Raw genomic sequence first — 55,696 nt, forward strand, 5'->3', positions numbered from 1 at the left:
CGCGGTAGGGTCGAGGCCGCGCAGGCTTTGCCCTAAACTATAGCACCACGCGATCTGCCGGTGGCCCATCGTCCTGATCGCCTCTTGTTTATCCATAGAAATAAAAGATTGCAACTGTAAGATGAAATTGCGGCTTTCGTTGACGATACTTCCCCAGACTTTCCGCGCCTCCCACCAGCGGTCATAAGATTGATTGATCTTAAAGGAAAGGATGACCGAGATCGCTGTACCGATGAACGTGGGTATAGCTATCGGCATTATAGGGATCAGGTTTTTATAATGGCTCGTCAAATAGTTGACCAGCAGGCCTACCACCAGCACGTAGGGGAGTTCGTTCTTAACTTTCCCGAGGATGTAATGTGCCGGGATGCGTTTTTTTAACAGCATGCTTTTTCGATTTTTAGCACATAACAAAAAGTTGGAAGAGTGGTTTGGTGTAGTGGGGGAGTGTATATAAATGTTGCGGGAATTATGGCAAAGCATTATTTTCGGCATTCTGCTATGGGACAATCGCTTCGGCTCACCTTTGAAAATAATGACCACACGTTCAGGATATTGAATGCCGAACCGCTCACACGTGAAACAAAAACTATCCACCTGTTGTTGGACGGGCGGCCGCTGAATATCGTCAAAGAGAGGGACCTATGGTCGGTAGAAACATCCGTTGCTGGTGTTTCTGAGGAGTTGGCCGATGCTATCGTTAAAAATATCAAGCTGCGTTTCCGCATATGACCGCTATCGAAAATGATGTACACCGTATCGATCCATTAGGCCCTGATGATATCCTGCACTATAAAGAACTTGCCTGCGAGATCTACCAATTATTTTCTGACGAGCACACTTTACGTTTCCTGCCGCATAAAAAGCTGAGTTCACTAACCGCAGCAAGGAATTGGCTGAGCGCTGCTTTCCTTAATTTTCATTCCGGGCGCAACCAGGTGTATTTGATCCGTGCTAAAACCAATAGAGCATTGCTCGGCGTGATCGATCTTATCCCTCCCGCTGTTGCCAAAGAACACTATCATTTGCCGTATTACCCGTTCTTTATTGAATTTTACCTTAAAGGTACAGCCACGGGAAAAGCGCTCATGTCAACCCTGCTTCCCCAGGTCGTCGGGCACTTACAAAGCAAAGGTATTCTGGAATTGGCCGCAGTGGCCAACCGTCACAACATCGCGGCCGGAAAAGTATTGCAGCGCTCCGGCTTTATACCGGAAGGGCCTTTTGACCGGTACCAGGATATATACCGTTGTTCTGCGTAATAAATAAGTTTTTTTCAATTTATCCTGAAAATTGCACAACTGCGGCTTTAACCTTTCCAATAGGGCATTTTGCCAAACAAGGTAAATAGCATTGCCGCTATTTACCTTGTTTAAACTTAACGAATTCACGGAATTGCGAATTTTACAGTTAATTCTGTTCGTATTTAGCTTTGAAATCCTCCGCGAACGCTGCAAGCTTTACTTTGCCCGTCACTTTTGCGCCTTTTTCAAAGAAACCCTTCATCACGATGCCCTGGCGCACACCCTGCCCCAGTTCCGTGATCAGGGCGGCCAATTCCGGCGGAAGTCCCCCGGCCAGCATGCCCTGTTTCAATTGGTCGTCGGGGATCTGTGTCCAGGTAAGCTCCGGTTTGCAGATCACGGCGCCGAATAGCTTCGCGAGCTCGCGGCCGGTCGATATATCGCTTACCACGTATTTCACTTCATAGCCATTGCCTTTGCTTTGCAATTCCTCCGCAATAGCCGAAGAAAGGTCTTCGTGGTGGGTCAATGCGAGCTGGTCGCTCCCGCTATAGTTGTTGCCAAAAATGTTCCTGTTTTTGATGAGGGGGATATCCCTGAAAAAGTTCACATAGAAAAAGCCTGACCTTAAGACGGTGACATCGGCTCCGTCCAATTGGCTGAATAGCTGCTCTACCCGGTGCACGCCTTTTACCGGCCCGGTACCTTCGTTAGCGTCAGCACCCACGCTGCTCAGTAATACTACACGCTGCACACCGGCAGACTTTATAGCGTTGGCAGAAGCTTGCCCGGCATCAGCGATATTTTGGATCATGTTTACGGGGCCTATTGCCGGCGGCATCATAGTATATACTGCATCTGCGCCCTTAAAAGCATCTGATAAAAAGGCTTCATCGCTGATGGAGCCGATCGCCGCCTTTGCGCCCAGGGCTTCGATATCAGCTTTTTTATCTTCTTTGGTACTGATCACAGTTACGTCGTGCCCGGCTGCGATCAGTTTTTTTACTAATGGCCTGGCAACATTACCTAATGAGCCTGTTGTTGTAATTTTCATTGTTATGTATTTTAAAACGGTAAATCATTAATTCATGGCCGGGTAGTCGGTATAGCCTTGCTCTCCCGGGGTATAAAGTGTCATATAGTCTACCTCGTTAAGAGGCTCGTTTTTTCCTACGCGGCTGATAAAATCCGGATTGGATAAAAAACTCCTGCCAAAAGCGGCCAGGTCGGCCGATCCGTCCTGTAGTTTTTCCTCTGCAGTTTCTGCGGTAAGCCCATTACAAAAGATCAGGGCATTAGGGAAGCTATTACGGATGGCCTGGTGTGTCCTGGCAGGTATGCCCGGGTTATCCGAAACGTGTATATAAGCGATGTTAAGTTTACCCAGTTCGGTAGCCAAGTACCGATAAGTTTCATGCACCTCATCCTCGTTGTAAGCGGGCATATCGCTCAGGGTAGAATATGGCGAAAAACGTATCCCGACTTTATCCGCGCCGATAGCCGCGACAGTGCCTTTAACGATCTCTAAGATCAGCCGGCTGCGGTTTTCGATGTTCCCACCGTACTCATCGGTACGGTTGTTCACCAGCGGGTTTAACGATTGCTCTAAAATATACCCGTTTGCGCCATGAAGTTCTATACCGTCAAAACCTGCGATGATGGCATTTTGGGCGGCTTTCACGAAGTCGCTGATGAGGTTACTGATGCCGTCCGTATCCAGCATGGCGGGTTCGCTATGGTCCTGCAGGCCTTGGCTATCGGTAAAGATCTGGCCGGCGGCTTTGATAGCCGACAACCCGACCACGTGGTGTCCTTCGGGTAAATTGGCCAAGTGTGCTATCCTGCCGGTATGCATCAATTGCAGGAAGATTTTGCTGCCTTCCTCGTGAACGGCCTTTGTAACAATTTTCCAGCCGGCTATTTGCTCGTTGGAAAAGATGCCCGGAATACGGGGATAACCCAAACCTTCGGGGCTTGGCGAAGTCCCCTCAGTAATGATCAGGCCTGCACCTGAACGTTGTTTGTAATAAGCCGCCATTAATTCATTAGGAATATTATTCAAGGCCCTGCTGCGGGTCATGGGGGCCATCACCACGTGGTTCTTTAATTTGAGTATGCCATTATCAAATGGCTCCAGTAATTTTTTCATTTGCTTCAGTATTTGTTATGAAGCAAATGTCCGCAGTAATGAAGCGCCATAATAGCCCCAATCGGCGGAAGATCAGTCGAATCCGACGATGTGCCCATTCAGTTTTGGGACAATTATGGGCAGAGGTTATGTGAGAGAATATTTTTTAGGGTTAAGGCCGTAATGCCGTTCGAACAAGCGGCTGAAATGGCTGAGGTTGGTAAAGCCCATTTCATAGCCGACCTCTGCCACGGAATGCCTGCCTTGCCTTAACAAGAAAGCAGCTTCTTCCATGCGGGCCTGCTGATAGTAATTGTAGATCGTTTCGCCGAAAGTTTGTTTGAAAAGTTGCTTCAATTTGGTTTCGCTCATGGCGGCCATCCTCGCCAGTTCAGGCAGCACCGGCGGAACGCTCAGGTCGCTCAGTATAGCGTTGCGGATGTAAAGCAGCCTGCCCGCATCGGCGCTATTGATCGCTTGATGCACCGTGCTTTCCCGTGCGGACAACTTCCGGAACAGGAGGTATAATAATTCCTGCACTTTGATCTGCATGAGAAAATTGGCAAGGGGCTCGTAGAAGTTGACTTCTGAGAGATTTTTAAGAAGCAGCTTCGTCTCTGCATTCATTTCCTCAAAAAACAGAAAGGAGTTGCCCTTACCGGTGATCGCCCTGATCACCGAATTGGGTGCTGTTATTTTCAGAAGCTGTGCTAAACGGGCAGGCTTGATGGCTACCACGACATAGTGTATTTGCTGATCAGCCGGAAAACGTATCGTCGAACTGAGGTCGTTTGATGTAACCTGTATAGCAGATTCATCGCGCTGCGAAAAATGAATACCCGGGTCGTTGTTGTAAGTGATGCCCAGCGGGTGCTCATTACTGTAAAAAAAGATGGTGATCAGTTCATTGCCCTGGCCGGAAGCTGTGCGGTTGACCACCAGGTCCTCGTTCAGCAGGTAACTGTGCATCGTGATCTTGAAGTCGGCATCGAAAAGGAATTTGCGGATATGCCCTTTACCAAGCGATCCCGGGACCACCAGTTCATGGCCGTTAACCTCTACGCCGATGTGGCGGGCGAAATAAGCCATGTAATCAAATTCGGGTGTAGCAGTGAAGCTAAAGGTCATAATACGGGCATGCTACGGACACTGCAATATAAATATAATCCGGTTAGCTGCATATGCCCGATCACTATGTCGCGCATAATCTTTACTACCTGCATTGTCCGGGCAGTTTACATGCGGTTGGCCATCAAGAAAGGGGAGAGTTAACCTGAGATGGAACGCACTTAAGTAATTCTTTTCGAATCGATCGCCTTGGCCCATTCGTCGTGATGGCAACGGCTGCATTCGGATGGTTCAGCGAGCAGGGCCACATTACCGCAAAAGGTACAGGCGTAGTTGTTTTTTCCGGAAATATTTCTGGACTTTTTTTCGTAAGATTTCGGAAGGATGGGCAGCCCGGGCCTAACCTCATCGTCGCTGTAGTAATAAAAGCTGACCTGCCCGTTGGTCTCGAGCAAGGCGGTCTTTACCTGGCCGAGGTGCTCGATACTTTGGGCGCGCATCTCCGAAAAGAATTCATCTTTTGCAAAGGTATTGTCGCCTTCCTTTTTAAGGGTAAACATGCCCTCTTCTATGATATACATAGGTTTGCCTTCCAGTATCGTTTCGATCTTTTCTGAGCGCGAAGCGAAATAGGTAATGATTCGGTAAATGGCGAGGATGACAGCGAATACCAATAAAGAGGGTAAGATAGCCACATCTTTGGTGAACATCGGGTCGCCGGCAGCAGAGCCAAGGGCAATGATAACGGCAACCTCAAAAATACTGAGCTGCCTTACTCCCTTTTTTCCGGACATCCTTAAAAAAACAAGAACGAAGGTAAACATGACAAGCGTGCGGACCAGTATCTCCACCCCGTAGGCGAGGTCCTGGCCACTGATAAATATGTCACTCCATTTGATTCGCATGGCCGAAGATTGTTTATAAGCGCTATTACAACTTCGCCCGGCGCTTTTGGTTTGACCGATAAACTAATTATACTTCCATTTTAAGGCCAGCATCGTGGTATCCAGTGCTAAGGCAACAACGTTGGTGGCAATGATGGGAATGTCAGAGCGTCGGAAGCCGTAGTAAACCCAAAGGGCATTACCTGTGAGCAGGACAATGAACATGAAGGGCGAAATGCCGGCCGCTTTTTTTTGTTTGGTAGTTTTAACGATCTGCGGTACGCTCGCAGCCGAAGTTAACGTACCGGCCACAAGGCCTAATATTTCTGTAAATTCCATAACCTTACAACTTGAAAGCGTAGGGAGGGTTTGCGCGTTTTATACCTAAAAAATCAGTATTTATACGCATGATCATTATTTGCCGGCGAGCTCTATGCGTACTTAAAATGAGAGGTCCTGAATAAGGCCAAAATGTGAACCAGGCAGCAGGCGAGGGTTCGGGCATTTAAATGGAAGATCCGGGCGGCACCAAAACGGCCTCACAGCCCGGCGTGTAACACGATCCGGTGCTTAAAAAGGCTGGAGTGAAAGATCTATATTTATTACAACCTCTTCAGTACAAAGCCTGCCATTTCCCCGGCAGGCTTTATATTTTCCTGTAGGGCCTGCGTATCCGCGGCATCGATGGCCCGGAATATCGAGGCTGCCAACTCGGGCGGGCGAAAGTGGTTCACTATTTGCTGCCACTCGTCGGAAAGGCATTTTTCAGCAACAACAAAAGTACCAGAGTGAATGATCAGGTACAAGACCCTTTGCTGAACTGCATCCGAAAAAGCAGCCACTTCGAATGAATAAGGTTCGCCGTTAACCTGCGTTATAACTATCATTTTGATGATTGATTACAGAGAAAGAGGATTTGCCGGCGGCGTATCGGTCGTATAGCAACTCAAAAGAGCGCCCGATAATATAAGTGTCGTAGCGTTTTACGCTAATAGCGTCCTTATAGGCCAACGTTTTCATTTGTCCCTCGATATAGACATCACTGCCTTCATTCAGTTTCTTATAAGCGGTAACAGCAACATTGCCTTGCATTACGACCCGATGCTTTTCATGATGCTCGGTAGGCACACCACCTTTTTTAAAGACCTCGTCTGTGATCAGGAAAAACGTTATTTCGAATTCATGATCAGGCCTTTTCGTGATCTGCGGCCTCCCCGCCATACGGCCGATAAGAATAACTTTGTTTATAGTCAATTGTCGAAATAAGATAAATAGTTAATCTATGGTAAATATAGCATTTTCGACGGATTTTGACGCTTAGGCTGAACGTTTTTTTAAATTTTCGAATCGGCCGTGTATGGTCGGGCACAAATGTTGCTTTCGTATTATTTTAAATATATGGCACCATTATTTTTAACCTTAAGCGGCGATAAACATCTTATTATTATTCCCGATACCCAGGCACATTTGAACGGCCACGAGGTGATCACGTATACCTACAGCATTTATGCGGACCGGCAGGACGGCTCGCCGTATCCCGGGATGCGCATGGAAAGTACTTTACATTTGCAGGATAATCCTGATCCCGATTACTACGGTTTCATCACATTTGAAAAACCGGGTTCATTATTTACCTATACCTCCGATGGAAAACTGGAGTTAACGCCCGAAGAGTCAAATGAAGTGATCGAATTTATAAGCCATGTGAGAGACAACGGCGGTTGGAAATTAGAACAAGGCTAAAATAATAAAGCCATTTGTTTGAAAGTTAATAAAACAATAAAGCCCCGTTAGGGGCTCCGCTTGTAAACGAAAGTGACGGCAAGATAATTTGATACAAATATACTTACTTGCCCAGCAGTTTTAAAGTGAGCTTATCCCGTTCGCTACTGAAAAATTTATCCAACACCTGGCCGAACACCGGAAAGGTTGCAGGCACAGCGTCGAACAAGGTCATAGATGACCTTAATTTTAGATCGTCCGGGCTGCCAAAAATGGCTTTTGAATCGTTTCCCGGAAGTACCAACAGTGCCTTACAAATATTTACTAAAGGAAGGCTCAGCTCTTCATCCAGCAGGAAGGCCGTCGCTTCCCGCATGTCTTTAATGGCGTACCGGGCAGACATTTCGCTTTGGCCAAGCCCTGCGATCTGTGGGAAGATATACCACATCCAATGGCCGCGTTTGCGGCCTTTGCTGATCTCATCCAGCGCAGCTTCGTGATCTCGTGCCTGGGCATCTTTAAACCTTTTTAATGGATCCATCATACTTTCGCGTAAGAGGTATTTCATTTATGGGAGAGTGCCCATATTTAATCGATCATGGCATCGGCGGCAGCTCTCGTGATATCCTTCGGGACGCCCGTTTGTTCAGTTATCAGGCCGGCTGCAAAATCTTTACCAGAATTTTTCAGCGAAGCTTTCCAGTTCGCCTGTGCCCTGGCACCACCTTTCGTGAAAAATAGCCACGCCAGGCCTCCTGCAACTGCAATACCTGCAACAGCGGCGCCTATCGTCAGTCTCTTATTACTTTTCTTTCTCAATATATTCTTCATTATTACCTAACCATTCCCGCTAAAATATGTTCAGGCTCGACGTAATAAAACTTTTCCATGTATTAATCGTTACTAAATAAATTAGTAAATATATGATACCTAGCAACGATAACGAAGAAAAGCTTTTTCGGGGAGACGAAAACCTTAGCAGTGGTGAAGATAAAGGTTCCAACACCATCAAAGACCCGGATAGTTGGACGACCGGGGATGAAAAAATGACCGGTGCCCAGCATTCCTACTTGACAACACTAAGTACGGAGGCAGGCGAAGCCGTCGATGATGACCTGACCAAGGCCGAAGCCTCAAAGCGCATCGAGGAATTACAACACAAAACCGGCCGCGGTGTAGCTAATGATTGATCTTATCGAAAAATTGCTAAAGCACAAAAGAAATAAAAAGCGGCCGCGGGGCTGCTTTTTTTTATTTAACACTGGCCCGCCCGGCCATCATTGCCCGCGAAATGCGGCAACTGTAACAACACAACAACATCGTAAGTTAGCAGGTGACGGCCCCGCAATGGAGGGCTGGGGAGAGTATAATTTTTGCTTTTAACAGATTCGCTTAACAATTGACAAAGAAGGCAAACTTAATATGGATTTAATAGTTAAATTATTAATTACTAATTAAAACCAGTTTATGGCCACTTCGAGTAAAACCCCTGCCAAACAAAACGAACAACCGGGCATAGAAGCCGAAATGAACCCGGCACCGGAATATATCAAGCCGAGTTATAGGGCTTCCGGTAAACTCTCAGGTAAAGTAGCGCTGATCACAGGTGGCGACAGCGGCATTGGCCGTTCGGTAGCAGTTCATTATGCTCAGGAGGGTGCCGATATCGCCATTGTTTACCTCGATGAAGATATTGACGCCGTAGCGACACAGAAACTGGTTGAGGAAGCTGGCCAAAAATGCCTGTTGCTCAAAGGAGATGTGAAAGACGCCGGGTTCTGTAAAAAAGCTGTCGCCGATACCATAAGGAAATATGGGAAATTGAACATTCTCGTCAATAATGCCGCCATGCAGTTTCCCGAGAAAGATCTGAAAGCTATCGATGAAAAACAATTGGATATCACTTTCCGCACCAATATCTACGCCTATTTCTATTTTGCCGAAGCCGCCTTAGAACATTTTAAGGCTGGCGATACGATCATTAATACGACCTCGGTCACCGCTTACCGCTCATCCCCTGCACTTATCGACTATTCGTCCACAAAGGGGGCGATCACCACATTTACCCGCTCATTAGCTACCAATCTGAGCGAAAAAAATATTCGCGTGAACGCCGTCGCGCCGGGGCCGGTATGGACGCCGCTGATCGTTTCAACATTCGACGAAGAAAAGATCAAAAATTTCGGAAGCGAAACCGCCATGAAACGTGCAGGCCAGCCATCGGAACTTGGGCCGGCTTATGTATTCCTGGCTTCAGATGACGCATCATTTATCACCGGACAGGTCATTCACGTTAATGGCGGCGAAGTCGTAAACGGGTAATAAAAACATTTATCTATAAACATATATGGCAAAGTATTCAGATAAAGCACAGGACAAGGTTCATAAAGCTTTACACGAGGAAAAAGAAGGCACCCTAAAGAGCGGCAGCGGTAAAAAAGTAACGAGTAAAAAACAAGCAATTGCCATTGGCCTTTCCGAAGCCCGTAAAGAAGGTGCAAAAGTTCCCAAAAAGAAAGATTGATATGAATGAACAAGATAAAATAAGCCGCCGCCAGATGGTTGCCGGCCTGGGCACCACCATAGCGGCAGCCGCAGTTGCACCGGCATTCGGTGCAGTAAAAAACACATCTATGCAAAACTTTACATTAGACGACCCCACCACCAAATATCCCAAACCACCATTTAAGGAACAATCGCAACCCTGGCCGGGATTGGCCAGCAAGATGGAACCGCGGCCCGACCACGGCGAAACGAGTTACAAAGGTTTCGGCAGATTGAGGGGGCGTAAAGCGCTCATTACAGGAGGCGACTCAGGCATGGGGCGTGCTGCTGCCATCGCTTATGCGAGGGAGGGCGCCGACGTGGCGATCAATTATTACCCCAGCGAAGAGGCCGACGCGCAGGAAGTGATAGCTTTAATCAAAAAGGAAGGGGTAAAAGCCATCGCCATACCTGGAGACTTGCGGGAAGAAGCATTTTGCAAAAAGATGGTAGAGGAAGCGGTCAGGCAATTGGGTGGCTTGGATATTTTGGTGAACAATGCTGCCCGCCAGCAGACCCAGGCCTCGATCATGGATATTACCAGCGAAGCCTTCGATGCGACGATGAAGACCAATATCTACGCGCCGTTCTGGACCACAAAAGCCGCATTGCCCCATCTTAAAGCGGGTGCGGCCATCATCGGCACAACGTCTGAACAGGCCTATGATCCGTCAGCAGAATTATATGATTATGCCCAGACCAAGGCTGCCACCACAAATTATGTAAAGTCGCTGGCCAAACAATTAGCGCCTAAAGGCATCCGTGTTAATGGCGTAGCACCCGGCCCGATATGGACGCCATTACAGGTAAGCGGCGGCGCGACGATGGAAAAGCTAAAACAGTTCGGCGGGCAGACCCCAATGGGCAGGCCGGGACAACCTGTAGAATTGGCCTCTATCTATGTGCAGTTGGCCGCAAGTGATGCCAGCTATGCGACCGGCCAAATCTACGGGGCCTCGGGAGGAGGCGGGCAACCCTAAATGAATCAATTTTCTGATTTTCGATCAACTAAAACCCATCCTCATGGCCAATTATATCCTGAATAACGCACAAACGACGATATCCACCACCTCAAGGCAAATCGGATTAACGGTTAACAGTAAGTATATGTTGATTACCCTATCGCCGTATGTTTCCCTGCTGGATGCCCTGCGGGAGCATTTGCACCTGACGGGAACAAAAAAAGGCTGTGATCATGGGCAGTGCGGAGCGTGTACGGTTTTGGTCAACGGCAAAAGGGTTTTGAGCTGCCTTACTTTGGCGGTCATGAAAGACGGCGGGGAGATCACGACCATAGAGGGCGTGGCCAGCCAGGATGTTCTGCACCCGGTACAAAAGGCATTCATTGAGCATGATGCATTCCAGTGCGGCTATTGTACCCCGGGGCAGATATGTTCTGCAGTTGGGTTGATCGCGGAAGGGAAAGCGCACACGAGGGCGGAGGTGGCCGAATTGATGAGCGGGAACCTGTGCCGTTGCGGTGCCAACCAGCAGATCATTGATGCGGTAATGGAGGTTTTGGGAGGGCACAGCAATGAATGATTTTGAGTATAGGCTTGCCGCGACAACGACAGAAGCACAGCAGCAGTTTTCATCCAGCAGAAGAAGCTCCTATGTTGCCGGAGGAACTAACCTCATCGACCTGCTTAAATATAACCTCGCAGATGCCGATCTGCTGGTCGATATCAACCAAACCCAGGCTACAAGTATCGAAGAACTGGCTGGTGGCGGTGTTCGCATCAGCGCATTGATGACCAATGCTGATACGGCTTACCATCCGCTGATCGAAAAGCGGTACCCTTTGCTCTCGAAAGCGATCTTGGCCGGCGCATCAGCTCAGATAAGAAACATGGCCACCAATGGCGGTAACTTGTTACAGCGAACACGCTGTTATTACTTTTATGATGCCGCTTCCCCCTGTAACAAAAGAAACCCCGGTTCAGGTTGCCCTGCCCTTACCGGGCAGAACCGCATGATGGCTATTTTGGGAGCCAGCGGGCATTGTATCGCGGTGTTTCCCTCGGATATGTGTGTTGCATTAGCTGCATTAGAAGCGGTAATCCTGACCAATGGGCCGGCCGGTGAACGAATGGTGAAGTTCGGGGACTTCCACCGCTTACCCGGCGAGCACCCCGAATTGGATAATATCCTCCAACCTGGCGAGATCATTACAGCCATAGAATTGCCCGGGGAAGGTTTTGCAGCTAACTATTCTTACCTCAAGATACGCGACCGCAGTTCTTACGCTTTTGCACTAGTATCCGTTGCTACGGCATTCGAACTGGAGAACGGTATCATCAAAAAGGCACGCATCGCATTAGGCGGGGTGGCGCATAAACCCTGGCGCGTGAACGAAGCAGAAGGGAATTTAATCGGCAAAGCCGTCAACAAGGATACGCTCGGGGCGGCTGCCGATATGATATTGAAAGGTGCGATAGGTTTGGAACACAATAGCTTCAAGATCGAACTGGCTAAAAGAGCGATCATCCGTAACGGGCTTACTGCGCTAAAGCCCGAACTACAATTACCCGGCGCGCAACCGGCCGACACCTCTATGTTATGAAAGAAATGAACACCACGATAGGAAAGCCGGTCAGCCGTTTAGAGGGTTTTGAGAAAGTGACCGGTGCTGCAAAATATGCAGCAGACCATCATGTACCAGGCCTGCTCTATGGTTATGTTGTGAATAGCACGATTACGAAAGGCCGCATTACAAAGATATACACCCGGGAGGTATCAGCTCTGCCCGGCATCATCGAAATATTGACCCATGAGAACAGGATGCCGACCGCCTGGTTCGATATCCAATATGCTGATATGGATGCACCGAGCGGGACCGTATTCAAGCCATTGCATGATGACAAGATCAGGTATAACGGCCAGCCTATTGCTCTGGTCATTGCGGAAAGCTATGAACAGGCACGGCTGGGCGCGGCAAAACTTCGGGTTGAATATGATGAGGATACGCAGCATGCCACTGAACTGAAAGGCAACCTGGAACGTGCAAGGCCACCCAAGCCGGGAATGGCATTTTTGTTAAAGCCACCTCCGCCAAAACCGACAGGTGACTTTGAAAAAGCCTATGAGGAAGCTGCTTTCCGTGCCAAAGGTGAATATGGCCATAGCGCCGAGTTTCATAACCCAATGGAACTCTTCGCCAGTACGGTGCTCTATGAAGGGAAGGGCAAATTGGCCATTTACAGCAAGACACAGGGAACGATCAATGACCAGACGTTCGTAGCCAATGTTTTCGGGCTAAAATACAAGAACGTTAAGGTTATAGCGCCATATGTCGGCGGTGCGTTCGGCTCCGGCTTGCGTCCCCAGTACCAACTCTATTTAGCGGTAATGGCTGCCCTGCAACTGCAGAGGCATGTTAGAGTTGTATTGGACCGCAGCCAGATGTTCACCTTTGGCCACCGGCCGCAAACGTTGATGCAAATGCGCATCAGCGCGGACGGCGATGGCAAGGTGACGGGATTGAACCATGAAGGTTATGGAGAAACCTCGGCCTACGAAGACTACAGTGAGATACTGGTAAAATGGGCTCCCATGCTATACCCCGCTGCCAACACGTTGCTAAAATACAACCTCGTTCCACTGGACGTAGCCACCCCGCTTGACATGCGTGCACCGGGCGGTAGCACCGCTTTTCATGCCATAGAATGTACCATGGATCAACTCGCCTATCAATTGAACATGGATCCGCTTGGGCTACGGATCAAAAATTACAGCGAGGCCGACCCATTAGAAAATAAGCCATTCACGTCTAAAGAGTTAAAAGCCTGCTACTTGCAAGGTGCAGCAAAATTCGGTTGGTATGGCCGTAAACCCGAACCCCGTAGCATGCGCAGGGGAAACAAACTGGTGGGCTACGGTATGGCAACAGGCATGTGGGATGCCATGCAAATGCCGGCGCGCGTGGAAGCAAAAATCACGCCTGATGGCAAATTACACATTAAAAGCGCGATCACCGACATTGGTACAGGAACTTTCACGGTAATGACGCAGATCGCTGCCGAACAGTTCGGCATGGCAATGGAAGATGTGATATTCGACTACGGCAATAGTAAGTTGCCGTTCGCACCAATACAAGGCGGTTCTTTCAGTACCAGTACAGTGGGGGTGGGGGTGGTCAATGCTTCCAAAGCCCTGAAAAAAATGTTGCTGAAGCTGGCCAAAAAGGTAAGTGCCGAATTCAAAAATGCCGAAGTAGGCACCGTTACCTTTGTTGGCGGGGAGATCATTTACAATGGCCATGCCTTATCATTTATCAAGTTGGTGGCGGCCAATGGGGATAAGCCGATACATACCAAAAATATGGGCTATCCGCATGCGCTCAAACTCCGCAAATATGCTATGGCAACACACAGTGCTGCATTTGTAGAGGTGGAAGTGGATGAGGATCTGGGTGTGGCAACAGTTACCCGAGCCCTCACGGCTGTAGCTGCAGGGCGGATCATCAATCCGAAAACTGCGCGCAGCCAGATATTGGGTGGCATGGTATGGGGCATCAGCAAAGCCTTAAGGGAGGAGGCCTTATTAGACCCTGCAATAGGCAAATACGTGAATCAGAACCTTGCGGAATATCATCTGCCTGTGCATGCAGATATCAAGGGCCTGGACGTTATATTTGTAGAAGAGCAGGATCAGCTCATCAACGAACTGGGTACCAAAGGTGTTGGTGAGATCGGGGTTGTGGCGATCACACCCGCTATCGCCAACGCGGTCTATCATGCGACCGGCAAGCGGATCAATGACCTGCCGATACACTTCGATAAATTATTATAGTGGTTCTGATCATGTATTTGTACACCTTAAGGGGAATGCCACTATTCTATTTATGCAATTTTTAATACCGGCCGCAAGAGTTCACCCAAGCTGATGTCCAAAATTTCGCATAGGTGCAAAGCCTGCATAAGGGTTATGTTACATCGTCCGGTTTCAAATTTACTATAGGCATTTTGAGAGATACCGAGCTGTCGGGCCACATATTCCTGAGAATAATTTACTTTGAGCCGCCTTTGGCGTATAGCAGCGGCGATCATATGTCCATTGTAGAGCACGTTTTAAAGTTTAAAAATTCAGTTATTACCGTCATTTACGTTCATAAGCGATCGTGCTGCCCACATTTGAGGATGCCGTACATTTTACGGTGATGCCTGCATATGAAGCCTCTTGCCCAATGCTCAATGGCGCAGCTCTTTTAGTTTGGTCACTCAAATTAACCGGCAATACTTTGAGCACACCTTCCCCGTTTTTGATCTTCGTATCGATCAGGTAAACAACGGGGCCCTCCTTTTCCAGGTACTGGTCATAGTCGATGCGCCTGCGGTCTTCTACGATCAACGCGCTGGTCGCATCAATAGGCAGGACAAGCAACTTCATTCCCGTGCCAGACTCGACCGGGGTTAATTGTATTGTACCGGTGCCTTGGCCTCTAACACAAGTGACCTGTTGATCAGTGAACCAACCGAAAAGCCATTGTTCCCAGGCATTATAGGTAGGCGCAGTGCCATGGTTGCCCATAATGCTGAAATCGCCTACAAAACCATGCAAAGGGCCGTTGTACGCATAAAGGTCGGGCACCCCCATAGAATGGCCAAATTCATGCGGGAATAAAAAACCTAATGCATAAGTGATGTCACGCTGTATAGTGATCACATTGGTCATGATCCGCCCGTCGGCAGAGATGCCATTGTTCGACAGCCCCATAAAACTGGAGGACCGGGTGATCGCGCCCTGGTCGGGATTACACATGATCACCACCTCATCCACTTTCGTGAAATCGACATCGGCGTCCGCAAGGGCAACGGCCTCCTGGATGTAACGCTTATGCGAATCGAAAGTCAGGTTGTCGTACCCGTAATTATCCGACTTTTTGCTCATGCGGTACCATTTATATTGAGGTTGGAATACCACATTGGCTTTCCCGTGCGAAATGGTACTGATGAAGTTTTCAGATGCCGGTGACATCATACCATAAACTTCTTCCGGCCTGCGTGTTGCGGGGGCGTCCGGAAAGTCCACGAACAGTACTGCCACCTTTACTGTGCCAAGCGCCATGATGCGATTGGGGTCATGAGGGAAGCCGTAACTTACGTCGTTGCGGCCGCTGGCGTTCACGAATTTGCAGGTACTGCCGTCAGTAATGGTGAGCGATGTTGCGTCGCCGGTGCCCTTGCTGTTATCTTTTTTACAACCCGCAGTAGCAAGGATAAAGAGAATGGACGACAAGGCAATAAGGTTTAAAAATTTCATGATGATGGTTAAGCCGTATGTTTAAGGTTTAATTATTTGCAAAGTTCCACAGCATCTAGTGCTTCCTGCTGGGTGGCATAGCTGCCATTCCCCGTTAAAATAAGTGCGGCACGTGAACCGGTTTTAAAATACCCTATCCCAAAGTCGCAGCAAGGGGTGTATTTATAAGTATAAGCAGGAATTGCGTTCAACTTATTTATTTGTTCTTTTAAAGGGCAAATATCATTAAGGGATACGTTGTCCCTAATCGTGAGTAAAGGCAAGGTAGTTACATTTTGCAAGCCATCTAGCGAAGTAAGCTTGGGGTTGAGCAAAATATTGACACCGTTGAACACTACGGAACCGGCCAATGCCCCCGAAGTGATAGCAGGTGACGTAATGGTTTTGAGATTCTTCAGCCCTTGTAGGTTTTGCAGTTCGGAATTGCCGCTTAGCGACAATGAACCTGTACCGGTAAGCGCGCTGAAGCCGTCCATGCCGGTTATTGCCGTTCCGCTGAGCGACAATTTTCCGGCAACGGTGGTAAGCGCGCTGAAGTCTACTGTTGTTAGCGCAGGGCATTGGGAGATGGTAATGCCTGAACTATAATTGCCGGTGGTAGTGATGAGCGACCTCATGCTGACGGAAGTTAAAGCTGCGCAACCGCTGATGTCTACGCTCCGGATGGTGGTTAAGTTATCGGCTCTTAGCATTCTCGCTCCTGTGTTGGTAAGCGATATACTGCCAGTAGAGGTGATATTGCTTAAAAAGCCCAAATCGGTAAGTAAAGGAGTGTAATTGAGGGAGATATAGGAAGGAGCGGTTAAGCCTGAAAAATTTACGCTGCTCAGTTTGGCCATGTTGTTGACGTAAATACCACCGGTGAACCCTTGAAGGTTATTCAAATTGAGCGAAGTGAGGCCTGCATATACAAAGGAAAGTTCACCAGCCTTGGACAGTGTACTTAAAAAAGGTGCATCGGCCAAACCCTCCACATTTCGAAAGGAAACTTTACCCGATATGGAGGTGATAATAGATAGTCCCGCAACAGAATTTATATCCCCGCCGCTGATCTCCAGGTCGCCCGTTACCTGCAGCTGCTTGCCTTTATTCATATCAACAAAAGCGTCAACTTCTGCTTGCGAGGTCAAAATAACACTACCGTTCGAATAAGGTGCCAAAAGGCCCGGAGAAACATAGGTGTAGGGCGCGCTCAGTCCGAATATCTGAGGAGCAAGCGTGACGGTAACTTTCCCGCTGGCCGCCTTTGGGACGATTACTTTGAGCTCCGTAGGCGTAGCCGAATCGATCGTGCCCGGTATACCGCTGAATGAAACCACTGTGGTCAGGCCCGAAGCCTGCAGGCCGGTACCGGTAATGGTCACTACGCTACCTTCGCTCACCACGGTCGGCGAAATGGCGGTAATTTTGGGTATGGATACGTAAATGAACGAAGGCCCGCTGATCGTTTTACCCCCTATCACTGCCTTCACACTGCCGCTTGTGGTGACGGGCACCGTTACAATAAGCGCCGTGCCTGAACTATATTGTACCGGCGCATCAACACCATTAAAAGTAACCTTGACCTCAGAAGTGGCTGCGGGTAGGTTGCTGCCGGAAAGGGTAACAGACATCCCTTCGGTGACCATGCTAACTGAAAGGCTGCCCAGTGTTACGGCCGCAGCCCCGGTGCCGGGCTTTTCTTCGGGCGGCGTGTTGTTATCTTTTTTACAAGCGGCGATACTCAACAACACTAATATAAGGGCAGGTAAAAGTTTTTTCATGCGTTTTAATTATAACGCAAGTTACCTACAGCATCCGCTCGGGTCAATCCTCCAAATTGGGGGATTTTTAACTTAGCAGTGTGGGTGAGGGCCAAAATGAATTACCTTGCACCATGACTTGGTTCCAGCCATCCCCCGGTTCTATTACCGACCTTTCGATCGCCTGTATCGAACTGGTATTCCTGGTATATCTGCTGAGGTTAAAAAATAAGTCCGGCGATTGCTACCTCATGATATTCATTTATGCTACAGCACTGCCGGCCCAACTGGTTTCCTTCTTTGTCGGTTCGGTGGTTAATCCACCCGCTTCTCTTTACTGGCTAATGCTTTTCACAGAGGGCCTGCAATTCGTGGCCGTCATTTGGTGTTCCTACCGGTTCTATCAAAACAGTTTTCCCCGGGAGAGCTGGGTGGCCATCCTGGCCTATGTTTTCCTTTTTTGCTGTGCCGCTTATTTCTGGCTGACAGACTTTTACCTTTTCCACCGGATCGCTCTGAACCATATACTGTTTTTCGCCGGCCTGTATGTGGCGGCTACCTTGTGGTCAGCCATCAATTACATCCGAAAAATGAAGCTTTTTTTAAAAGAGCGTGGCGTCTTTTCTTTGAAACATGAATTGCTGCATCCCACTACGAGGGAAACAGCTTTATTCAGCGGGTTCGCCTTCAGCCTTTTTATCTATACCCTTATCCAAGCCATTATTTTCCTGTACGACCTGGATAGTGTGCCGCCGGGTTTCTTTTTAACATCGCTTTACTTGCTTTCCGTATCGATCACGGTCCTGGTAGGTTTTGCATACTTTAGTTACGCCCGCGAAAAAACCTCATTCGAAACCAAGATCGTGGGTATCACGCTGTTTCTAACATTGAGCGCTGTCACGCTGATACCGATCGTGTTATTCGGTGCTGATGGTACGCCCGAAACTACCGGCTACGTGAAAGTTTTCGTCATTATCGTCCCGGTAACTACGCTGGCCATTTGCTTTTTGTTACCCTTGCTGTTGCGTTATACGCTGCTTAAACACCTGAATAAAATAGTGGCAGGCGTTATACAGGTGGGCACGGGTGACCTGGACGCAAAGGTAGAAGTGCAGGTTAACGATGAAATTGGCAGGCTGTCCCGGCATTTCAACCGAATGACGGGCTCACTTAGGGAGCGTACCGAACAACTGAACAGTATGCGGGAAACCATTGCCACCGATTTTCATGACCAGACCGGGAATATGCTATCCGCCATTACCCGGCAGGCGGGGCTGCTTAAACTTAAGTTAAGCAGCGAACATGAACTGCAGCCCATGATCAGCAGTATCGTAGAAAACAGTAATGGGCTTTACGCCAGCAGCAAGGATTTTTTGTGGCAGCTTAACCACAACAGCGATGATCCGAATGAACTTTTCGATTACCTGACGGCTTACGGCCAACAATATTATAACCAGTTCGATATCGCATTTTCTGCAAGCGCCCCGGAATGCCATGGTGTGCAGTTAGACATTTCGGCTGCGCTGAACCTTATCTTCATCTTTAAAGAGGCCATGACGAATGTTGCCAAACATTCCGGAGCCGGTGAGGCCGTGCTTACCATGATATGTACTGCATCGCAGGCAACCTTCATCCTGCAGGATAATGGCTGCTGGAAAGAAGCCGACACCTCGCGGGAACATTACGGGCTGGGCAATATGGAGCGCCGATGCCGTAAACAAAACTTCAATTATCAGATTACCAAAAAAGCCAGTGGCACGCGCGTCGCCATCAGTGTCCCTGTGCACCTGCCCATATCTATATGAAGAAAAGAATCATTATCATTGAAGACAACAGTAAGATCAGGGAAGGCTTCGCAGCCGTCATCGAAACATCGGGCGAATATTTCGTGGCCGGCCAATATGATAATTGCGAAGAAGCGTTAAAAAAACTACCGGATGACCGGCCTGACCTTGTGTTAATGGATATCGATCTGCCCGGTATGAACGGTATAGAGGGTACCATGCGGATCAGGAAGCAGCTTCCGGATTGTATCGTGCTCATCATAACGGTTTTGGAAGACAGCCAAAAGGTTTTCCAGTCGCTTTGTGCCGGCGCGGGCGGATATATCGTTAAAAATTCGGATATCGAACACATCCTGCAAAATATCGCGGAAGCTTTCTCGGGCGGGGCACCGATGAGCTTGCATATCGCTAAGATGGTGGTCCGCTCGTTCGGCCGCGCGCAGGACTCGCCGCTTTCTGAGCGGGAACGAGAAGTGCTTAAAGGCATTTCGGAAGGGAAAAGTTACAGTAAGATCGCGTTGGAGCTTTTTATCAGTAAAGAAACCGTCCGTAGCCATATAAAAAACATTTACCAAAAACTGGCCGTTAACAGCAAGTCCGAAGCGCTGAAAGTTGCCGGGAACAACCGGTGGCTGGGATAACATTAATTAGTTAGCGCAGGATTCGCACCGAAACAGGCAACAAAAGCATATTATTCCTCGATGACCCAATCCTCGGCTTTTTTCAATTCATCCGGGCTAAAGCCCTTCGACTTACCGGGAATTGCCAATTGGAAGGCGTCTGTAAACCATTCCACCGCCTTTTGGTCGCTTACAACGGCAATTCGGTGCCAGTGGGTATAATGTTTTAAACCCGCCAACATATCTTTCCACCAGGCGGCAAGGGTGAAGTTTTGCACGCCTGTTTCTAATACCAATAAATACCGAATCTCGCCGGTTCGCTTTACCAATTCGTCGAGTCCTGGAAGTAACACAGTTTCCATGTCTTCTTTCGTTACTTCGCCAGCGGCACATACACCGAGTACCTCCGGCGGCAATTCGTTTATTTTTGTTAACATAATAAAATAACAACAAAAATTACAGGCTGTTTTAAACTGGTACAGCAATTGTTGCGGGTATGGCATGAATGAAGAAAACGAAAAAATCGAGGCGCTGACCGGGCCCGACGACATCATTGATACCAAGGCCGATGACGCTAACGCGGAGAAACACAAAACGCAAGAAGAACTGGAAGGTACCGAACCTTCTAAAGACGAAACCCAAATAAATAAAGCAGACACGGAAATAAAAAGGAGCGAGTAATTAGAGCAGTATGATTATTGCTTTTCTGTGCGTTCGCTCGATAATGATAAACGATGAAAATAATGGAATTTATGCTGGGATGCCGGTATTTTATCGAAAGGAAGCGTCGTCTGAGGCCAGAAATACATAAGCGGGGGCAATTTCGGAGGGTTGGCCCGCGCGTTTCATAGCCGTTTCACTGCCGAATTTTTTTATCTTTTCATCATCTAAACTTGATACGATAAGTGGCGTCCAAACCGGCCGTGGTGCTACGGCATTTACCCGATGCCTTTTCGGTCAGGTTGGTGGCGAGCGAGCGGGTGAAAGTGGTGATAGCGCCTTTTATATAAGAATAGTCGATCAGCGCGGGAGATGAACGGTGGGCAGTGACGGAAGTGGTATTGATGATCGTATCGCCCGCTTTCATATACCTCAGCAAAAAAGAAGTAGGCGTAAATGTTGGTGCGGAAAGTGGCACCTAATTGTTTTTCATCGATAGCCTTGACGTCCTTTTCCGGGAACTGGATGGTGGCATTATTCACCACGATATTCAGTTAGCCAAATTCGCCCATCGCTTTTTGAATTGCCTTTTTGCGAAATTTTGCGCGTTTGACGCCCCCTTTTATCAGCAGGCATTTCCTGCCTGCCGCTTCAATAATTTCACTAGTAGCCTTCGCGTCGATTTCCTCATCCAGGTAAACAATGGCAAGGTCGGCACCTTCTTTGGCGTAGTGTACCGCCACTGCGCTCCCTATACCGCTATCGCCGCCTGTGATCAGCGCTACTTTACCTTTAAGCTTCCCAGCGGGTTTGTAACTGCTTTTGATATATTCCGGCGCCGGGTCCATTTTGGCTTTTATGCCCGGCTATTTGCTTTGTTTTTTTGCTGCCTTTGCCATGTTATGAAAACTGGGTATGTAAATTATAGTTTAATAAATTATAATCCTTAATAAAGACTAACGCCTATGAACCAGGAAAAAATTTACTTTCAAGATCGCTTTTGTAACGATAAAGAATGTTTGCCGCTTACGGAAGCAATTAAAAGAACCTTATCTCCCGAAGATCAGTATCAGCCTGAATGCGTAGTTATAAAATTCAAAAAGTGGGGCGAGTACGGCATTAAAGCCTATTACAGGGTTAACAACCAGTTGTTTTACGCAACGGCAAAAATGGATTTGTCAGGTAAAATATTGTCGAAAAAATTGAATGCTAAAAATGGTAAGGGCAGTTTGCTGAAACTGGCGGTATGATGCGCATAGAAGATTCCCGCGGGGTTTCTTCGGGGAGGTGGATTATTTTGCTTTCGGCCGGAATTAAGGCTCCGGCCATCGAATTTGAAAAAAAAATATTCGGATCACATTTTTGCACCGGTAGGGGCGATGTCGTTAGTTGTATTCAGTTCATTCAGCCCGGTTCGATCAAATTTTCTCTGAATATTATTTACGAATACCATTAATTTCTAGGAAATGTGTCAGGATAAATATTCCTAATTTTTTTAAGATCATAATAATTTTCTTTCTAAAAAAAATAACGTACCATTACACACAATATAATTACTACCTATGGCTATTGATATAACCAAGATCTTTAAAAAGAAACAAACCGAAATCCTGGAACGATGGATGCAGAACCAATTGGCCGATGCCGGTTTGCGGGAAGACCTGATGAGCAATGAGGACCTGCGAGCCGAATCTGAGGAACTTATCACCGCATTGGTAAAAAGTTTGAACGATAAAAACCTGTCAGATGCAGATTCAGGGGATTTTGATCATGTGATCGAGATATTGAGCGGGATCTCGATTTCCCGCGCGCGCCAAGGTTACAGCCCGCGTGAGACTGGGCTGTTCATCATGAGCCTTAAGCAAGCTTTGATAGAGGTGGTGCAGGACGAAATAGAAGGCCCTAAAGAACTGGTAGAGGTGACCTTAAAGCTGAATCGTTTGATGGATAGCTTTTCTATCATCACCTTCGAAACCTTTATCAAAGGCCGCGAAGAGGTCATCCTGCGCCAAACGGATGAGATCTCAGAAATATCGACACCTGTCATCCGCGTGTGGGATGGCATCATTGCGCTACCCATAATCGGAACGCTGGATAGTGCCCGCACGCAGGTCGTAATGGAAAGCCTGCTGACCGAGATCGTAGAATCTGAAAGCAGCGTAGCTATTTTAGATATTTCCGGCGTGCCAACTGTAGATTCTTTGGTGGCGCAGCATTTATTAAAAACAGTTAGCGCTACCCGTTTAATGGGAGCAGAGTGTATCATCAGCGGTATACGCCCGGAGATCGCGCAGACTATCGTTCACCTCGGTATCGACCTTTCCGGGATCGTTACTAAGGCTACATTGGCCAGTGCGCTGCAGTACGCGTTTAGAACATTAAGGTTAGTAGTAAAAAAGGAAGTTAAAGCGATCTCATAAAACAGTTATGGACAGAATTCCTATTTTAAAGATGGGGCAATTCCTGTTGGTTACTATACAAGTCGACCTTTATGACAGGCTTGCGCTCGACCTGGAAGCCGATTTGGTGCGTATGGTGAGCAAAACAGGGGCAAAGGGTATATTAATAGATATCTCTGCGGTAAGCATCGTGGATTCGTTCATGGGGCGTATTATTGGCAATATCGGCGTCATGTCTAAATTATTAGATGCCGAGACCGTCGTGGTTGGTATGCAGCCGGCGGTGGCTATTACGCTGGTGGAATTGGGTTTACCATTAAAGGGGGTTTATACTGCCCTTAATGTAGAAAAGGGTATGGATCTGCTCAAGTTAAAGATTCAGGTTACTGACGAAGATGAAACAGATCCTGAATATGATCACAGCGACGATATCTCTGAATAAAGACCATATGCCCGTTCAGCGTGACCAGGACGTTGTGCCCTTCCGCAACCGCGTTAAAGAGTATGCCACCAAGATAAGAATGGGCTTGGTGAATCAAACAAAACTGCAAACCGCTGCAAGCGAACTGGTGCGTAATATGTTGCGCTACGGCGGTGGTGGCGAGATCCTGATAGAAGTGGTTTCGCGCGGGCGGGATAACGGCATCCGTTTGACTTTTAGCGACAAAGGGCCGGGCATAGCAGATATTGCCATGGCTATGAAGGATGGGTATAGTACAGGTAAAAGTTTAGGGCTCGGCCTGCCGGGTACTAAACGCTTGGTGAACGAATTCGATATTAAGAGTGAATTGGGAAAGGGGACAAAAGTGGTGATCTTAAAATGGGCAAATGGTTGACGCAACACACATCAGCTTTGATGCCTCGGACAGAAGCTATTACGCACTTATCAAAAAGGAAGTTCATAATATAGCGCTCTCTGCAGATTTTTCGGAGAAACGGATCGCTGAACTCGATATTATTGTTGCCGAGCTAACTTCCAATTTACATAAGTATGCCAATAACGGTGAATTGCTTGTCGGGTATTTTAAGGATAGCGAACACGAGTATATCGAACTGATCAGTATAGATAGCGGCCCGGGCATGAGCGATGTTCCGCGGATGATGACGGACGGTTACTCCACCACCAATACGATGGGCCATGGCTTGGGAAGTATCAAACGGCTGTCAGACCAGTTCGATATTTTTTCGGCGAAAGGCTGGGGCACGTTATTGGTTAGCCGGGTATTCAAATCGCCTCCCGCGAAGTTACGGCGCAAAGCCACGATAACAGTTAAAGCCTTAGTGGTTGCTAAACCCGGGGAAAAAGCCAGCGGGGACGGTTATTATTTAAAAGCAACGGAAGATCACATAAAGGTGATGCTGGCCGATGGTTTGGGCCATGGGGTAGAGGCGAACCTGGCGGTAAATGAAGCCGTAAAGGCTTTCAAGCAATGCCCGTCGAACTCGCCGGTAGAGATCATTCGTTATATTCATCCGGCGGTGAGGAAAACGCGTGGACTGGTAGCCACCATCGCCGTTTTTGATCTGAAGGCGTCGCTCATCACGTTGGCAGGGGTCGGAAATATCTCTTCTAAGCTGAGCGGCCCTTTGCAATCAAAAACCTCACTCGCATACAATGGCATCATAGGGCATAACATCCCGAATACCATGAATGATCAGCGTATGAAAATGGAGGAGTACCAACAACTTACGATGTGCTCTGATGGTATTCGGTCCAGATGGGAATCAGGTAAACAAGCAAGCTTGCTACGCTGCGATATTATCCTGCAAGCCGCGGCAATTTATAAAGATCATGCACGCCGTACAGATGATATGTCGGTGCTTATAGCTAAAATATAGACATATGACACAATTGACCGCGATATCCCTTGAGAATGAAATGGACCTTACGCTGGCCTATAAAAGATCTATGCGCGTAGGCGAATTATTGGGCCTTACTATTTCCACACAAACGGCTTTCGCTACCGCCGTTTCGGAGGTATGCCGGGAGGTGATCGACAAGGCATTCGAAGGTCTGGCAACGCTGGGTGCTACGCAGGATAATGGCCGCTTTTTTATGGCGGCAAGGATCACCTGCCGTATCGATGAGATATTTAACCGGAGTAATGAAGGTTTAGAGTATGCCCGAAAGTTGGTGCCGGTGCTCGACCTTGAGGCCGCCGGGGATCTTTTGACCATAAATTTAAAACTGGGTATCCCGAGGTCTGTGAGGCTCGACCAGCGGAAAGTGAATGCGGTTAAACTACAGTTAGAGGCCGAAGGGCCAATGAGTGCATACGAGGAGGTTAAGCAGCGGAACGCGCAATTGTCTGAACTGAACCAACAACACGAGTTGGCTTTGACACACGCAAGCTACCTGGACCAAAAGAAGAACGAATTTTTATCGGTAGCAAGCCATGAACTAAATTCCCCGCTTACGATACTGCGGTCTTTTGCGCAACTCGCGCTTCGCGAAAATAAGGGCCAGAATGTCGCCCTGGAAAAGTTTTTGGTGAAGATCGAAACTCAGACCGCTAAGTTGAGTAACCTGGTACGGCAACTAATGGATATATCCCGCATGGAGGAAGGCCAGGTGAATTATCAAAGGGAAGCGACCGAATTAACGCCCTACCTGGAGTCGATACGGGAGCCTTTACAGTTGCTGGTAGCTGGCCACCTGTTAGAAGTGAACGTCGACGAGGATATGACCGTTATGATAGATCGCCTTCGGATAGAACAAGTGCTGATGAACCTTGTGGGTAACGCAGCTAAATATTCTCAGCCGGGAAAGAGAATAGCAATTAACCTTGCGCGCAAAGACCTATCCGCAATAATAAGTATTACTGATGAAGGGATAGGGATGAGCACGGAAACCACTAAACGCGTTTTCGAAAAATTTTACCGCAGCGAGTTAGCGGAGAAAAAGTATAGCGGTTTGGGAATGGGGCTTTATGTTTCTTCGCGCATCATTTCTGACCACGGAGGCGGCCTGAAGATCGAAAGTGAGGAAGGGAAAGGTTCAATACTCACCATTAACCTTCCATTAGAGCCTGTACAAGGGTGAAACCGTTTTTGCAACGGCAGGCTGGGTTCATCTTCTTAAATAAGGAGCGATCATCCATTATGGCCATTCAAAAAATATTTTAATCGCTGAAGGTCTTGCAGTGCTGCGCCCGCAGTATTGTTAAAATAGGTATAAACAGTTTTTCCGTCAGCCAGCCATTCGCTGATGTAACTTGCGTATTCATGTAAGACTTGATCACTGTAGCTGCCTTTATAGCGCCCCTCAGGCCCATGGAAACGCAGGTATACCCAACTATCAGCGGTTAGCTCCATAGGCGTATGAGATGACGGCATATCCTGCAACACCAGCGCGGCCCGGTGCTGGTAGAGTAGGTCGTATACCCGGTCATTATACCAGGAGGAATGACGAAATTCGACCGCGACCGGCCAGGTATAGTTGGACAGTAATGTGAGTAATTCTCTCAATTGAGAAAATGCCGGATAATGCAGGCTTGGCGGAAATTGTAATAGCAGAGTTCCTTTTCGGCTTTCAACAGGAGCCAGGGCGTTCATGAAATCTTCAAGTGCCGAAGATGAAAACAGCAGGCTTTTTTCGTGTGTGATCTCCTTCCAAAGTTTGAACGTGAAGCGGAAGTGTGGTGGTACCTCATCAACCCATTTGGCTATAGTTTTCGAGCGAGGCAATTTGTAAAAAGAACTGTTGACTTCAAGGCTATTCTCCAATAACGCATAATAGCCCAGCCTCGACCTATCCTGATGTATCGCAGGAAATTCGCGTTTAGGTATCGGTATCTGGAGTCCGCTTGTGCCGCCGAAAAAGTTCATATTAATAGAACACGCTCATCTTCCCTATGTTTGATGGCGGGTTACGGAAGTGGAGCTGAAAGGTTTTATTCCTTTTGTAAAATTAGTAACAGCGGCGTAAATAGGCCAAAATAAAGAGATGTAGAATGGAGTGCAGAAGGCAGGAAGCTGTTTTAAGCAGCGATCAAAAAGCTGTTAATAACCTGCCCGGTTATAGGTTTAAGGCCCGACGTCATGAATGATAATGTAACGCCGTTACTGCCGGGCTCATACAGGCGCCAAAAAGTTATATATCCAACGAAAAGAATACCCCCGCAAAATTCCGGTGGGCATATTGGGCCTAAGCAGCCCGGGCATGCGGTATCCGGTTAGTCTGAAAACATATATATGTTAAGGGTTTACAGCAACGCCGTTAAATTTATGGTTATAAAACGCTGTAAGTCCGGAATTCTTAAGCAGCGCGGTCAAAATGATCTTGCATGATCTTATTCAACTCACGGTCCGCGCATTCCCACACGAGTGGCCGGGCATCTGTAAAGCCTGCTTTTTGAAATATAAAATACATGGTTTGGCCAGGCATTTGCACATGCCGGTAACTCCATGGGCTGGCAAACTCTCCGGCAGATAACACCAACAATTCAGCTGGTATTTCAAAAGGCTGAGGAAGAACATTTAATATCTGTTTAAAACGTTCAAGCCTCTCATTCATCAGAAGGTCATAGTTCATTATTTATGAATTGTCAGCGTGATAAATTGTTTGAGCCATTATATTTTATTTCAATAAGAACCATTCCTGACGCCCTGCAACAGCGGCACGCAACTTCCGTTTTGTATTATTTTTTATCATAAATAGCTACAGGATCATTTAATTCGAAAGCTTAACTTATGTTCAAGAATCTGATTATTCATCTAACTAATGCTGTCGGGCCTTATCATTGCCTTTCATCGGAGGAATATTACCCGGTGGAAGTTCTTCCGGCTCGTGTTGAGGGGCTTCCTCGGGAGTTTCAGGTGTATGCGGGTCATGAGGTTGCTTTATTTCAGGCTTTTTATCCGGAAGCGGCATCTCAGGCTGCTCTGCGGGAAATGTTTTGTGTTTTGTCATGAAAAAATAACATGCTAAGTTGAGATTTGTTAGTGCAGGTGCCGTTAGAAGCTTGCTAAGAAGTATTCTTATCAGTCTGTAACGGGTTCGCGGGCGGACTAAAGCTATAGAATAATTTAAAATAAGTTTGAATTAGTAGGCCCTAGGGGGGTTATATAAATGCTTGTTCACCATTCAGGGCTGCAAAAAGGGGAACGGTATACTCCGCTCCCCGATCATTTAACTTATACTAATTATCCCGTTTTACCTTCTCAAAAGACATGCCACTTGATCTAAAAGCCAGGCGGAAAGCCATCGCGATCGCTATTGCACTGTTATAAGCTTCATGTAAAATAAACAGGACAGCGACGCTTTGAATATTAAATATCCAGAAACTATAGCTATACTATTTAACTTCACAATGTGAAAGAGAGCACCTAACCTAATTTCTTTGCGGCCATCATACGCATTCCAACCCGTTATAACGGCGCGAAAGCGTTAGTTTAGTTGTTATTTTTTGAGTAATTCTTCATACAAGGATATCACCTTACGCTGAAGTAGTTTGATCTCTTCATCGTAAAGGGCAAGGCGTTCTTTTAAAGCCTCTACCTCCTTGCTTTGGGTATTAACATTTTCGCTATTGATCCCGGCCAATAAAAAAGATATGTCGATCTCAAAAATGTCTGATAATTGCTGTAACCGGGATAAGTTAATATCTGTCACGCCCGTCTCTATCTTAGAGACAGCCGGAGTGGAGATGCCGAGAAGCCCGGCAACTTTACTCAGGTTGAATCCTTTTTCTTTTCGTACACCTCGAATGCGGTCACCAACCTTTTTCACGGTCAAGCTATTTAAACCAGTCATAGTAAATTAATCAGGGATACAATAATAATAACTTTAAGTTAATTATTACTGCCTCCCTTGATCAATATTTAGGGCATAGATGCGCATCAGATTTCTAAAACCATCGTTCACTCAATTTGAGTGATGCCCCTTAACACTCTCCAGATGATATAAGAGGATAAATTTGCGATCTCCAGCAAAGAAGGCGGCGTGAAAAGTATTTTTGGCGGGAGAAGTGCTTCCCATTGTATCGTGGCCTGAAGTTCACTTTTGCGGGGAAATACCAAACAGTTGAGGACGATATATGATCTAAGAGTTTTAGCCTAAACCAATATTTGGGGATCAACATATAAAATCATTTCTTTCCGCTCATTCGCTTTTAACCCGATGAAAAGTATTGGTAAAACTATTCGTTTGCTCAGGCGCCAGCGTGGTTGGGCCCAAAGGGATGCTGCGAGCAGGCTGGGGATATCAATTCCGGTCTTCTCCAAGATCGAAGCCGGCATTACGGACATGAGCCTATCGCGTATTCAGCAGATCGCTGACTTGTTCGGCCTGCCTATAGTAGATATACTCGCTAATCGCCAGGTTTCAGATCATCTCCCCAGGGATTTGTTAATTGCGGCGAACAAAAAACTTCTCCGGCGGGAAAATGAGATCACGGAACTCCGTCTTAAAATTATTGAATTATCGGAGCAACTGAAGCTGCCGGCATAAGTTCATAAATTTCTCTACAGGCATTCTTTTCTGTCCTGAGCAACGGCAAATAGCGAGTCCGTTTGCGTTATTCGGACATCTGTCAGCGTTTTTCGAAATAATATAAAATTTTTTTTATTTTGAACTACGTAATGGAATGGAAAAAAGTCAACTTTACTATAGTTTATTTATTTATGCTATGCGCAGGTTGCAATACACCCAGGCATTTTAACGGAGAACCAGGTAATTCTTCAAAACCATAAAGGCCCTTTATCGATCTTCAGTATTGGGAACTGGAATTCGCGTTATGTGGTTCTAACACTTTTGGATGCTCAGCATCATTATTTTATCATAAAAGCTCCAAAAGACCCTAAATATATTACCGGGGCGATCTATAGCGAATGATCATTCAGCCATCAAAGGAAACAAGTTCTGAAGGGAGATTGCTTTAGGATCAGCTTGTTGACGGATAATTACGGAAGCGATGCTGTACAGCGAGCGATTAGGAACTTTTAATGTACATCGTCAACGGCATACGGCCGGCAAATAATGTATATTTAAAGGCCCCATTTTTGATATGAATGCCAAACTCTTATTCCTATTTTTACTGATTTCCAGCCTGCTCCGGTTGAATGCCCGGGCCGCTAAGGTTCCGGCATTCGATCATTTACCCCCCGGCGGCATCGATATCATTGAGGGATGGCGTTTCACCGGCGAGGACGGAGCCGGATTCGCTGCTCCTGAATATAATGATAAAAGTTGGCGGATTATCCACCCGGAAAAACCACTCAGCCAATTGCCTGAATTAAAAGGGGTCAGTATCGGCTGGATGAGAACCCATTTTACGGTCGGCCCTGAATTAAGTAAAAGGTCTTTGATCCTATCTGTATTCCAAACCTGCGCTTCAGAAATTTTTTTGGATGGCGAACTGATACTGCGGCACGGTGTCATAAGCCGTAGCGGAAATGAGGTAATTCCGATAGGAGCGAACCTGCCCGAAGAAGAGTTGCACCTCAGTGCAGGCAAAGAGCATGTCCTTGCTATACGGTTCGCCCCCTGGCGGCCTGGTTTTCATATGCATACAGATGGTTACTTGCTTTGGCTGACCCTTAATAATTTTTCAAATTGGCAAGCCAATAATAAGGCTATCGATGAGAGCAATGGTACTTATACGGTACTTGTGTCGGTTTTTTTCTTTTGACTTTATTACACCTGTCTTTTTACCGTTACGACCCCGCGCAGCGCGCCGATCTTTTTTCAGCCTCTATGCCGGAATTTCCACCTTAACCTTTCTGTTGGTGGTACTTCAAGGCTGGGTGCAGGATATCAGGCTATATACACTTGTGCGTGTACCCGCTTTTTTGCTATCGCTAATGCCGGCGATATGGTCCATCAAGGCGCTGAGTACCCTTTTCGGCTTTAACACCCGGAAGATGGTAGCAGTGACATGGGCGGTTTACGTGATCAGCATCGCAGGGATACTTTTATGCGGAACCAGGTTTTGGAATTTTGACGGTGTATTGATCTTATTCGAAGTGATCCAGGTATCGCTTTTAGCTAAAGCCCTTGTGGCGCAGAAGAGTGGTGCGGGTATCATCACGGCGGGATTTGCTGTGTCGATAAGTGCTGCAACGCTTTCATCTGTCGTGCAATACTGGGATATCCACGTAAGCTTACTGTGGTTTCAAACTTTTATTGGTATTACCTACATAGCGCCAGCTTTAGGTATTTCTCTTTACCTCGCAAGGGAGTTCGCTCTTAAAAGCGGCCTATTACGGGAAAAACTGGTTCAGGTAGAGTTATTGTCAAAGAAGAACCTTGCTCAAGAACAGGAAAAGCAGTTATTACTGTTCCAGCAAAACGAACGGTTAGAAGCGCAGGTCGCCCAGCGCACCTCAGCATTGCACGGGTCGTTGGAAGAGCTACGCGCTACGCAGGAACAACTGATCCAAGCCGAGAAAATGGCATCGCTGGGTGAGCTGACGGCCGGTATAGCACACGAGATCAAAAATCCCTTGAATTTTATCAATAATTTTTCTGAGCTGAGCACCGAATTGCTAGATGAAATGGGGGAAGAACTTCGAAAAGGTGCTTATGGAGAGGCAGAGGCGATCAGCGCCGATCTAAAACAAAACCTCGAAAAGATTTGCCATCACGGTAAACGGGCCGATAATATCGTAAAAGGAATGCTGGAGCATTCCCGCAGTGCGTCGGCACGAAAACAACCTACTGATATTATTAAACTCGCCAACGAATGCCTCCAACTATCTTACAAAAGCTTCCAACTGAAGGATAGCTTTTTTATCGCGGATATCACCATGGATGCCGGCGGTACATTAGCCGAAATAGTGGCCGTGCCACAGGATATTGGCCGTGTTCTATCAAATATGTTCAGTAATGCTTTCTATGCTTTGCAACAACGGCAGAAGCGGCTTGGACATGGTTATAACCCCGCGCTGAGTGTGAAGATCTATCAAGCTTCAGGGAATGTGATCATAGAAGCCAGGGATAATGGAACCGGCATCTCCAAATCCATAATGAACAAGATCATGTAACCATTCTTTACCACCAAGCCGACAGGTGAAGGAACAGGACTAGGGTTGTCGCTTAGTTATGACATCGTGGTTAAAGGCCATGGAGGGAAAATAGATATCAGCTCTGTCGAGGATCTAAGTACCGAAGTGGTTATATCTTTACCTGTGGGAGTATAGTGTATGGATTTGTCCATCAGGGGCTTTTGCGCCGGATAGATCATGGTAATTCCTATCTTTCGCAAACCAAATGGCGCATTTATCATTTCTTAAAAATGGGAAAGATCGATAATGCTGATGATCTAAAGACTGCGATCGCTTCGCTAAAAAGGCAGGTAAAGCAAAGCGAGGTTATAATGGCCGCGCAGTTCAGCGATAAACGCGCTATCCTTCGAACCTTAAGGAGCTTAATACCCTAGAGGAAAAAGAAGATCAATATCCGCGTTACCCCGAATATCGTTCAACCTCTCCCCGAAAAACGCAATTTATCAAAAACCGACTCTGGAGCTATGGCACTCAAAAATTATCTAACAAGAAAATCTTTTAAAAACGGCTTTACCATTATGAAAGCGGCCTTTAATGGTTTTAGTGATGACCTCGCATTGAAATATAGTGCATCGTTGGCCTACTACACCATCTTTTCATTGGCACCGCTACTATTGTTGCTGATCTCGTTGGCAGGGCTGGTTTTGGGCAAAGACGCTATACAAGGTAAGATATTTCATGAGATCAATGGACTGGTTGGCAATGACGCGGCTAAACAGATCCAGGATATGCTTAAAAATTTGCAAACCAGCGGGAAGTCGACTATATCGGTTATTATCGGTGCCGTTACGTTGATACTCGGTGCCACCACGGTTTTTGGCGAGATACAGGAATCGATCAATATCATCTGGCAGGTTAAGCCAAAACCGAAGGTCGGCTGGATCAGGCTCTTAAAGAACCGCTTGCTGTCCGGCTCCCTCATTGTTGCCATTGGCTTTTTGCTTTTGGTCTCATTAGTGGTCAATGGCGCATTGTTAGCTGCCAGTTATTACTTGAAACATTTCTTACCCGCGATAACCGTTACATTCTTCAACGTTCTAAATGCGTTGATCAGCTTCACTGTGATCGCTGTTTTATTCGGAGTGATTTTCAAGGTATTGCCCGATGCTAAAGTTCGATGGAAAGATGTTCGGTCAGGGGCATTATTTACAGCCGTATTGTTCATGATCGGGCGTGTTATTATCGGTATATATATCGAAAAAAGCGGAACCAGTTCTACTTATGGCGCTGCAGGCTCACTGATCGTCATCCTGCTTTGGGTATATTACACCGCCGCTATTCTGTATTTCGGAGCCGAGTTCACCCGTGCATATGCTGACTTTTATGGAGTGAGGATAGAACCAGCCGAATTTGCAGTACATGTAGAGCAAAAGGAATCGGAGCAAAACGTGGCGGTCGTGCCGCCTAAACACGAGATCGGTAAAAGCAGTTAATACACAAATACCGTTTCTATAGCGGCGTGCTCTATGGTCAGGTTTACACTGCGTTCTCCCTTGGGGCGGGTTCTATGCAGTATGCCCTTAGATATAGTTATGGCCATACCAGCCGAGAGTTCGACGGCTGCTTTCTCTGTCTCTACTACAAGAATTCCTGCGGAACCTATAAAGGTTTCGTCAGAATTCGGGTGGTAATGCCAATCATATGGCAAGGTCATGATGGACAAGCGTATTACATGGTCATTAAGCTGGCCCACGGGCTTGTTCGTATAGGCATCAGTTATCGTGCTGGCAAATTCAAGCGGATCTATCACTTCCATAATTATATTTTTAATTTCATGATATAAATTTTAGGAGCACGCTTTCACTTTAACTTATTAGCGAGTTCTAAACCTAGAATCGTATAACTTTTTGTTGGTTCACTAATGTTAAGGAAACATTCTGCCCCTGCGCAGGAAGACTCAAATTATCTATTACAGTATTCATTTTTAAACAACTATGGCCCTGAAGGCACACTTTAAACCTGATCTTAATAAAGCTTAATAGAAAAGCCGGCGTAATTATTTCAGGCAGCTCCCCGGTCCACGGTATCTTGGATAAGCTGAATAAATTCGTCGTTACTTTTGAACGGTTTTTGAATAAAAGCGTCAGCATCGCACAACCGGGCCCGCGCAGCGAGGTCCGCTAGACCTGACATCAGCACGATCGGAATATTGTGTCGATTCGCCTGAATCCTTTTTAGAATTATACAAATAGTATGGCCACTGATAGATGGTAAAACTTCATCCAATATGATACAATCGGGGCATTTTTCAAGAATTTCTTCAGGTGTTGAGAGCTGCCGGAAAGGAATTACGGTGCATCCGGCGTTTTCAAGTATGTTGGAAACGCATTCCAAAAAATCCACATCGTCATCCAGGACAAGTATACGTTTATTCATAAGGCGTGAGGTTCAATAGTTGTGCCAATATTCGCGTATATTTCAGCTGGTATTCGTTCTTTGGAGAGGCCAACAATAGATTCAATCAATCAAATCGCATTACTGTTTTCATCGATCGTACATCTATGCAAAATACAGCCCTTTATACTTACCAAGTAAAACGCCTCTATTGTAGTTTCGGGCCGGCACGCAAAAAAATCGACGGAGTTCTTCTAAAGGCGAAGATTCAACTCATCACTATTTAAATAGGACAGCATTTTAGTTACAACTACCTCATTCACATTTTTCCTTGTATAAAAATGGCAACCAAAAACGATCATTCCTAAAAATGAGGTCATGCCATTCCCAAATGAGCCACGGTTTTATTGTGAAGACCCTATAGAGCCTATTATCATTTTTGTTTTTTTCTGGATTTTGATATAAGTATACCGCGTAGCGCCTTATGACATATTCGTAATTGAACCCTTTTCCACATTCCTCGGAAATGATGAAACTACCATCAATATTGCTGTATGTATAATTTTCTTTTAATAAAAAATTTATGGGCGAATAGTTGGTTAGCAAATACACCAGGGCAAGCCCTTTAACAAATCTCCCGACAGTGACATGTTTGATTTTTTTTAAGTACATAATTTAATGATTTATGATCTTTTGGTTTTCTATGATATGATTTTTATCAAGGAGGTTATATGTTACCACTAAATCGTGTTTAGCGAATGCTTCAAAGTGAGAGGCTTTTTTTATTTGTGTTATTCCGCTTTTTTCCCCTGCCCGATGCCTGTTCTTTTTCCGTATTTGTACCCGGCTTCGGCCGATTAGCCAATTCCTCCGCGATCAACTCACGGATGTCTTCTTTGATCCGTTTGTAATTCTCCATGATTTCCTCCTCGGTAGGAGTGCGAATATCCGGTAACGGTTTGTAAGCGGCCTCTTCTCTGGCAATGACCGCATGGTCGTTGATGATCTCGTTATGAAATACTTTCAGGTCGATCTTGTTATTGGGTTCGTCAGCCATCATTCCTACAAATTCTCCGGATGACAAGGTCGAGATACGGGACGGCGTGATAGCATAATCCAATTGGGTAGACTTACTCACGCTGGTGTCAGAACTGTTAATGGACAAACTTTCCTTGACCTGGTTGATCTTCCCGAAACGTTCTGATAACTGCTTGGCCGTATCACCGGTAACCTGCCCGCTGATAACATTGCCGACAATATTCATGATGACCTCCGCCTGCTCGCGTCCATAGTCTTTCTTCAGCTGGCTATAATCCTGGATGCCCAACGTGGTCGCCACTTTATTGGAACGCGCCGTTGCGATGAGGCCGTCAATATTATTCAGGAACACGGTCGGGAACTCATCGAAGATCAGGCTGCTTTTTAACTGGCCTTTCTTATTAACCAGTTTGATCATCCTGGAAACATACAAAGACAACACCGCGCCGTAGGTCTGCACTTTCTGCGGGTTATTGCCTACGCAGATGATCTTGGGTTCATCAGGGTTATTGATGTCCAGTGTAAGATCATTTCCCGTCAACACGTAATAGATCTTCGGCGATGATAATCTACCTAACCCGATCTTCGCGCTGGCGATCTGCCCCTCCAGCTGATCTGTGGCTTCATTGATAAATGCTGAAATAAAGGGATTGACCAATACTTCGATCTCCGGCTCCATTTGCAATACCCGAAATAGCTGGTCATAGTCCGCCTGGATCAGTTCGATGACATGCGGCAGGGTGCAATATCTGCCATCCTTATATTTTCTTAAATACCAAATGACAGCGGTGACAAAGTTGATTGGTGATTCGACAAAGAAATCACCCTGCTTCCGTATCCATTCCCGGTTGAGCCCTAAAAGGATCGTCCTGCTGGATTCTGCGGCATCGGTGATATCCATCATCCCCTCCGGGTCAAGCGGGTTGCAACGGTGTTTTGGTTGGTCTAAATCGATGACAAAGAAACCCGGCTTTACTTGGTAATTTTTATAGTACTGGCGCAAGGCGTTGTAGGCGATGAGGGTAAGGTCAGGCATTTTAAAATCATACAGGAACATACTGAACCCCTTCTGAATATGCTGGCGGATGACATGCCGGATAACAAAATAGGTTTTGCCGGCGCCGGGTGTACCGATCACCAGCAATCCCCGGAACAGGTTGACAAAGTTGATCCAGCTGGCCCGGACCTTCCCTTTAAAGGTATAACGGGCGGGTAGGTTCACTGAATATTCATTGTCGATCAATCTTTCCTCCTGGGGAAAAGTTTCGTTTTCGTTATTGAAAATATCTTTGCCGAGGTTGATCTTCAATAAACGGGATAACCGGGTTCCACCCGTCAGAATCAATAGGTAACCGGTCATCGTTACGAAGATATAGATGATGGCGACCTTATGTGCCGTAGCGGAAATATCCAGGCAGAAATGGCTGAGGCCATAAAGCAATAGCCCACATAGGGAATAGGCGATGATACGATCCCTGCTTATCTTTTCCTCTTTGCGCCCTTTCGCCCCAATCAGCGAAACAGCTAGTAAAACAAGTGCCGATAATTTACTCCAAAGTTCGCTCTGAAAAATTGGTAGTCTGCTTAAGTTTGCCAGTAACCGGTCTGTTAATTGAGCGGTGAGCTGCCATTCCTTAAACGCTGTATAACAGAACAGGAAAAGTGGATGCCTAAGATCACCAGGCTGAACAGCCTGGTCATGTCTATGATCTTGCGTAGGGCCTGGATATTCTCTCCGGTTTGCATAATGCTTTATTTAGATGTTTAATTTCTTTTTCTTGCGGCGCTGTATCTTCACCAGGAACGGACCTGACCGTTCGATCGGAGCCAGCAAAGCTTCTAACGGGTTCGATGTTGACCGGTGCCCATTGTCATTTGACAATGGTTCTTTTGACATTTGTAAAGTATTGCTTGTCAATTGTTGTGTACGCTCGGGACGGAATTGATCGGTAATCGCTTTTGCCGTATAAGATTTGCCCAGTTCACTGCCGTTGAACACCGCCTTTTTCCAGTGGTCTACAAAGGTGATCCCATAAGTTTGCCCCATGTCGCTTTGCCGGAATAGAACTGCGATACCATGTTTTTGCAGGGCATTGGTAAACGCTCGCCGAGTGAGGTAATGCATCTGGAGCACCCTGTCAATCCTGTCTTTTACGGATGGCTTGAATTCCTGCCGGTTCTCCCTGTTTTTCTCAAATCGTTTTTCAAGGTTATGCAGTGTGGGTTTGGCGTATAAGGAACTGGCTTTGATCGGCACACCAACTTTTCCGCCATTTGCATCCAATAAGCTGTACATCAACCCGCGCTTCTGAAACATGATACTGTCTGCTGCGCCACGGTCGGCGGCCACATTAAACTGTTTAAGTACTGCGTTCAATTCGGCAAGGGAAGCAAATTTGTAATTATCGATCACTGCATTCAAAGTGTTGCTGATCGCCCGCTTGGTGGGGATTTTTCCATAACTAACTTTTTCAATGTCGATGGCCTTGATCGCAGGTTCGGGTTTGCACTGTTTCCCTTTTGCTTTAACCAAGTCAAATTCTTCTTCTATCGCCTTTCGTGCAGCTTCCGATCGTTGCCAACCAATGCCATGTAGGTTTATGGCACTGCTCTTTGGCTGAATATTCGTGGTCACCACATGCAGGTGGTCATGGGCAGCATCGTGGTGGCGGTAAGTCAGGTAGGGCTGGTCTCCAAAACCGATCTTATCCATATACACCATGGCGATCCTTTGCAAGGTCTCCTCTTCCAGTTTCTCTTTCACATCAAAATTCAGGGAGATGTGAACTGTATTGGTTTTGACGCTTGGTTTGAGCGATATCAGCTTTTCAAAACGGGCGAGCTTCTGGTTAAACTTTAGCTGCTCGATGTTACCCGCAAACCCACTGGCCAGAATCAGTTCTGCTTTTCCCGCGGTCACCTTACGTTCATTATAATGCAAGGCTCCGCGCAGGTTCTTGCCGGTCTTTATTCTTGCAACCATTTTTGTGCGAGCTGGTTGATGATGTGTAGCAGGTCTTCAGTTTTTCCATCGACCTGCCTGTAAAGTTTGACCACTTCCGCCATAATATAGTTAGTGGGTTGCTGCTTCTTGCTGGCGATATGATACCCTTTCGTCAGTTGGTTGATATTGATCCCGATGGCTTTCAATTCTTTGCGGACTAATGCCAGTTCCTCCATGAACCGATCGAGCGTAACATCCCTGTAGAATAGCGTGATCTTTTCCGTGCTCAGGAGTTTCCGCGCTACTTCCCCGACAGTATGACAATCGCTTTCCTTGCTGATCTTATCCAACCGATCGAATGCCTTTTTGGTCAGTCGCGTTCGGATAAAATGCGTCAGCACTTGCTCCTGATCTTTATACTTTTTGCGGGGCATTTGTTGCAGTTAATTACATCCGGCAAAGGGGCAAGTTCCGCCGCCCCTGGTTTTCTTGTGGCAACAAGCAAAGTGATTTTCGTGGACGAAAATACATCTTTGCTGGGCGCACGGGCGACCTGCGGCAAGCCTGCCAAAAGCCGATTTGACTATGGTTAATACACTGATTTAATTAATGATCTATTAGTGGGATGGGTTAACCCGCATCTTGGTCAGGCGGCTTTTTGATCTGTTGTTTCATAGCGTTTTATCTCCGCCAAAGTTGGTCGATGCGTCGTTAAGCCTTTCCCCTGCTGTTACCGGCAGGGGTAAAGTTTCTTCCCGTTGCAGGGACTTTTGCTTCATATCAAATGTTGAGAATATGGAGATAGAACACTATAATAACAAGATGCTTGCACCTGAAGTTGCAGTACAATTACTTGCTAGAAATGGCATCAATATTAGTGCAGATGAGGCCAAAAAAGTCTTGGAATTGCTATATTTTTTAGTTAACTTGTCTATAGATCAAATAGTTAACACATGAAAGTTGCAGATTTATACGTGCGTGTAAGCACAGATGAACAGGCTGATAAAGGCTATTCGCAACGTGACCAGGAGGAACGATTGCGGCGTTATTGTGAGATCAATTCAATAACAGTTCACAAAGTGATCTTTGAAGACCACTCGGCCAAATCCTTTGAGCGGCCTGCTTGGAACAAATTACTTGCCGAAATCAAAAGGACAAGGGGCAAACGTAACCTGATCCTTTTTACTAAATGGGATAGGTTCAGCCGAAATGCCGGGGATGCCTATATGATGATCAGCTTGCTTAGGAAATTGGGTATCGAGCCGCAGGCTGTTGAACAGCCGCTTGATCTGACCATTCCTGAAAACAAAATGATGCTGGCCTTTTACCTTGCCGCTCCCGAAGTGGAGAATGACCGCAGGGCATTAAATACTTTTTATGGCATGCGCCGGGCAAAAAAAGAAGGGCGGTGGATGTAATCTGCTCCTGTGGGTTATAAGAACGTCGTATCTGAAACGGGGAAGAAATATATCGCGCCCAATGAACCTAAAGCTACCATCATGCGATGGGTATTTGAGGAAATCGCCAAAGACAATTGGCCTTTAGAACACATCCGTAAAATGGCCAATAAAGAGGGATTGAAATGTGAACGGATGAATTTTTGGCGATTGGTGCGCAACCCCGTGTATTGTGGCAAGATCATTATCCCACAGCACAATGATGAGCAAATGAGGTTAACCGATGGACAGCATGAACCATTAATCACGGAAACACTATTTTACGAAGCGCAGGATGTTTTAGAGGGGCGCAAAAGAAAAAAAGCGGCATTACAGGTGTCTTTAGATGAATTGCCTTTACGAACGTTAATAAGCTGTCCGGGTTGTCACAGGATGCTTACAGGAAGTAAATCTAAAGGGAAAAGATTGCATTACTACTATTACCACTGCGTTTGCGGTGTGCGTTTGAGTGCTCCAAAATGCAATGACCTGTTTATTAAAAAGCTTGACGAATACGCCGTTCGTCCCGAAGCCGTTGACCTCGTAATTGCGGTAACAACCCAAGTATACAAAAGTCGAACACATAACGATGTTGAGGCGAAAAAAATGATACTTGCCGACATCGAGAATAACACGCAAAAGATTGCTAAAGCCCGGACTTTGTTACTGGATGATAGTATCGATGCGGATGATTTCAAGGCCATAAAAGCGGATTGCGAAGCACAAATCGATCGTTTAGAAGCCAAAATGGCCAATATGAAAGAAAATCCGTTGGCTAAGATGAACATCAATATATTGATCGAGAAAGTTATAAAAGGCTTCGTAGGGCTTACTGAGCGGTTCAAATTTGCTGACATCAAAAAGAAACGTCAGATGGTGTGTTCATTATTTCCTGAAAAACTGCTTTTTGACGGCGAAGCATATCGAACACCCCGACCGAACTTGGCTGCTGAAGCTATTTTACTGATTAACAATGTGTTGAGTGGAAATAAAAAAGGGAAAGAAGACTATTTAAAATCTCTTTCCCTTATGGTAGCCCTTAAGTGAATCGAACCCCATTTATGTAATCTTTAGATTGATCAAAGCCTTCAATTGTTTCATTAAATGGTTCGAATTAAGCCCAGTGTGGGGAATAAATAAAGTTTTAATAGCTTATTCCCCAGAATGGGCTCGAATTATTTAGGATCGCCAGCGATTTGTTTTAAATTCTCAATAAAATGGTTCGAAAAAAGTCCAATAGGGTTCACTAACAAAATGCAGATAATTATATAATTATCTGCATTTTGTGTTTAAGAGTTTTCCTTTAAGGAGTTTCTTCATTTCGCAAAGTCACAAAATTTGAGAATTTTAAGCTGAAATTATCGGTTCAATATTCTGCAAGGTTTCGAGTTGAAAGAACTTTCATTAGGTCAGTTTATGGCTAGCCTAATAATGATAGTATCATTAACAAAATGTCTACATAGGTGTCACTATTAATTTAGGCGATAAATTTTCAATTGGATAAAAAAAATATAATCAATAAATATATGCAATCAATACTAAAAGTGCTTGATCCATCAGATATGCGCATATTAAAGCATATTTACATTATTGCGGATGGCAAACATGGGGACTATCATTTGGCCAGTTTAATTTATCTTCGCAAAGCAAGTGAGAATTACAAGATTATTGAGGGGCAACAAGAGGAAATAAGCGATTTCGAGAACTTATTCAACGAACATCCGAAACAAGAAAACTACCCAGTAGATGTCGTTGACTCACTTGTTATTAATGCTGTTAAAAATGCTTACCCTAAATCTATTGTGAAAGGAGATATAGTAGTATTTAATTCAGATGTTGAGAAAATCCAAATTTTAAAAAATCGCAGAATCAAACAAGTTTATCTAAATATAACCCCTAATATAGCGGATTTGTATAATGATTTACCGAAGCTTCGTAGTATGAGTTTTTCTGGTTTGGATATCCCCTTGAATATTTATACGGACTATAATCCTAATAAAATTTCCCACTTGCGTTTTTTTGCCAAGTATAAATTGGATGATGTGACCGCTATTGAGGATTTTAAAGAAGTTGAATTTGTTTAACAAATGCGATAAACTCAGAGAGATTTGATGCATGCCATTTCCAATCAGGTTGGTGAAGCTTTTGGAAATCAGATGTAAGCAGCATGTGTTGTGAAAAAGCGTTGCTAAGTTGTACGTTCCAAATTGCCTTTTTTAAACAAAACAGCCCTGAAAATGGAAAGCTTCAGGGCTGTTTTGTTAATTCCCATGCCGCTGATTTAATCGGTATGGCTTTACTCTACGCTCTTTCTATAATTTTATACCAATGGTTGCAGAAATCGTTCTGCCGTCAGACGACCATACGCCCGGGCCGGGATAAAACTGCGGCCTTTTGGTAAAGTATTTCTTGTCAAAAGCGTTATTTAAGTTCAATCGTAGATTTAAGCTGCTGCTTAAGCGCACCTGTGCATTCAGGTCGAAGATATTGTATGATGGTACCAAGCCGGTAGAGCCCGCTGCGTTAGGCGTCACTGTGTTCAGCGCATCTGCAAATGTTTTTGATGTATAGCTATGCAGGGCAGTAATGCTATACCTGTTAAACTTTAGCGTAGCACCATTGCGGCTTTGCCAATCGGGTGCGCTTTCTACTTTGTTGCCGCTTACATCTACATTGGTATTACCCGAGCGTATGGCTGCATTTTGATAAACGGCGTTCATGTAAGCTGTTGATGTGAAAAGCGTAAGCGAGGTTTTGTTGTTCAGCTTCAGGTCTGTTTGCACAAACATCTCTACGCCGTTGTTGATAGAGTTGCCTATGTTGGTACGGTAGATGATATCCTGGCCGGCATCGTTCTTCAATGCCACGGTACCCAGCCTGTTTTTGTAAAGCAGCCTGAAGTAGTTTACATCCCAGCTTAATACTCCCCACGAGCCCCTGAATCCACCCTCAAGATTGTAGCCTCTTGCATCTTTTAGGTTCTTGTCGGATACCTCGAACACCGAGCCGGGGATAATATCCTTAAATATTACAGGTCGGTAGGCCTGCGACCAGCCACCATATAAATTAATGGCATTGCTTAGTTTGTATTGCGTGTTTACACCCAACAGCGCAAAATGGTGCTTGATGGTGTTGGGCACATCAGCAGGGTCGTAATAGCTGATAATACCCGTTAAGTCAGACTGGCCGCGCTCCACACGCACACCGGTGTTAAGGCTCCATCTCGAGGTGATGCCCCATTTGTTTTCGGCGAAGGCTGCTTTGTTCTCGCTTTTAAGGTGCATATCGCGGCCAAAGCCTGGTGTAACCAGTGTAAGGTCGTAATCGCTGCCGGTTGTGCCCTTGCCTTGTTGCTGGCGGTGCAGGTCGTTGTTCATATACAGTAAGCCGCCGGTAATGGTATTGTTCATGCCCAGTAGGCCGTAGCTATGCAAGATGCGAAACTCCGAAGTATAACTGTTAAAGTGGTCGATATCTACCTGTCGGTTATTGTACTGGTAGGTTTGTTTGTTAATAGTATCGGGCACGTTAGCCAACCTATCGAACATTACGCTGTTGCGCGAGCCTATGATAGCCGATGTGGTGAGCAAAACGCGCGTGTTTTTGCCCGGCTGCCAGTCGAGCGTAAGCGAAGGGATATTGATAATAGGGTTGTAATAGTTGCGTGCGCGGGTAGACATTTGCGGGTCCTGGTTAAACATGGCATCAGTTAAAGGCCCCGCAAGGTGTATGGTATAATCAGACCGTGTCCATTCGGCTTTTAGTAACAAATTAGGCGAGAACTGGTAGAACAACGAGATGTTTTGGGCATTATATTTCGAGTCGCTGTTGTCGCGGTAGCCATTATTGCTCTTGTTGTTAAACCATGCCATGTAGCTAAACTTTCCCACTTTGCCGCTTATGGCGTTATAAGTGCTCAGCAATCCGTACGAGCCTACTGTGTTTATGCTTTCGAAAGAAAATGGTTTTTCTGAAGGTTGTTTGCTGATGTAATTCATCAACCCGCCAAACTGCGCGCCGTATTGCAACGAACCTGCACCACGCACCAGCTCTATACGCTCAACGGCTTCCATTGGGATGTTGTAGTGGCTGGCTGGGTAGCCGTAAATGTCAGAGTTGGTTATAATACCGTCTTTACGGATATTAAACTCCCAGCCACGGTGCGGGTCGAGGCCGCGGGTGGCTATGTTTACCTGGTTGCCTGTTCCATCCATATCGTAAACAAATACGCCCGGTATTTTAGCATAAATCTGCCTCGCATATTTCTCGGTTACGGCTGCATCAAGGTTGGGTACTTTTATTACCTCGTTCTTTTTACCTAAGTATATAAAAGTACCCTTAATGCTATCCAATCGGGTTATGTTGCCGTTACGTTTAATCTCCGAAACAACTACTTCTTTAAGTATGGTGGTAGTATCTTTCTTTACAGAGTCTTTCGCGGTTTTTTGTTGTGCCTGTGCTGCGTAGCTAATACATAATATAGCCAGCAACATTTTATAAAAATGTTTCATTTGTGTATGTCCTTAAATTTTGAGGGGTAAAAAAAATAGCAGCAGCCTGACGCATCCTTGTGCGGAGGTATTCATCAAAATTAAAGCTGCATGTTTTTGAGTATTAACCTAAAAATTCGGGAGGTTGGCCGCCAACGGAAATGAAAGGATCTGATAAGCCTGTTTTAACCGGCTTAATAGTTAAAGGGGCAAGTTCTTCAAAGGCTGCAAACTGGTACGTATCCACCGGCGCGTTGTATTTAACATCCGAGCCTGCTTTTTCGGTAGAACCGTCCTGGTTTTTATCGCCCTGGGGTATATCATTTATATGTTTGGCATAAATGATATTCTTTTTTATCAGCCTGGTTTTCTCATAGTTTTGTATCACCATCAGGTAAAGCGTATCGCGGGTTACCTTTAGTTTTACATAATTATAGCAGGCATTTTTTAGCTGCACCTGCCCGTCTATATTTTTATAATCGCCCCAGGTTTCGGTAATACCGGGGAGGTGTTGGGCAATTTTTACTTCAATCAGCGCATTGGGGTTGTAAAGGTTTTGGCTGAGGAGTTCGTTCATCCGTTTATCGGTACGGTATTCCTGGTAGCGTTGCAGCAGCAAATATCCGCCTGCATTAAACAGGTGGGCACAAAGCAATACTATTACCAAAAACCGTTTCAACTAACAATGGGATTATACAATTACAAATTTACCTAAAATTCAACAGTTGTCAAAGTGGTGCTCATGGTGTTTGTTCGAAATGATACCCAGCGCAATCTCATAAGCCGTCTTTTTCTCCCATCGCGCTATTAGCCAGGCAATAAAATTCAAGGTGAAAATATCGTTGCTTCCTTCGGTATCTAATAAGCCTAAAACCGATTTGCGGTAAGCAGCTTCATGTATTAAATCCGGTTTCATCAGATGTTTTTCTACTAATTTCAGGAATTGTAGCACGCGTTGTTCTGATGTTTTGACCAGGTACTTATTGTATCGCCGCCTGAAACTGTTGAGGCGCGACATGGCCGGCTCTATATTGCCGAATTGTGCCTGCACCAATATCTCCATCAGGTTTTTGCGGATTATCCATAGCATGCCCATGTGTTTCTCGTACCAGGCATCGGTGCGGGTAAGCAGGCTTAGCTGTTTTAAACTTGCCCGGTTATTGGTTAAGGCTAAAAACATGGCCAGGCAAATGCGCAAGTCTTCTGTGTCTTCGGGTTTTGCTTTTGCTTTTTTATCTGCGAGGGGCTGTTGCAATAAAGCTATAGCATCATCTGCCCGGCCATTGTAGAAAAGGTTTAGTGCGGTAAGCAGCTGGTGGCGTGAATAATACTGTGCATGATAGCGGTTATCTATCGCCATTAATTCTGCCATAGCTGCGAGGTATGATGTACTTCGGGCAAAGTCTTTTTGCCGAAGGTAGAAATTGGCCAAAAAGTACAATATGCCAATGTGATGGAAGGTATAGGCGTGCTTTTTAAGCGACTGGCTTTGTATAAAACTGCCTGCCTGCGCCACAAAGCGCTCTATCAACGCGTAGTTCCGCTGTATATCGGCATATTCGCTGGCTATAAATAGGATCTGGTAAACTGATTTATAGGTCATAAGTTCCTCCATAGCAATCCGGTATTTGCGGATGGTGGTTATCACCAAATCAGTCAGGTTTACTATCTTCCCTTGCAGATGTATCTGCTGTAGTCCCTGCCGCAAAAACGCGTAGGCTATGTTAAGCTTCGCCTCGCGCTGCATGGCCTGCTGGTTTTGCGTAAAACGTGTTGTTAATGCGTCCAGTGCTTCGGCGCCCGGCAAGTGGGCATACTGTAGTTTTAGCAACAAAAGCTCGTTCAGCAAATTGAATTGCTCCAGCTGTATGGCCAGCCGCTCGGCCTTGTCCAGGCATTTGAAGGCTATTTTGGGTATATCATTTTCCAATAAAAATCGCGCCACAACCACCAGTCTTAAAGCATCGTAGGTGTCGGAATTGTTGCTCTCAAAAGCTTTTTGCGATAGGAATAAAAGCAGGTTATCTTGCAATCTTTTACGCAGTGCATGGTAAGCATCGTTGTTTTTTTGCGAATTATAGAGCTTATTTGTGCTATTGATATCGTCAGTTTCTATCAATTTAAGTAACGCCAGGTTTTTTACATCTGTTCGGGTATTCTTTTCTTTTAAAAACTGCTTGAATAGTTTCTTTTCGTTGCTGTTTAACAGTTTAAGTAGCTCGGAGATAGCGTCCATATTTGTGCAGATAGATACCTAAAGGTAGATAAAAATTGGTTTTTATATCGTCAGTATTTAAGATAATATGAATTGTTTGGTTTCGGCGGTGTGCCCACTTTTGCTTCCATATTAATCAAAACAAAAACAACATGGAACCGCTACAAAACAGAACTGAAGGAAATTCGATCGCAATTAAAAATGGTGATAAAACCCGTAACCCGTTTAAACCTACCGGCGCATTTATAGGCGCATCGTGGTTTGCCTTATTGGCCGGTGTGGTAGGTTATTGCATAGGCCTTTGGAACGCCGATATGCAACTGAACGAGAAAGGCTATTACTTCACTATTTTATTATTCGGCTTGTTTGCCGTTATATCGGTACAAAAAAGTGTGCGCGATAGGGCAGAAGGTCTCGCCGTTACCGATTTATATTACGGCCTGAGCTGGTTTGCTACCATTGCCGCAATGGTACTGTTAACCATCGGCTTGTGGAACGCCGGCCTGGCCCGAAGCGAAAAAGGCTTTTACGCTATGGCATTTTGCCTAAGCATGTTCAGTGCCATTGCCGTGCAAAAAAATACCCGCGACGCAAAATTGTTTGAGGATAAAGAGCTGTAACGTAGCGGTTGCCGCCCCGCAGCGCTCGCCCCGGCGAGCCTGCGGGGTTATTTAAATGTGTATTTACCTAAACCTTATCAGAGCCTTTGGCCGTAAAGCCAAGGGCTTTTTAATTGGTCCCGCCAACCGTCTCAAAATTTAAGTTTACCCGGCCAATAGGTTTTCCGTTTTTGTCAAAAACTTTTCCAAGGCTTCGTTAATATCTATGCCTGTTCTGTCCGCCAAAACAATCAGCCACCAAATGTTTTCGCCAAGTTTGTGTTCCAGTTCGGTTTGCGAATTAGCTTTTGGCCAGCGCTGTTGTTGCGACATAATGTTTCTGCCCACCAAACCGGCGTCGGTAAGGTAGGCCAGGGCATCTTCTTCCACCGTCCATTCGCTGCCGTGATGGGTGGTTTCTAAAGCGTGATATTTTTCTCGTATTGCCAATGATCGGCGTACGATCTCGTCTAAATTATTGTTCGTCATGGTTTGTTGTTTGTATAGAATCTTAGATGGAATTTATCCTGGTCAAAAGTAAATCTTTCGTTCACATTACCTCGTCATAATATATCGCCGTATTATCTATCTTTACTGCCTAACCGGGGCAAACCGCATGAATTTACGAGAGCAGGAAAGTACGGAACAATTTTTATCGGGCGGGGGCGAAATGGGGAAACTCATTCGTTCTATGGATTGGTCGCAAACCGCCTTGGGGCCAATTGAAGAATGGCCGCAAAGTTTGCGTACATCTGTCAGCCTTTGCCTGTCCTCTACTTTTCCTATCTTAATTGCCTGGGGACCCGAAACCATCCAAATTTATAACGATAGTTACCGCCCTATTTGCGGTGCCAAACATCCCGAATCCATGGGGATGAACTTCCGTATCTGCTGGGAAACCGCTTTGGTGGTAGTGGGTGATGCCTTTACCCGCGGCGAACATGGCGAAGGTACCTATATAAACGATCAGCGCATGATGCTGGACCGTTATGGATACCTCGAAGAAGCCTTCATGACTTTCTCGTTCGCGCCCATCAGGGATGAATCGGGCGGCGTGGGCGGTATCTTTCACCCAATAACCGAAACCACGGTAAAAATGCTGAGTGGCCGCCGCACACAAGCCCTGCGCGATTTGGGCGCAGCTATTGGCAAGGCAAAAACCGTAGAGGAAATAGGCAGCTTTACCGCCGCCAAATACGAAGAATATAACCTCGATATCCCTTTCCTGCTTTTTTACCAATATAACGATGGCGTAGCAACGCTTATAAACGCAGCCGGTATTGCGCCGGGAACTGCTTTAGCACCAACGGAGATAAACCTTACCGACGGGCAAAGCTGGCCGCTTGCCACAAGCCTGGCATCGGGCGTTATGGAAATTATGAGCGATATTCCGCAACGCTTCGGCAGTTACAGCTGCGATCCGTATGAAGAAGCGCCGCATACTGCCGTAATATTGCCCGTTAAGCTCTCGGGCCAGGAAGAGCCTTATGGCTTTATGGTTGCCGGCGTAAGTGTCCGCCGTGCGTTGGATCAGGATTACCTTAACTTTTACGATCAGCTTGCCAATACTTTCAACACGGCGGTATCAAACGTATACGCCTACGAGCAGGAGCAAAAACGTGCCGAAGCACTGGCAGAGATCGACCGCTCTAAAACCGCGTTCTTTAGTAATGTAAGCCACGAGTTTCGTACACCGCTGACGCTGATGCTTGGTCCGCTGGAAGATATATTGGCCAAAACAGAACTGCCGGACAATCTTAAAGACCCGATAGAATCTACCCATCGTAACGCGTTGCGCTTATTAAAACTGGTAAATAATTTATTGGATTATAGCAGGGTAGAGGCGGGCCGTGCGCAAGCCGCCTACCAGCCGGTAAACCTTGCCGAACTCACCGCCGACCTTGCCAGCAGCTTTCGCTCTATTATAGAAAAAGCCGGTATGGCGCTCCATGTACTGGTAGAGCCCTTGCAATACCCCGCTTACGCCGACAGGCAGATGTGGGAGAAGATCGTACTCAACCTGCTTTCCAATGCATTTAAATACACCTTGAAAGGTACAATATCGGTAAGCCTGCAGCAGGCGGGTAAAAATGCCGTGCTTGAGGTGCAGGATACGGGCGTAGGGATACCCGAAAAAGAACTGCCGCATATGTTCGAGCGTTTTCACCGGGTAGAAAACTCTGCCGGGCGCACACATGAGGGTACCGGTATAGGTTTGTCGCTGGTACACGAACTGGTACAATTGCATGGCGGCGAAATATCCGTAGAAAGTATCGAGGGAGAGGGCAGTACCTTTACGGTGGCCATTCCCTTGGGCAAAGCACACCTGCCGCAGGAGCATGTTATAGAAGGCGCTAAGGATATCGATTCTACCGCCATGAAGGGTGCTTTTATCCAAGAGGCTTTCAGCCTTTTGCAGGAAAGCGCGCAAGTTGGAAATATTGCAGGTACTGTAGCCGCAACGGGCGACGTTACCACCCACCAGGACTTTTCGGAAACGCGGGATACCAAAATACTGATAGTTGATGATAACGCCGATATGCGCGCATACCTCAACCGTTTGCTCGAGCCTTATTTTACTACCGCCGTTGCCATAAACGGCGCAGATGCTTTGCAAAAAATACACGACCTGCAACCCGACCTGGTGCTGAGCGATATTATGATGCCGGTGATGGATGGCAAGGCCATGCTGGAGATACTACGCAAATCTAACGATACCATGCGCCTGCCGGTTATATTCCTGTCGGCCCGTGCAGGCGAGGAAGCACGTATAGATGGATTGGAGGCCGGTGCCGACGATTACCTGGTAAAACCCTTCTCGGCTGCCGAGTTGCTTACCAAAATAAGGGCGCAGATAAAAATTACTAAAACCCGCAGCCACGCCGAGCAACAACTGCGTAACCTGCTCACCGAAGCACCGGTTGCTATGGCCATTTACCGCGGCCCTTGGCACACCATCGAGTTTGCCAATACGCGTATGTTGCAATATTGGGGTATTACGGCGGCAGAATCTTTCAGTCGGCCTTTGTTGGAAGTGGTGCCCGGGCTTAAGCAACAAGGTTTTGGTGAAATAATGGATAATGTTTACCGAACAGGCGAACGCTTTATTACGGGCGAAATACCTGTAACCATCACCAAAGCAGGTAAAGACGAGATTACTTACATACACCTTACCGTAGAGGCACTGCGCAACGAAGAGCAGCAGGTAACCGGCATGATAGCCGTGGCTGCCGACGTAACCGGGCAGGTGCTTTCCCGTCAGGAGTTAGAAAAGGTGACCGATACCCTAAAATTATCTATGGATGCCGCTAATCTTGGCCACTGGCGTACCGATTGGGGAACCGATAACCTTATAGTATCAGACATTGCGCGCAACATCCATGGTATACCTTTGGGTACCGATCTTTCTTTTGATGAAACCCTTAGCGTAGTGGTACCCGAGCATCGTGAACGCTTTTTGCAGGCCGTATTATCGGCCGTAGAAACCAAGGGGCGTTTTAGCGAAGATTACCAGATACAACCCTTTGACGGCGGTAAACGTAAATGGCTTAACTCTACCGGCAAGGTGGAACTTGATAAAAATGGAGAGGTGATAGGTGTTATCGGCACTATACTGGACATCACCGAATCTAAGGAAGATGATTTGCGCAAAAGCGATTTTATTGGCATGGTGAGCCACGAATTGAAAACGCCTCTTACCTCACTCAGCGGGTATGCCCAAATGCTGAGCCTGCACGCACGCCGAACCGACGATACCTTTGCCAAAGACAAATTGGAAAAGGTAACTACGCAGGTTAAAAAAATGACCTCGATGATCAACGGCTTCCTGAATGTGTCGAGGTTGGAGTCGGGTAAGATAGCGCTCAAAAAATCGCTGTTCGATGCGAATGCCCTTGTTGCCGAAATAATAACTGACGCAGAGCTGGATATTACCGGTTACGAGGTCGAGTTTACCCCGGGCGGGCAAATTACAGTGAATGCCGACCGCGATAAAATAGGCACCGTGCTGTCTAATTTATTCAGCAATGCGATCAAGTACTCGGGCAAGGGTAAAAAAATAACCATAAGCACCCAAAGCAGCGATGGCGAATTAACCATTTGCGTTCGCGACGAGGGGATGGGCATAAAACCGCATGACCTTGAAAAACTCTTCGATCGTTATTATCGGGTTGATAACCAGGATACCCAATACATCGCCGGATTTGGTATCGGCCTATACCTGAGCGCCGAAATAATTGAACGGCACGAGGGGCGAATTTGGGTGGAAAGTACCGTAGGTGTGGGCTCAGCCTTTTACTTTAGCTTGCCTTTAAGCTAAAGTAAAAGCACTATTGGCTTTCTGTTATTCTTTTGCGGTGATTCTGTCCCCAGCGTATCATCGCGTCTATCACTTCTCTTAACGTTCCGGCATATTCGGTTGCCGTGTATTCTACCGTTACCGGTTTGGTATCGCATACCTTGCGGGTTACCAGTTGGTTCATTTCCAGTTCGTGCAATTCTTTTGAGAGTATTCTCGGCGATATGCCCGACTCGCGCGAGAGCTGCCCAAAACGCTGCGTGCCCTGATTTATCAGGATAGATAATATCAGCAATTTCCATTTGCCGTTAACTACGTATAGCGTGTCCTGTATGGCGTTGTGCACGTTATTGCACTGCGATTCGTCCTGATGTTTCATGATACTATCCTATATGTAACTACTTACCATTAGGTAATTCATTACAAATATACCCTATTAAAGCTGAACCTTTGCTTTGTAAATTATAGCATAAAAAAAATGAAAGAATTAACAAAAGCAAGGAATATTACCGGCTGGTTGCTCAGCTGCATAATTGGATTGATGCTGGCGGCATCGGCATTTGATAAAATAAGAGGCAGCGAACATGCCCTGCAAATGGGGGCATCGTTCGGGCTTTCTGCAGGCGCATATGCTGTACTTGGGATAATTGAACTGGTATCAGTTGCCTTGTTCGTTTACCCGAGGACAGGCGTTTTAGGCCTGTTGCTGCTATCCTCGTACTTCGGCGGTGCCATTGCCACGCATCTGCAACATCAGCAAAATATCGTTTTCCCGATGGCTATTGAAGCGCTGGTTTGGATAGCCGCCGCGGTTAGGTTTCCCGAGTTGACGGGCAGGTTAGGAGGGAAACTTTAATTAATCTGCGGTTGACTTTCAGCCTATTTATAGCGATGGGTTTCAAACCCATCGCTATACGAATATGTGCAGTTGAGCATCTTAAAATTAATTATCCCCAAACCCACTGTTTTGGCTTTTAATTTGCATTGTGCCAAATATGAGAAACAAGGTATTGGTAATTGAGGATGAGCCTATAATTGGCGAGATGATGTGTATTTTACTGGAAATGGAAGGCTATAAAGTAGTCAGCCTGAGCGATACTGCCTGGGCCAGGCGAAAACTGGAAGCAAATGATATAGCCTTAGTAATGCTCGACCTTAACCTGGGTGGCGAAAATGGCCAAAGCATGTGTAGCTATATCAAACAACAGCCCGATTTTAAAGACATCCCCGTAATACTGGTATCCGGCAGTACCGACCTCGAAAAAATTGCCGCCGACTGTGGTGCCGACGACTACCTGGCCAAACCTTTCGACCTGAAAGATTTTGTGAGCAAGGTGAATAAATGGACAGGAGCAGGGGCTGCGGCGTAAAATTCTGCTACTATCATCAAAATATGTTTCTTCGTTGTCACCGCAGGGTTTCCCGATAAGGGACCCTGCGGCATGCTTTTACTCCCTTCAAAACACATCCTGCCCAACCGTCAATAAATTACTATCCGGGTCTAAAATAGAGAACTCCCGCATCATCCATGGTTTGTGCTCTAAGGGGCCAACTTTTACATCCTGCAGCTTTACAAACTTAAAAAAGCCGTCGATGTCATCGGTTCGGATGTACACCTGCCCGTAATTCTCCTTTGGGTCGAGCGCTGCAAACTCGAAGAAGTGTATCTGGATATTATCTTTCTCCACCATCAGGTAACCATCGTAATCGCCGCCGTATTGGGTAAAACCCAGTTTGTTGATATAAAAATCGCGCGTAATGGCTTTGTTGCGCATGGGGAGTTTTGGGTTGATGGAGGTAAGCATGAATAGTGTTGTTTGCAAACAAACCTAAAATATTAACTTGTTATTTGCAAGTTATTTTTGCATTTTTGAGTGTGAAGAAAATTAAATATCGTTCGGGTTCGCCCGTAAGTTCGGCGCTTGATATTGTAGGCGATAAGTGGTCGCTGCTTATTATTTGGGATATGATGGTGAAAGGAAAAAATACCTACAACGAACTCCTGAAATCCGACGAGAAGATAGCCACCAATATACTGGCCAACAGGCTGGCGATGCTGGAAGCAGAAGGTATACTCAAAAAGGAAGAACACCCCGAAAGCAAAGCAAAAATACTTTACAGCCTTACACATAAGGGAATAGAGCTGCTGCCGGTTTTGGTAGAACTGTTGCTTTGGGCAAATGCCTGGCTGCCCGTAGATGAAGGTTCCGAAAATTATATCGCCGCTTTAAAAAAGAATAAAGAGGCTTTTGTGAAGAAGGTGATGGAGGATATGAAGAGGTAATTTACGTTTGTAACAACTAAGTTATATATGGTGTAACACATAATTTATTGTAACCATTTGCCTTAATTATCGGTATAAATAAATATTACGAAAAAATATTGCTCGTTTTCTGCTTTTTATTGCTGATAATGAGCGTATTTTGAAATAATATTTTTGCAGATTAGTGTTTTAGTTAACACGCTGCCGCATCAACCTTAACTTACTGCCAATGGAAACCCCGATTTCCGTTTTCAATTTTTCCCTAAAAAAGGTATTGGGTATGGAGCCCGATAACCTGAAGAAAGCGCGCATTAAAATTGTGTACACTATTTTATTGCTGTCTATCCTCAAAATAGTGGTGTTGTTGCCTATGGTGCATCAAACCATACAACAGGGCCAATTATACCGTGTTATAGCAGCTTTAGTGTTGTATGTTGGCCTTGCCAAATACCTGTTATATAAGCCCGCGCATATTGGTATCATCTCGCACGGCATGATCATTACCGGCGTTATTGCCATTTGGGCAAACCTGCTGCATTTTCAGCAGGGCGTAAACTTGGTTACCCTGCAGTTTGTATTTATGGTAACCTTTGTGAGCTATTACCTTATCGATAGCCGTTACGCTATTATTTACAGCATATTTTCTATAGCGCCGCTGATGTATATTTTGGCTACATCGGGAAGGGATAAATGGGAGGTTGGCTTTGTGCCACAGGAACTGCCCTCACCGGGTTTCGAAACCATTGTGTTCATGAATTTTTGTACCATGGTGCTGGTGCATTACCTGTTTTATTGCGCTTTTAGGGCTAACGTTACAGAGAAGGAAGAGCTGAACAAACAACTGGAAGCCCAGGTAGCAGAAACCAAGGCCCTGGCCGAATCGCGCTCAGTGTTCCTCTCTACCATGTCGCACGAGTTGCGCACGCCGCTTAACGCCGTTATAGGCATGGCCAATTTGGTGAAAGATACCGCCACCGAAGAGCAAACCGAAAATTTAGATATCCTGGAGTTTTCGGCCATGAGCTTGCTTACGCTGGTGAACGATATTTTAGATTACAACAAAAGCGAGAACGATAAGATAGAACTGGAAGCCATACCGGTTAGCCTTCCCGATATGCTGCATAAAGTTTGTAGCGGGCTAAAATTAAAAGCATCCGAAAAAGGGCTGGATATTATTTTGGATGTTGACGACCGCCTGAAAAGCAACTGGGTAATGACCGATCCCACACGCCTTACCCAAATTGTTTACAACCTTGTAGGCAACGCCATTAAGTTTACCGAGAGGGGCAGGGTGAATATCCGGGCCACGGCAATGGCGGCAACAGAAGAGTACATTCCTGTGCAATTTACCATAGCCGATACCGGTATAGGCATACCGCTGAACAGGCAGGAAGCTATATTTGACCCATTTACGCAGGCCTCGGCAGAAACTACAAGGCATTACGGCGGCACCGGTTTAGGGCTGGCCATTGTTAAGCGACTGCTCAAATTATTTGGAAGCGATATTGGCCTGCAAAGTAAACCGGGGTATGGTTCAACATTCACCTTCAATATTAAGTTCGAGTTGTACCATGGCGCAATAAACCCAATCACGGTTAAGCCCGCAACCGCGAGTACCCTTGAAGGCCTTAGCGTGCTGATAGCCGAAGATAATCCTATCAACTCGCTGCTGCTGGTAAAATTACTCACCAAGTGGAATGCCATGTGCGTAGTAGCCGTTAACGGTAGAGATGCGGTAGAGAAGCTAAAGCAAAGTAGTTTTGATGTAGTGCTGATGGACGTGCACATGCCGGTAATGGATGGTTACCAGGCCACCAAACTCATCCGCGAACTGCCCGACCCGGTGAAGGCACGTGTGCCTATATTTGCGCTTACGGCATCGGTAGCGCACAACATCAGCGGTAAAGTGGCGCTATCGGGCATGAACGATTATCTTACCAAACCTTTCCAGCCGGCCTTGCTGTTCCAAAAACTGGCGCCGCTGAATAAATTCCGCGAGGGTAGCGTAATGGTTGGCT

General features: G+C 46.2%; 62 protein-coding genes and 4 pseudogenes (1 of these 66 cut by a window edge). 36 read left to right on the forward strand and 30 right to left on the reverse strand.

Annotated elements, in window-relative coordinates; all coding sequences use genetic code 11:
• Positions 1–387 (reverse strand): annotated as a pseudogene (locus tag BC343_RS00005) (bestrophin family ion channel); the annotation flags it as partial.
• A gap of 114 nt (positions 388–501) precedes the next feature.
• Here BC343_RS00005 and BC343_RS00010 point away from each other — a divergent pair.
• Positions 502–732, forward strand: a complete 231-nt coding sequence (locus BC343_RS00010) for a hypothetical protein (protein ID WP_078345669.1) — start codon at positions 502–504, stop codon at positions 730–732.
• A complete protein-coding gene (locus tag BC343_RS00015; RefSeq protein WP_078345670.1) occupies positions 729–1,262 on the forward strand; it encodes a GNAT family N-acetyltransferase in 534 nt (177 codons plus the stop codon). Before BC343_RS00010 ends, BC343_RS00015 begins: the two co-directional genes overlap by 4 nt.
• A 148-nt stretch (positions 1,263–1,410) precedes the next feature.
• Here the strand turns inward: BC343_RS00015 and BC343_RS00020 are convergent, their stop codons facing one another.
• From BC343_RS00020 to ssb, 7 genes are all read right to left on the reverse strand, one after another.
• The gene (locus BC343_RS00020) at positions 1,411–2,298 is read right to left on the reverse strand and encodes an NAD(P)H-binding protein (protein ID WP_078345671.1); all 888 of its coding nucleotides are present in this window, start codon (positions 2,296–2,298) and stop codon (positions 1,411–1,413) included.
• Positions 2,299–2,325: 27 nt separating this feature from the next.
• Positions 2,326–3,393: an alkene reductase gene (locus BC343_RS00025; RefSeq protein ID WP_078345672.1), complete on the reverse strand. Its 1,068-nt coding sequence runs from the start codon at positions 3,391–3,393 to the stop codon at positions 2,326–2,328.
• A 126-nt stretch (positions 3,394–3,519) separates the two neighbouring features.
• Positions 3,520–4,500, reverse strand: a complete 981-nt coding sequence (locus BC343_RS00030) for a helix-turn-helix transcriptional regulator (protein ID WP_078345673.1) — start codon at positions 4,498–4,500, stop codon at positions 3,520–3,522.
• Between the two features lie 161 nt (positions 4,501–4,661).
• The gene (locus BC343_RS00035; RefSeq protein WP_078345674.1) at positions 4,662–5,345 is read right to left on the reverse strand and encodes a DUF421 domain-containing protein; all 684 of its coding nucleotides are present in this window, start codon (positions 5,343–5,345) and stop codon (positions 4,662–4,664) included.
• A 63-nt stretch (positions 5,346–5,408) separates the two neighbouring features.
• Positions 5,409–5,663 (reverse strand): SemiSWEET family sugar transporter, encoded by a 255-nt coding sequence (locus BC343_RS00040; protein WP_078345675.1) that lies wholly within the window; start codon positions 5,661–5,663, stop codon positions 5,409–5,411.
• A gap of 263 nt (positions 5,664–5,926) precedes the next feature.
• Positions 5,927–6,211, reverse strand: a complete 285-nt coding sequence (locus BC343_RS00045) for a hypothetical protein (RefSeq protein WP_078345676.1) — start codon at positions 6,209–6,211, stop codon at positions 5,927–5,929.
• Complete coding sequence (ssb, locus tag BC343_RS00050) at positions 6,189–6,578, reverse strand: single-stranded DNA-binding protein (RefSeq protein ID WP_078345677.1); 390 nt, start codon at positions 6,576–6,578, stop codon at positions 6,189–6,191. Before ssb ends, BC343_RS00045 begins: the two co-directional genes overlap by 23 nt.
• A 144-nt stretch (positions 6,579–6,722) precedes the next feature.
• Between ssb and BC343_RS00055 the strand changes: the two genes are divergently transcribed.
• The gene (locus BC343_RS00055; RefSeq protein WP_143822013.1) at positions 6,723–7,067 is read left to right on the forward strand and encodes a hypothetical protein; all 345 of its coding nucleotides are present in this window, start codon (positions 6,723–6,725) and stop codon (positions 7,065–7,067) included.
• A gap of 103 nt (positions 7,068–7,170) precedes the next feature.
• Here BC343_RS00055 and BC343_RS00060 read toward each other — a convergent pair whose 3' ends face one another.
• Together BC343_RS00060 and BC343_RS00065 are read right to left on the reverse strand one after the other, a co-directional pair.
• Positions 7,171–7,614 (reverse strand): DUF1810 domain-containing protein, encoded by a 444-nt coding sequence (locus BC343_RS00060; RefSeq protein WP_202909700.1) that lies wholly within the window; start codon positions 7,612–7,614, stop codon positions 7,171–7,173.
• Positions 7,615–7,634: 20 nt separating this feature from the next.
• On the reverse strand, positions 7,635–7,877 hold the full coding sequence (locus tag BC343_RS00065; protein ID WP_078345679.1) for a hypothetical protein: 243 nt from the start codon (positions 7,875–7,877) through the stop codon (positions 7,635–7,637).
• Between the two features lie 92 nt (positions 7,878–7,969).
• Here BC343_RS00065 and BC343_RS00070 point away from each other — a divergent pair, with 92 nt between their 5' ends.
• The 7 genes from BC343_RS00070 (at position 7,970) to BC343_RS00100 (ending at position 14,381) form a co-directional block, all read left to right on the forward strand.
• Positions 7,970–8,236, forward strand: a complete 267-nt coding sequence (locus BC343_RS00070; protein ID WP_078345680.1) for a DUF3072 domain-containing protein — start codon at positions 7,970–7,972, stop codon at positions 8,234–8,236.
• Positions 8,237–8,513: 277 nt separating this feature from the next.
• Positions 8,514–9,368 carry an SDR family oxidoreductase gene (locus tag BC343_RS00080; protein WP_078345682.1) on the forward strand — a complete coding sequence of 285 codons (855 nt, stop codon included), beginning with the start codon at positions 8,514–8,516 and terminating at the stop codon, positions 9,366–9,368.
• 25 nt (positions 9,369–9,393) lie between these two features.
• Positions 9,394–9,570: a DUF6496 domain-containing protein gene (locus BC343_RS31270; protein WP_202909701.1), complete on the forward strand. Its 177-nt coding sequence runs from the start codon at positions 9,394–9,396 to the stop codon at positions 9,568–9,570.
• 1 nt (position 9,571) lies between these two features.
• Entirely contained in the window at positions 9,572–10,570 is a 999-nt protein-coding gene (locus BC343_RS00085) for an SDR family oxidoreductase (RefSeq protein ID WP_078345683.1), read from the forward strand.
• A gap of 43 nt (positions 10,571–10,613) precedes the next feature.
• On the forward strand, positions 10,614–11,132 hold the full coding sequence (locus BC343_RS00090) for a (2Fe-2S)-binding protein (protein WP_078345684.1): 519 nt from the start codon (positions 10,614–10,616) through the stop codon (positions 11,130–11,132).
• Positions 11,125–12,153, forward strand: coding sequence for an FAD binding domain-containing protein (locus BC343_RS00095; RefSeq protein WP_078345685.1), 1,029 nt, complete (start codon positions 11,125–11,127; stop codon positions 12,151–12,153). The genes BC343_RS00090 and BC343_RS00095 overlap by 8 nt, the downstream gene beginning before the upstream one ends.
• A gap of 5 nt (positions 12,154–12,158) precedes the next feature.
• On the forward strand, positions 12,159–14,381 hold the full coding sequence (locus BC343_RS00100) for a xanthine dehydrogenase family protein molybdopterin-binding subunit (RefSeq protein ID WP_143822014.1): 2,223 nt from the start codon (positions 12,159–12,161) through the stop codon (positions 14,379–14,381).
• 50 nt (positions 14,382–14,431) lie between these two features.
• Here the strand turns inward: BC343_RS00100 and BC343_RS31910 are convergent, their stop codons facing one another.
• Genes BC343_RS31910 through BC343_RS00115 form a run of 3 tightly spaced genes read right to left on the reverse strand, consistent with a single transcriptional unit; the run spans position 14,432 to position 17,614 of the window.
• Complete coding sequence (locus tag BC343_RS31910; RefSeq protein ID WP_078345687.1) at positions 14,432–14,638, reverse strand: helix-turn-helix domain-containing protein; 207 nt, start codon at positions 14,636–14,638, stop codon at positions 14,432–14,434.
• A 49-nt stretch (positions 14,639–14,687) separates the two neighbouring features.
• Positions 14,688–15,851 carry a metallopeptidase domain-containing protein gene (locus tag BC343_RS00110; RefSeq protein WP_078345688.1) on the reverse strand — a complete coding sequence of 388 codons (1,164 nt, stop codon included), beginning with the start codon at positions 15,849–15,851 and terminating at the stop codon, positions 14,688–14,690.
• Between the two features lie 32 nt (positions 15,852–15,883).
• Positions 15,884–17,614 carry an IPT/TIG domain-containing protein gene (locus BC343_RS00115; protein ID WP_078345689.1) on the reverse strand — a complete coding sequence of 577 codons (1,731 nt, stop codon included), beginning with the start codon at positions 17,612–17,614 and terminating at the stop codon, positions 15,884–15,886.
• A 113-nt stretch (positions 17,615–17,727) separates the two neighbouring features.
• On the opposite strand from BC343_RS00115, the gene BC343_RS00120 reads away from it, so the two are divergent.
• Both BC343_RS00120 and BC343_RS00125 read left to right on the forward strand, forming a co-directional pair.
• Positions 17,728–19,398, forward strand: a complete 1,671-nt coding sequence (locus BC343_RS00120) for a sensor histidine kinase (protein WP_078345690.1) — start codon at positions 17,728–17,730, stop codon at positions 19,396–19,398.
• Complete coding sequence (locus BC343_RS00125; protein ID WP_078345691.1) at positions 19,395–20,018, forward strand: response regulator transcription factor; 624 nt, start codon at positions 19,395–19,397, stop codon at positions 20,016–20,018. The genes BC343_RS00120 and BC343_RS00125 overlap by 4 nt, the downstream gene beginning before the upstream one ends.
• Before the next feature lie 50 nt (positions 20,019–20,068).
• Here BC343_RS00125 and BC343_RS00130 read toward each other — a convergent pair whose 3' ends face one another.
• Entirely contained in the window at positions 20,069–20,434 is a 366-nt protein-coding gene (locus BC343_RS00130) for a SpoIIAA family protein (protein ID WP_078346460.1), read from the reverse strand.
• A 64-nt stretch (positions 20,435–20,498) separates the two neighbouring features.
• Between BC343_RS00130 and BC343_RS00135 the strand changes: the two genes are divergently transcribed.
• Complete coding sequence (locus BC343_RS00135; RefSeq protein ID WP_078345692.1) at positions 20,499–20,678, forward strand: hypothetical protein; 180 nt, start codon at positions 20,499–20,501, stop codon at positions 20,676–20,678.
• A gap of 90 nt (positions 20,679–20,768) precedes the next feature.
• Here BC343_RS00135 and BC343_RS31915 read toward each other — a convergent pair.
• Both BC343_RS31915 and BC343_RS31770 read right to left on the reverse strand, forming a co-directional pair.
• Positions 20,769–21,084: pseudogene (locus BC343_RS31915) on the reverse strand (SDR family oxidoreductase).
• Positions 21,085–21,211: 127 nt separating this feature from the next.
• Positions 21,212–21,505 carry an SDR family NAD(P)-dependent oxidoreductase gene (locus BC343_RS31770; RefSeq protein WP_262493346.1) on the reverse strand — a complete coding sequence of 98 codons (294 nt, stop codon included), beginning with the start codon at positions 21,503–21,505 and terminating at the stop codon, positions 21,212–21,214.
• A gap of 117 nt (positions 21,506–21,622) precedes the next feature.
• On the opposite strand from BC343_RS31770, the gene BC343_RS00145 reads away from it, so the two are divergent.
• The 6 genes from BC343_RS00145 to BC343_RS00175 all read left to right on the forward strand — a co-directional run bounded on the left by BC343_RS00145 (position 21,623) and on the right by BC343_RS00175 (position 26,099).
• Positions 21,623–21,907 carry a hypothetical protein gene (locus BC343_RS00145; protein ID WP_078345693.1) on the forward strand — a complete coding sequence of 95 codons (285 nt, stop codon included), beginning with the start codon at positions 21,623–21,625 and terminating at the stop codon, positions 21,905–21,907.
• A 312-nt stretch (positions 21,908–22,219) separates the two neighbouring features.
• Entirely contained in the window at positions 22,220–23,077 is an 858-nt protein-coding gene (locus BC343_RS00155) for an STAS domain-containing protein (RefSeq protein WP_078345695.1), read from the forward strand.
• 7 nt (positions 23,078–23,084) lie between these two features.
• A complete protein-coding gene (locus BC343_RS00160) occupies positions 23,085–23,498 on the forward strand; it encodes an STAS domain-containing protein (protein ID WP_078345696.1) in 414 nt (137 codons plus the stop codon).
• Complete coding sequence (locus BC343_RS00165) at positions 23,452–23,892, forward strand: anti-sigma regulatory factor (RefSeq protein WP_238381679.1); 441 nt, start codon at positions 23,452–23,454, stop codon at positions 23,890–23,892. The genes BC343_RS00160 and BC343_RS00165 overlap by 47 nt, the downstream gene beginning before the upstream one ends.
• Positions 23,885–24,895 (forward strand): SpoIIE family protein phosphatase, encoded by a 1,011-nt coding sequence (locus tag BC343_RS00170; RefSeq protein WP_078345698.1) that lies wholly within the window; start codon positions 23,885–23,887, stop codon positions 24,893–24,895. The genes BC343_RS00165 and BC343_RS00170 overlap by 8 nt, the downstream gene beginning before the upstream one ends.
• Before the next feature lie 4 nt (positions 24,896–24,899).
• The gene (locus BC343_RS00175) at positions 24,900–26,099 is read left to right on the forward strand and encodes a sensor histidine kinase (protein ID WP_078345699.1); all 1,200 of its coding nucleotides are present in this window, start codon (positions 24,900–24,902) and stop codon (positions 26,097–26,099) included.
• Between the two features lie 50 nt (positions 26,100–26,149).
• Here the strand turns inward: BC343_RS00175 and BC343_RS00180 are convergent, their stop codons facing one another.
• The gene (locus BC343_RS00180) at positions 26,150–26,884 is read right to left on the reverse strand and encodes a DUF72 domain-containing protein (RefSeq protein WP_078345700.1); all 735 of its coding nucleotides are present in this window, start codon (positions 26,882–26,884) and stop codon (positions 26,150–26,152) included.
• A gap of 430 nt (positions 26,885–27,314) precedes the next feature.
• On the reverse strand, positions 27,315–27,590 hold the full coding sequence (locus BC343_RS00185; protein WP_078345701.1) for a hypothetical protein: 276 nt from the start codon (positions 27,588–27,590) through the stop codon (positions 27,315–27,317).
• A gap of 158 nt (positions 27,591–27,748) precedes the next feature.
• On the opposite strand from BC343_RS00185, the gene BC343_RS30895 reads away from it, so the two are divergent.
• Positions 27,749–27,970 (forward strand): hypothetical protein, encoded by a 222-nt coding sequence (locus BC343_RS30895; RefSeq protein WP_156088727.1) that lies wholly within the window; start codon positions 27,749–27,751, stop codon positions 27,968–27,970.
• Between the two features lie 487 nt (positions 27,971–28,457).
• On the opposite strand, the gene BC343_RS00195 is transcribed toward BC343_RS30895, so the two are convergent.
• Entirely contained in the window at positions 28,458–28,811 is a 354-nt protein-coding gene (locus tag BC343_RS00195; protein ID WP_078345703.1) for a helix-turn-helix domain-containing protein, read from the reverse strand.
• Between the two features lie 366 nt (positions 28,812–29,177).
• Here BC343_RS00195 and BC343_RS00200 point away from each other — a divergent pair, with 366 nt between their 5' ends.
• From BC343_RS00200 to BC343_RS00215, 6 genes and pseudogenes are all read left to right on the forward strand, one after another.
• Positions 29,178–29,507 (forward strand): helix-turn-helix domain-containing protein, encoded by a 330-nt coding sequence (locus tag BC343_RS00200; protein WP_078345704.1) that lies wholly within the window; start codon positions 29,178–29,180, stop codon positions 29,505–29,507.
• Positions 29,508–30,063: 556 nt separating this feature from the next.
• On the forward strand, positions 30,064–30,687 hold the full coding sequence (locus BC343_RS00205; protein WP_078345705.1) for a hypothetical protein: 624 nt from the start codon (positions 30,064–30,066) through the stop codon (positions 30,685–30,687).
• 172 nt (positions 30,688–30,859) lie between these two features.
• On the forward strand, positions 30,860–32,041 hold the full coding sequence (locus BC343_RS00210; protein ID WP_162276795.1) for a sensor histidine kinase: 1,182 nt from the start codon (positions 30,860–30,862) through the stop codon (positions 32,039–32,041).
• Positions 32,042–32,053: 12 nt separating this feature from the next.
• A pseudogene (locus tag BC343_RS31920) lies at positions 32,054–32,197 on the forward strand (ATP-binding protein); the annotation flags it as partial.
• Between the two features lie 95 nt (positions 32,198–32,292).
• Entirely contained in the window at positions 32,293–32,436 is a 144-nt protein-coding gene (locus tag BC343_RS30900) for a hypothetical protein (RefSeq protein ID WP_156088728.1), read from the forward strand.
• A gap of 144 nt (positions 32,437–32,580) precedes the next feature.
• Positions 32,581–33,495, forward strand: a complete 915-nt coding sequence (locus BC343_RS00215) for a YihY/virulence factor BrkB family protein (RefSeq protein ID WP_238381680.1) — start codon at positions 32,581–32,583, stop codon at positions 33,493–33,495.
• Here BC343_RS00215 and BC343_RS00220 read toward each other — a convergent pair.
• The 5 genes and pseudogenes from BC343_RS00220 to BC343_RS00245 all read right to left on the reverse strand — a co-directional run bounded on the left by BC343_RS00220 (position 33,492) and on the right by BC343_RS00245 (position 38,812).
• A complete protein-coding gene (locus BC343_RS00220) occupies positions 33,492–33,818 on the reverse strand; it encodes a cupin domain-containing protein (protein WP_078345708.1) in 327 nt (108 codons plus the stop codon). The genes BC343_RS00215 and BC343_RS00220 overlap by 4 nt on opposite strands.
• A gap of 245 nt (positions 33,819–34,063) precedes the next feature.
• Positions 34,064–34,438, reverse strand: a complete 375-nt coding sequence (locus tag BC343_RS00225; protein ID WP_078345709.1) for a response regulator — start codon at positions 34,436–34,438, stop codon at positions 34,064–34,066.
• 721 nt (positions 34,439–35,159) lie between these two features.
• Positions 35,160–37,180, reverse strand: a pseudogene (gene mobC, locus BC343_RS00235) (conjugal transfer protein MobC).
• A gap of 10 nt (positions 37,181–37,190) precedes the next feature.
• Positions 37,191–38,417 carry a relaxase/mobilization nuclease domain-containing protein gene (locus BC343_RS00240; protein WP_078345711.1) on the reverse strand — a complete coding sequence of 409 codons (1,227 nt, stop codon included), beginning with the start codon at positions 38,415–38,417 and terminating at the stop codon, positions 37,191–37,193.
• Positions 38,402–38,812 carry a hypothetical protein gene (locus BC343_RS00245; RefSeq protein WP_078345712.1) on the reverse strand — a complete coding sequence of 137 codons (411 nt, stop codon included), beginning with the start codon at positions 38,810–38,812 and terminating at the stop codon, positions 38,402–38,404. Before BC343_RS00245 ends, BC343_RS00240 begins: the two co-directional genes overlap by 16 nt.
• A gap of 361 nt (positions 38,813–39,173) precedes the next feature.
• Between BC343_RS00245 and BC343_RS30905 the strand changes: the two genes are divergently transcribed.
• From BC343_RS30905 to BC343_RS00255, 4 genes are all read left to right on the forward strand, one after another.
• On the forward strand, positions 39,174–39,335 hold the full coding sequence (locus BC343_RS30905; RefSeq protein WP_156088729.1) for a hypothetical protein: 162 nt from the start codon (positions 39,174–39,176) through the stop codon (positions 39,333–39,335).
• Positions 39,332–39,796, forward strand: a complete 465-nt coding sequence (locus BC343_RS31500) for a recombinase family protein (RefSeq protein WP_238381681.1) — start codon at positions 39,332–39,334, stop codon at positions 39,794–39,796. Before BC343_RS30905 ends, BC343_RS31500 begins: the two co-directional genes overlap by 4 nt.
• Positions 39,797–39,805: 9 nt before the next feature.
• A complete protein-coding gene (locus BC343_RS00250; RefSeq protein ID WP_238381682.1) occupies positions 39,806–40,861 on the forward strand; it encodes a recombinase family protein in 1,056 nt (351 codons plus the stop codon).
• A gap of 479 nt (positions 40,862–41,340) precedes the next feature.
• Complete coding sequence (locus tag BC343_RS00255; protein ID WP_143822016.1) at positions 41,341–41,898, forward strand: hypothetical protein; 558 nt, start codon at positions 41,341–41,343, stop codon at positions 41,896–41,898.
• A 228-nt stretch (positions 41,899–42,126) separates the two neighbouring features.
• Here BC343_RS00255 and BC343_RS00260 read toward each other — a convergent pair whose 3' ends face one another.
• The 3 genes from BC343_RS00260 to BC343_RS00270 form a co-directional block, all read right to left on the reverse strand.
• Positions 42,127–44,325: a TonB-dependent receptor family protein gene (locus tag BC343_RS00260; protein ID WP_078345714.1), complete on the reverse strand. Its 2,199-nt coding sequence runs from the start codon at positions 44,323–44,325 to the stop codon at positions 42,127–42,129.
• A 103-nt stretch (positions 44,326–44,428) separates the two neighbouring features.
• Entirely contained in the window at positions 44,429–44,983 is a 555-nt protein-coding gene (locus BC343_RS00265) for a hypothetical protein (RefSeq protein ID WP_078345715.1), read from the reverse strand.
• A 39-nt stretch (positions 44,984–45,022) separates the two neighbouring features.
• Positions 45,023–46,540, reverse strand: a complete 1,518-nt coding sequence (locus BC343_RS00270) for a hypothetical protein (RefSeq protein ID WP_078345716.1) — start codon at positions 46,538–46,540, stop codon at positions 45,023–45,025.
• Positions 46,541–46,671: 131 nt separating this feature from the next.
• Between BC343_RS00270 and yiaA the strand changes: the two genes are divergently transcribed.
• Complete coding sequence (yiaA, locus tag BC343_RS00275; protein ID WP_078345717.1) at positions 46,672–47,139, forward strand: inner membrane protein YiaA; 468 nt, start codon at positions 46,672–46,674, stop codon at positions 47,137–47,139.
• A 144-nt stretch (positions 47,140–47,283) separates the two neighbouring features.
• Here the strand turns inward: yiaA and BC343_RS00280 are convergent, their stop codons facing one another.
• A complete protein-coding gene (locus BC343_RS00280) occupies positions 47,284–47,607 on the reverse strand; it encodes a nucleoside triphosphate pyrophosphohydrolase family protein (protein WP_078345718.1) in 324 nt (107 codons plus the stop codon).
• Between the two features lie 127 nt (positions 47,608–47,734).
• Here BC343_RS00280 and BC343_RS00285 point away from each other — a divergent pair, with 127 nt between their 5' ends.
• Positions 47,735–51,436, forward strand: a complete 3,702-nt coding sequence (locus BC343_RS00285) for an ATP-binding protein (RefSeq protein ID WP_078345719.1) — start codon at positions 47,735–47,737, stop codon at positions 51,434–51,436.
• A 10-nt stretch (positions 51,437–51,446) separates the two neighbouring features.
• Here BC343_RS00285 and BC343_RS00290 read toward each other — a convergent pair whose 3' ends face one another.
• Complete coding sequence (locus BC343_RS00290) at positions 51,447–51,794, reverse strand: winged helix-turn-helix transcriptional regulator (protein WP_078345720.1); 348 nt, start codon at positions 51,792–51,794, stop codon at positions 51,447–51,449.
• A 99-nt stretch (positions 51,795–51,893) separates the two neighbouring features.
• Between BC343_RS00290 and BC343_RS00295 the strand changes: the two genes are divergently transcribed.
• Positions 51,894–52,271, forward strand: a complete 378-nt coding sequence (locus tag BC343_RS00295; protein WP_078345721.1) for a DoxX family protein — start codon at positions 51,894–51,896, stop codon at positions 52,269–52,271.
• A gap of 139 nt (positions 52,272–52,410) precedes the next feature.
• Positions 52,411–52,785 (forward strand): response regulator transcription factor, encoded by a 375-nt coding sequence (locus BC343_RS00300; protein WP_078345722.1) that lies wholly within the window; start codon positions 52,411–52,413, stop codon positions 52,783–52,785.
• 87 nt (positions 52,786–52,872) lie between these two features.
• Here BC343_RS00300 and BC343_RS00305 read toward each other — a convergent pair whose 3' ends face one another.
• Positions 52,873–53,220: a bleomycin resistance protein gene (locus BC343_RS00305; protein WP_078345723.1), complete on the reverse strand. Its 348-nt coding sequence runs from the start codon at positions 53,218–53,220 to the stop codon at positions 52,873–52,875.
• A gap of 71 nt (positions 53,221–53,291) precedes the next feature.
• Here BC343_RS00305 and BC343_RS00310 point away from each other — a divergent pair, with 71 nt between their 5' ends.
• Complete coding sequence (locus BC343_RS00310) at positions 53,292–53,699, forward strand: winged helix-turn-helix transcriptional regulator (RefSeq protein WP_202909703.1); 408 nt, start codon at positions 53,292–53,294, stop codon at positions 53,697–53,699.
• Positions 53,700–53,907: 208 nt separating this feature from the next.
• Positions 53,908–55,696 carry the 5' portion of an ATP-binding protein gene (locus BC343_RS00315; RefSeq protein ID WP_078345724.1) on the forward strand. 2 nt of this gene lie beyond the right edge of the window, so 1,789 of the gene's 1,791 nt are visible here — the first part of the coding sequence; its start codon is at positions 53,908–53,910; only part of the stop codon is in view: it crosses the right edge, with 1 base visible at position 55,696.

The organism is Mucilaginibacter pedocola (assembly GCF_002013915.1).
GTDB classification, from domain to species: Bacteria; Bacteroidota; Bacteroidia; order Sphingobacteriales; family Sphingobacteriaceae; genus Mucilaginibacter; species Mucilaginibacter pedocola.

Excerpts from the sequence above, each read along its gene's own strand:
- BC343_RS00010 (WP_078345669.1), top strand. The coding sequence starts at position 502 with ATGGGACAATCGCTTCGGCTCACCTTTGAAAATAATGACCACACGTTC.
- BC343_RS00015 (WP_078345670.1), top strand. The coding sequence starts at position 729 with ATGACCGCTATCGAAAATGATGTACACCGTATCGATCCATTAGGCCCT.
- BC343_RS00020 (WP_078345671.1), bottom strand. The coding sequence starts at position 2,298 with ATGAAAATTACAACAACAGGCTCATTAGGTAATGTTGCCAGGCCATTA.
- BC343_RS00025 (WP_078345672.1), bottom strand. The coding sequence starts at position 3,393 with ATGAAAAAATTACTGGAGCCATTTGATAATGGCATACTCAAATTAAAG.
- BC343_RS00030 (WP_078345673.1), bottom strand. The coding sequence starts at position 4,500 with ATGACCTTTAGCTTCACTGCTACACCCGAATTTGATTACATGGCTTAT.
- BC343_RS00035 (WP_078345674.1), bottom strand. The coding sequence starts at position 5,345 with ATGCGAATCAAATGGAGTGACATATTTATCAGTGGCCAGGACCTCGCC.
- BC343_RS00040 (WP_078345675.1), bottom strand. The coding sequence starts at position 5,663 with ATGGAATTTACAGAAATATTAGGCCTTGTGGCCGGTACGTTAACTTCG.
- BC343_RS00045 (WP_078345676.1), bottom strand. The coding sequence starts at position 6,211 with ATGATAGTTATAACGCAGGTTAACGGCGAACCTTATTCATTCGAAGTG.
- BC343_RS00055 (WP_143822013.1), top strand. The coding sequence starts at position 6,723 with ATGGCACCATTATTTTTAACCTTAAGCGGCGATAAACATCTTATTATT.
- BC343_RS00060 (WP_202909700.1), bottom strand. The coding sequence starts at position 7,614 with ATGAAATACCTCTTACGCGAAAGTATGATGGATCCATTAAAAAGGTTT.
- BC343_RS00065 (WP_078345679.1), bottom strand. The coding sequence starts at position 7,877 with ATGAAGAATATATTGAGAAAGAAAAGTAATAAGAGACTGACGATAGGC.
- BC343_RS00070 (WP_078345680.1), top strand. The coding sequence starts at position 7,970 with ATGATACCTAGCAACGATAACGAAGAAAAGCTTTTTCGGGGAGACGAA.
- BC343_RS00080 (WP_078345682.1), top strand. The coding sequence starts at position 8,514 with ATGGCCACTTCGAGTAAAACCCCTGCCAAACAAAACGAACAACCGGGC.
- BC343_RS31270 (WP_202909701.1), top strand. The coding sequence starts at position 9,394 with ATGGCAAAGTATTCAGATAAAGCACAGGACAAGGTTCATAAAGCTTTA.
- BC343_RS00085 (WP_078345683.1), top strand. The coding sequence starts at position 9,572 with ATGAATGAACAAGATAAAATAAGCCGCCGCCAGATGGTTGCCGGCCTG.
- BC343_RS00090 (WP_078345684.1), top strand. The coding sequence starts at position 10,614 with ATGGCCAATTATATCCTGAATAACGCACAAACGACGATATCCACCACC.
- BC343_RS00095 (WP_078345685.1), top strand. The coding sequence starts at position 11,125 with ATGAATGATTTTGAGTATAGGCTTGCCGCGACAACGACAGAAGCACAG.
- BC343_RS00100 (WP_143822014.1), top strand. The coding sequence starts at position 12,159 with ATGAACACCACGATAGGAAAGCCGGTCAGCCGTTTAGAGGGTTTTGAG.
- BC343_RS31910 (WP_078345687.1), bottom strand. The coding sequence starts at position 14,638 with ATGATCGCCGCTGCTATACGCCAAAGGCGGCTCAAAGTAAATTATTCT.
- BC343_RS00110 (WP_078345688.1), bottom strand. The coding sequence starts at position 15,851 with ATGAAATTTTTAAACCTTATTGCCTTGTCGTCCATTCTCTTTATCCTT.
- BC343_RS00115 (WP_078345689.1), bottom strand. The coding sequence starts at position 17,614 with ATGAAAAAACTTTTACCTGCCCTTATATTAGTGTTGTTGAGTATCGCC.
- BC343_RS00120 (WP_078345690.1), top strand. The coding sequence starts at position 17,728 with ATGACTTGGTTCCAGCCATCCCCCGGTTCTATTACCGACCTTTCGATC.
- BC343_RS00125 (WP_078345691.1), top strand. The coding sequence starts at position 19,395 with ATGAAGAAAAGAATCATTATCATTGAAGACAACAGTAAGATCAGGGAA.
- BC343_RS00130 (WP_078346460.1), bottom strand. The coding sequence starts at position 20,434 with ATGTTAACAAAAATAAACGAATTGCCGCCGGAGGTACTCGGTGTATGT.
- BC343_RS00135 (WP_078345692.1), top strand. The coding sequence starts at position 20,499 with ATGAATGAAGAAAACGAAAAAATCGAGGCGCTGACCGGGCCCGACGAC.
- BC343_RS31770 (WP_262493346.1), bottom strand. The coding sequence starts at position 21,505 with ATGGACCCGGCGCCGGAATATATCAAAAGCAGTTACAAACCCGCTGGG.
- BC343_RS00145 (WP_078345693.1), top strand. The coding sequence starts at position 21,623 with ATGAACCAGGAAAAAATTTACTTTCAAGATCGCTTTTGTAACGATAAA.
- BC343_RS00155 (WP_078345695.1), top strand. The coding sequence starts at position 22,220 with ATGGCTATTGATATAACCAAGATCTTTAAAAAGAAACAAACCGAAATC.
- BC343_RS00160 (WP_078345696.1), top strand. The coding sequence starts at position 23,085 with ATGGACAGAATTCCTATTTTAAAGATGGGGCAATTCCTGTTGGTTACT.
- BC343_RS00165 (WP_238381679.1), top strand. The coding sequence starts at position 23,452 with ATGAAACAGATCCTGAATATGATCACAGCGACGATATCTCTGAATAAA.
- BC343_RS00170 (WP_078345698.1), top strand. The coding sequence starts at position 23,885 with ATGGTTGACGCAACACACATCAGCTTTGATGCCTCGGACAGAAGCTAT.
- BC343_RS00175 (WP_078345699.1), top strand. The coding sequence starts at position 24,900 with ATGACACAATTGACCGCGATATCCCTTGAGAATGAAATGGACCTTACG.
- BC343_RS00180 (WP_078345700.1), bottom strand. The coding sequence starts at position 26,884 with ATGAACTTTTTCGGCGGCACAAGCGGACTCCAGATACCGATACCTAAA.
- BC343_RS00185 (WP_078345701.1), bottom strand. The coding sequence starts at position 27,590 with ATGAACTATGACCTTCTGATGAATGAGAGGCTTGAACGTTTTAAACAG.
- BC343_RS30895 (WP_156088727.1), top strand. The coding sequence starts at position 27,749 with ATGTTCAAGAATCTGATTATTCATCTAACTAATGCTGTCGGGCCTTAT.
- BC343_RS00195 (WP_078345703.1), bottom strand. The coding sequence starts at position 28,811 with ATGACTGGTTTAAATAGCTTGACCGTGAAAAAGGTTGGTGACCGCATT.
- BC343_RS00200 (WP_078345704.1), top strand. The coding sequence starts at position 29,178 with ATGAAAAGTATTGGTAAAACTATTCGTTTGCTCAGGCGCCAGCGTGGT.
- BC343_RS00205 (WP_078345705.1), top strand. The coding sequence starts at position 30,064 with ATGAATGCCAAACTCTTATTCCTATTTTTACTGATTTCCAGCCTGCTC.
- BC343_RS00210 (WP_162276795.1), top strand. The coding sequence starts at position 30,860 with ATGCCGGCGATATGGTCCATCAAGGCGCTGAGTACCCTTTTCGGCTTT.
- BC343_RS30900 (WP_156088728.1), top strand. The coding sequence starts at position 32,293 with ATGGGAAAGATCGATAATGCTGATGATCTAAAGACTGCGATCGCTTCG.
- BC343_RS00215 (WP_238381680.1), top strand. The coding sequence starts at position 32,581 with ATGAAAGCGGCCTTTAATGGTTTTAGTGATGACCTCGCATTGAAATAT.
- BC343_RS00220 (WP_078345708.1), bottom strand. The coding sequence starts at position 33,818 with ATGGAAGTGATAGATCCGCTTGAATTTGCCAGCACGATAACTGATGCC.
- BC343_RS00225 (WP_078345709.1), bottom strand. The coding sequence starts at position 34,438 with ATGAATAAACGTATACTTGTCCTGGATGACGATGTGGATTTTTTGGAA.
- BC343_RS00240 (WP_078345711.1), bottom strand. The coding sequence starts at position 38,417 with ATGGTTGCAAGAATAAAGACCGGCAAGAACCTGCGCGGAGCCTTGCAT.
- BC343_RS00245 (WP_078345712.1), bottom strand. The coding sequence starts at position 38,812 with ATGCCCCGCAAAAAGTATAAAGATCAGGAGCAAGTGCTGACGCATTTT.
- BC343_RS30905 (WP_156088729.1), top strand. The coding sequence starts at position 39,174 with ATGGAGATAGAACACTATAATAACAAGATGCTTGCACCTGAAGTTGCA.
- BC343_RS31500 (WP_238381681.1), top strand. The coding sequence starts at position 39,332 with ATGAAAGTTGCAGATTTATACGTGCGTGTAAGCACAGATGAACAGGCT.
- BC343_RS00255 (WP_143822016.1), top strand. The coding sequence starts at position 41,341 with ATGCAATCAATACTAAAAGTGCTTGATCCATCAGATATGCGCATATTA.
- BC343_RS00260 (WP_078345714.1), bottom strand. The coding sequence starts at position 44,325 with ATGAAACATTTTTATAAAATGTTGCTGGCTATATTATGTATTAGCTAC.
- BC343_RS00270 (WP_078345716.1), bottom strand. The coding sequence starts at position 46,540 with ATGGACGCTATCTCCGAGCTACTTAAACTGTTAAACAGCAACGAAAAG.
- yiaA (WP_078345717.1), top strand. The coding sequence starts at position 46,672 with ATGGAACCGCTACAAAACAGAACTGAAGGAAATTCGATCGCAATTAAA.
- BC343_RS00280 (WP_078345718.1), bottom strand. The coding sequence starts at position 47,607 with ATGACGAACAATAATTTAGACGAGATCGTACGCCGATCATTGGCAATA.
- BC343_RS00285 (WP_078345719.1), top strand. The coding sequence starts at position 47,735 with ATGAATTTACGAGAGCAGGAAAGTACGGAACAATTTTTATCGGGCGGG.
- BC343_RS00290 (WP_078345720.1), bottom strand. The coding sequence starts at position 51,794 with ATGAAACATCAGGACGAATCGCAGTGCAATAACGTGCACAACGCCATA.
- BC343_RS00295 (WP_078345721.1), top strand. The coding sequence starts at position 51,894 with ATGAAAGAATTAACAAAAGCAAGGAATATTACCGGCTGGTTGCTCAGC.
- BC343_RS00300 (WP_078345722.1), top strand. The coding sequence starts at position 52,411 with ATGAGAAACAAGGTATTGGTAATTGAGGATGAGCCTATAATTGGCGAG.
- BC343_RS00305 (WP_078345723.1), bottom strand. The coding sequence starts at position 53,220 with ATGCTTACCTCCATCAACCCAAAACTCCCCATGCGCAACAAAGCCATT.